We start from the raw sequence: 49,417 nt of genomic DNA, 5'->3' as shown, positions 1-49,417 counted from the left end.
ATATATTTACTCGCACACATCGAGTGTCACTGTTCAGTTTTCAAGGAACTTGTTATTATGCTTTTGCACTGCACCGCGTCTCAGCGGCGACTTTATTATCTTATTACATTTCTTCTGGAATTACAAGTGTTTTTTTCAAAAATTTTTTTACACCTTTTGAAATAGATACCGCTTTGCCTTTCTTGACGGCAAGTAATAATTTATCACAGTATAAACAGTAAGGTCAATACTTTTTTACAGTAAGGCATACTATCCATAATAAAAAGCGCAGAGGGACTCCCTGCACTTTTTACTTATAACTACGTATCAAATTATGCAGCTTACTACATTCTATATATTAATTCTGTGTGGATGTCATCGAACGGTTAAGCACTGCATCCGCTGAATTCTCTTCTAACTCCGCAATATGCTTATTGTTCTTCTCGATCGGTGAAGTTTTATGGTAACGACCCAGTACGGCACTCATCACAATGATAGCTAGTACCGAATATAAAATTTGTATATAACCAAATACGAAAAGCGCGGAGCATACAATACTAATATCTGAAATCATAATTGTCTTACCTGGGTTTACACCATATCGTCTGCTGAGGAACATAGCAAAAATATTAATGCCTCCCAGCGACGAATTGCTCCGAAAAAGTAAAATCAAGCCAAAGCCAATAAAAGATCCACCTAATACTGCACCTACAACAGAGTATGGAATTTTAAAATCAAGTAAAAACGATATCCCATCGGATAGGATCGATAATAACGTTACACTCATAAATGTTTTAAGCGTAAAATTCATGCCAAGTTGTTTTACAGATAACAAGTAAAAGGGAAGATTAATAAGAAAAAATAATGCCCCAAATGACAAACCTGTAATATGATGCAGCACAATACTCATGCCTGCTGTACCGCCAAGTACCAAATCTGAAGCCGTTAAAACCTGAATACCAAGCGCAACCAACAGACATCCCCCAAATATCATACTCATCTGCTTCACAAATGACATAGTCACACCCCTCCTCCCAATGCCTCTTCTCCAAATTTTATTCATATTTTATACATAAAAAATATAACAAAAAAATCTTTTATTCCACGTTATTTCCACTATATCACAGGTATCAACCTATTAAAACTATATATTCCAATGTTTTTATCATTGCTTAACTTGCATAAAATTCCATAAAAATATAATATTCATAATATTATTATTCATTTATATAAATATTTATACAATAAAGCTTTACAGTAATAAAGCATCTCCTCTTTTATATCACTCGATTTGCTATATAATAATAAGTAATACTATGTAATAAGGAGGGTATACTATGTCGATCATTGTTTATTCAGCACCAGGATGCAGCACCTGCGAATTGGTCAAAAATTATTTAACTGATAAAGGATATACCTTTGAAGTACGTGATCTCCTGTCCAATCAGGAATATCAAAAAGAAGTGGAAGCATTCGGCATCATGGGAATTCCCGTTACCGTAGTCAATGGTAAGGCTGTCAAAGGATTTGACCCTGCCGAATTAAATCAGCTTCTACAGGAAGCACACTAAATATAAACACCTTCATAAAAAATAAAGAGGCGACTGCTCATAAACAATCGCCTCTTTATTTTGCGCTATTTTGTTATACGTTTTACGTATTCAGATCAGCAATATTTCCTGTAGACATGTACAGCGACCATTCTCCAATGTTGGTTGCATGATCTCCAATCCGCTCCAATGACTGAAGCACTTTTAGCAATTGAACACCCTCTTTGATTAGTTCTGGCTGTCTTTCCATATTACACTCTATATAGTCAAAGCACTTACTGTAATACCCATCGATCACATCGTCCATCTCATCGAGTAGCCTTAAGCGGCGAAAATCGCCACTCTCAATCGCTTGCACACATACATCCAACATCTCTTTTACTCTCTCGACCATCAGAGGCATCTCAAACAATGAAAGATGATAACCTGCCCCATTCAGTCTAACCACAACCTTAGCAATGGAAACGGATAAGTCCCCAATTCGCTCTAAATCAGTCACCATTTTCAAATATGAGCCTATAGTACGTAAATCCGTGGCCACAGGTGCTTGTAGAGCAATGAGTCGTAAGCTCATTTTAAATATTTTCTCCGCTAATACATTAAGTTTTTCATCGCGTACAATGACGTCTCTTGCCATATCAAGATCTGCTTCCAAAAATGCTCTCCACGCTTGTAAAAAGCCGGAGCGGGCAATGGTAGCCATCTCTGCCACTTCTTTTGTCAATTGATTTAACTGGCTCTCCTGCATTCCGGCACTCGCCATCCTTCCAGAGCATAATTGCTTTTATATGATCTCTTAATCTTAAAAGATAAACATTAAAAACAAGTTAAGACTTTGTTAAAGTGGGATGAATTCGGATTCTGAACTTTTTGTCATCATAAATAAAGTAAAAAATACCCCTGTTTCCCTTGCCAGAGTATAGTAAACTACTAGTATAAAAATAAGTTTGATACATTTATCAGTATTCTACATATCCGGAGGAGCATATGAAAACAAGAGGAAGACCGGATTTTCCCATCCTTATTCTTACTCTTTTTCTAGTAGGTTTTGGGATTGTCATTGTTTACAGTGCCAGTTCTGTTTTTTCCCTGGATAAATTCGGTACGGACACTTACTTTATGAAAAAACAGGTAATGTGGGCGATCATCGGCTTGATCTTCATGCTATTCACGATGAATATTCCCTATACCTTTTATAAGAAGCATTTTGTCGGCATTGCTTTTTTTGTTTTCTTGCTGCTGGCAGCCGTACTGATTCCGGGGATTGGTATTGTAAGAAACGGAGCAAGAAGTTGGATTAATCTAGGGATTGGCTCCCTGCAACCAGCCGAGTTTGCAAAGCTTGCAGTGATCATTTATCTGGCTGCACTTATCTCTAAAAAAGGAGAACATATCCGAGATGTTAAAAAAGGGCTGATTCCCGTTTTTGTCATTGTCGGATTGTTCTGTGGCATTATTGCTATTCAGCCCGATTTCGGTTCAGCCGCTATTCTTGGCATGACAGCTCTTGCGGTGATCATTGCCGGCGGAGCCAATCTTAAACATTTGGTTCTCCCTGGCATACTAGCTGGAATTGTAGGCTTTTTGTTTGTTTTTCTTTCCCCATATCGCTGGAGCCGCCTACAGAATGTCGGCGATCCTTGGGCGGACGGTCTTGATGGTTTGGGGACTGGCTATCAATTAGCGCATTCGTATTTTGCACTTGCACACGGCGGTATTACAGGTGCCGGCTTTGGGAAAAGCATTGAGAAGTATCTCTACCTTCCTGAAGTGCAGACTGACTTTATTTTTGCGATTATGGCAGAAGAGCTCGGTTTTATCGGGGCTTCTATTTTCATGCTCGTCTATCTGCTCTTCTTATGGCGCGTCCTTATTATTACACTGCGTGTAAAGGATACGTTCGCTACGCTTGTCGGCGTTGGCGTTGTCAGCATGATTTTTATTCAGGCGTTCATTAACATTGGTGGTGTTACTGGGCTGATTCCGATTACAGGTGTTCCACTGCCTTTTATCAGCTATGGCGGTTCCTCACTGCTGCTAAACATGATTAGCATCGGGATTATCCTAAGTATCTCACGAGAGAATTATAAACAAAATGTAGAACACCTAGTCAGTCGGACACGAACAAATCAAAGCAGTACAGTCTCTCCTACAAAACAGCGTAAAGTATAAGCATAAACCCCCCTCTTGCTAAAATAGCGAGAGGGGGGTTTTGTATCTTATGCCACAAAAAAGACCCGGTCCGAAGACCGAGTCCTTTTAGATGCACAATGTGCAGAAATTACTTAATGATAGTAGCAACCGCACCGGCGCCTACAGTACGTCCACCTTCGCGGATAGCGAAGCGAGTACCTTCTTCCATAGCGATAGAGCTGATGAGTTCAACAGTGATCTCAACGTTATCGCCAGGCATAACCATTTCAGTGCCTTCTGGAAGTTTGATGATACCAGTTACGTCAGTTGTACGGAAGTAAAACTGAGGACGGTAGTTAGCGAAGAATGGAGTGTGACGTCCACCCTCTTCTTTAGAAAGAACATAGATTTGAGCTGTGAAAGTAGTGTGTGGCTTTACAGAACCTGGCTTAGCAAGTACTTGTCCACGCTCGATATCTGTACGGTCAACACCACGCAGAAGCGCACCAATGTTGTCACCAGCTTGAGCTTGGTCAAGAAGCTTACGGAACATTTCTACACCTGTTACAGTTGTAGTTTTTGGTTCTTCAGTCAGACCAAGGATTTCAACTTGGTCACCAACTTTAACGATACCGCGCTCTACACGACCAGTAGCAACAGTACCACGGCCAGTGATAGAGAATACGTCCTCAACAGGCATCAAGAACGGTTGGTCAACAGCACGCTCTGGAGTTGGGATGTAGTCATCAACAGCAGCCATAAGCTCAAGAATACGCTCAGCCCACTCACCAGTTGGATTGTCAAGAGCTTCTTTAGCAGAACCTTTAACAACTGGGATGTCATCGCCAGGGAATTCGTACTCAGAAAGAAGGTCACGAATTTCCATTTCAACCAGTTCAAGCAATTCTTCATCGTCAACCATGTCACATTTGTTCATGAATACAACGATGTAAGGAACGCCTACTTGGCGAGACAGAAGGATGTGCTCACGAGTTTGTGGCATTGGGCCGTCAGCAGCAGATACTACCAGGATCGCGCCGTCCATTTGGGCAGCACCAGTGATCATGTTTTTAACGTAGTCAGCATGTCCTGGGCAGTCAACGTGTGCATAGTGACGGTTTTCAGTTTCGTACTCAACGTGTGCAGTAGAGATTGTGATACCGCGCTCACGCTCTTCAGGAGCCGCATCGATTGAACCGTAGTCCATAGCCGTTGCGCCACCAGTTTGAGAAAGAACTGTAGTGATTGCAGCAGTCAGAGTTGTTTTACCGTGGTCAACGTGACCAATTGTACCAATGTTTACGTGCGGTTTATTCCGCTCAAATTTAGCTTTAGCCATGTGGAAAAAAGCCTCCTTAATTAAAGGTTTTAAGAAGTTAAGTATTTATAAAGAAAGGTTGAAATGCGCGAGGCTATGTACCCCTTACACATTGTAAACCTTTCTTTAATTACAATAAAGGGGTTTTGCTGAAAAATTACAGACCTTTAGCTTTTTTAATGATCTCTTCAGCAATGCTCTTCGGTACTTCTTCATAATGATCGAAGTGCATAGAGTACGTACCGCGTCCTTGTGTACGGGAACGCAGGTTTGTTGCATAACCGAACATTTCGGAAAGAGGTACGAATCCACGAACCACTTGTGCGTTACCGCGAGCTTCCATACCTTCGATACGTCCACGACGAGAGTTGATATCACCCATGATGTCGCCCATGTATTCTTCCGGTACAGTTACTTCTACTTTCATCATTGGTTCAAGGATAGCAGGGTTAGCCTTCTTACCAGCTTCTTTCAAAGCCATAGAAGCGGCGATTTTAAACGCCATCTCAGAAGAGTCAACCTCATGGTAGCTACCATGAACAAGACGTGCTTTCAAGTCAAGGATTGGATATCCTGCAAGAACGCCGTTTGCCATAGCTTCTTCGATACCAGCTTGAACGGCAGGGATGTATTCACGAGGAACCGCACCACCGACAATTTTGTTTTCGAAGATGTAGCCAGTACCCGGTTCGCCTGGTTCAAATTCAACCACAACGTGACCGTATTGACCTTTACCACCGGATTGTTTTGCATATTTAGATTCAACTTTCGCCGGCTGGCGGAAGGATTCTTTAAATGCAACCTGTGGCGCACCAACATTGGCTTCTACTTTGAATTCACGGCGCATACGGTCAACGATGATGTCAAGGTGAAGCTCACCCATACCAGCGATGATCGTTTGTCCTGTTTCTTCATCAGTATATGTTTTGAATGTCGGATCCTCATCGGCCAATTTTGCAAGCGCCATACCCATTTTGTCTTGGTCGGCTTTTGTTTTTGGCTCGATAGCAATACGGATAACCGGCTCAGGGAACTCCATAGACTCAAGGATTACAGGGTTTTTCTCATCGCAGAGAGTATCCCCTGTGGTTGTATCTTTCAAACCTACGCCAGCAGCGATATCACCGGAATAAACCGTTTTGATCTCTTCACGGGAGTTCGCATGCATTTGCAGGATACGGCCGATACGCTCACGCTTACCTTTAGTAGAGTTCAGCACGTAAGAACCGGAATCAAGCGTACCTGAGTATACACGGAAGAACGTCAGTTTCCCTACATAAGGATCAGTCATGATTTTGAATGCAAGCGCGGAGAAAGGACCTTCATCACTAGACTCACGCGTTACTTGCTCATCGCTATCTGGAAGCGTACCTTTGATTGCAGGTACGTCAACAGGTGCCGGCAGATAATCGATAACAGCATCCAGCATAGGCTGAACACCTTTGTTTTTAAATGCGGAACCACAAGTAACAGGGTAGAACTTAACGCTGATTGTCGCTTTGCGAATTGCAGCTTTCAGTTCTTCGATTGTTACTTCTTCGCCATCGAGGTACTTCATCATCAGTTCTTCATCAAAATCAGCAACCGCTTCGATCAGCTGACCGCGAAGTTCTTCAGCTTGCTCTGCAAATTCAGCAGGGAAGCCTTCTGTAATCTCAATGTCTGTTCCAAGATCGTTTGTATAGATGTACGTTTTCTTCTCAACGAGATCAATGATGCCGCGGAAGTTATCTTCTGCACCGATCGGAAGTTGGATCGGATGAGCATTTGCTTGCAAACGTTCATGAAGCGTACGTACAGAATACAAGAAATCAGCACCCAGTTTGTCCATTTTATTAATGAACACGATACGAGGTACACCGTATGTTGTAGCTTGACGCCATACAGTTTCCGTTTGTGGCTCTACGCCGGATTGTGCATCCAGAACACCTACCGCACCATCAAGAACGCGCAGGGAACGTTCTACTTCAACTGTGAAGTCTACGTGTCCCGGTGTGTCGATGATGTTAACACGGTGGCCTTTCCATTGAGCCGTTGTTGCAGCGGATGTAATTGTGATACCGCGCTCTTGTTCTTGCTCCATCCAGTCCATTTGGGAAGCACCTTCGTGTGTTTCACCAATTTTATGAACACGGCCTGTGTAGAACAAAATGCGCTCAGTTGTCGTCGTTTTACCGGCATCGATGTGAGCCATGATACCGATATTACGAGTCTTGGCTAAGGGGAATTCGCGTCCCATGCAAGTACTAGCCCCTTTCTCATATTAGAGATTTGGCAAAGCAAAGCGGACAAAAAATCCGCTTTGTATTCTACCAGCGGTAGTGAGCAAATGCTTTGTTTGCTTCCGCCATTTTGTGCGTGTCTTCACGTTTCTTAACAGCTGCACCAGTGCTGTTGGCTGCATCAAGGATTTCGCCTGCGAGGCGCTCTTCCATTGTTTTCTCACCGCGTTTGCGGGAGTATTCTACCAACCAACGAAGTCCTAGTGTAGTACGGCGCTCCGGACGAACTTCAACCGGAACTTGGTAGTTTGCACCACCTACGCGACGAGCGCGTACTTCAAGAACTGGCATGATGTTTTTCATTGCTTCTTCAAACACTTCCATAGCTTCACGGCCAGTGCGTTGTTGAACAAGATTGAAAGCATCATACAGGATGCGCTGAGAAACTCCGCGCTTACCATCAATCATCATACGATTGATCAAGCGAGTTACTAATTTGCTATTATAAATCGGGTCAGGTAATACATCACGACGAGGTACTGGGCCTTTACGTGGCATTCGTTTCCCCTCCTTTGCCTTTAAGTTTTTACGTATGTCTTACATCGCTTAAAGCAAATTAAGCTTTAGGCGCTTTCGGACGTTTAGTACCGTATTTAGAACGGGACTGGTTGCGGTTTTGTACACCCGCTGTATCCAGGGCACCACGTACGATTTTGTAGCGTACACCTGGTAAGTCCTTCACACGACCACCGCGGATCAGAACAACACTGTGTTCTTGCAGGTTGTGACCGATACCCGGAATATATGCAGTAACCTCGATGCCGTTTGTTAAACGTACACGAGCATATTTACGCAAAGCGGAGTTCGGTTTTTTCGGAGTCATCGTACCAACACGAGTACATACACCACGCTTTTGCGGGGAGTTCGTGTTCGTAAGCTCTTTCTTCATGCTGTTGTAGCCTTTTCCGAGAGCTGGAGACTTGGATTTGTAAACTTTCTTTTCGCGACCTTTGCGTACGAGCTGGTTAATTGTTGGCATGCGTCGCACCTCCTTCCAATATTACACGTCAATTTAAGACCACAGGTCCTGGTGGTTCATCAGCAGGCAAACGAAAAGTTTTTGCTCTCGGAACACATCATAAAGATGCATCCCGAGAATACGCAAAAACGTAAGTTAATTCGTGTATTATACTTTCAAACCCACCACTGCAGCTCCTACATCAATCCCGCATGCCTTGCCGAGTCGGCGCATCGAATCAACATAGTGAACAGGCAGACCTTTATCTTGGCATAGTGAAGTAACCTTGCCGGTTAATCGGTTGTCTGCATCTTTAGCGACGATGACTTCAGCTAGTTGGCCGGATTCAATCGCACGCATGGTCTGCTTTACACCGATCACAGTTGCTCTGGCCTTTTCCACTTTTTCATAAGACATTTTCATATCCTCCAAAGCAGTATTAGGCACACTCAAACATCATATCACTTGCGTTAAGCCATGTCAATAATTTGGTTTAATTTATTTTTCAAGCATAACGTCTTCAAGTTGATCTTCTGACAATACCGCATCAACCGCTGATTCAGCAGGCATCAAATCATGCTGCAAGGAGATGTTGCGGTATCTGTTCATACCTGTACCTGCAGGCACCAGCTTACCTATAATAACATTTTCCTTCAGACCTAACAAGCGGTCGACTTTGCCTTTAATTGCTGCATCCGTCAGTACACGTGTCGTCTCCTGGAACGAAGCGGCAGACAAGAAGGAATCTGTCTCAAGAGATGCTTTTGTAATACCAAGTAATACCGGACGTGCCACAGCAGGCTGCTTGCCATCCCACAGTACTTTCTTGTTCGCTTCCTCAAATTCATGAATTTCTACATACGCGCCTGGCAGTAGATCGGTATCGCCGCTGTCAACTACACGAACTTTGCGCAGCATCTGGCGGATCATAACCTCTACGTGCTTGTCGTTAATTTCTACCCCCTGCATCCGGTATACTTTCTGTACCTCTTGCAGGATATAGTATTGAACGCCGCGCATACCACGAATCTTGAGCATTTCTTTCGGATCGATGGAGCCTTCCGTCAGCTCTTCACCAATATCGATTTTGCTGCCCACGGATACTTTTAAGCGGGAGCCATAAGGGATTTGATACACCTTATTCTCCGTTTCCCCACGGACCTCAACCTCACGACGGTCTTTACCCTCGCGAATATCGACGACTTCACCTTCGATTTCGGTAATGATTGCCTGACCTTTTGGATTCCGAGCTTCAAACAGCTCCTGAATACGCGGAAGACCCTGCGTGATATCGTCTCCGGCAACCCCACCGGTATGGAATGTACGCATCGTCAGCTGTGTACCCGGTTCCCCGATGGATTGTGCAGCGATAATACCAACCGCTTCACCGATATCAACCTTTTTACCTGTTGCCAGGTTGCGGCCATAGCATTTTTTACATACGCCATGCTGTGTACGACAGCCAATAACAGAACGGATATTTACCTCTGTAATACCTGCTGCCATAATCTCATCAGCAATATCCTCATCAATCAGCTCATTGCGGCCTACGATGATTTCGCCTGTCTCCGGATGACGTACAGTCTGGAACGAATAGCGTCCCGCAATACGGTCATACAACTCTTCAATAATTTCCTTACCGTCACGAAGTGCACCGGCCTTAACACCTTTATCCGTACCACAATCATCTTCACGTACGATAACATCCTGTGCAACGTCTACAAGGCGGCGGGTCAGATACCCTGAGTCGGCGGTACGCAGTGCGGTATCAGCCAGACCTTTCCGGGCGCCGTGTGTAGAGATAAAGTATTCCAATACCGTCAGACCTTCACGGAAGTTCGACTTGATTGGAAGCTCGATAATACGTCCGGACGGATTCGCCATCAGACCACGCATCCCTGCAAGCTGGGTAATCTGTGATACGTTACCACGAGCACCGGATGTCGCCATCATGTTAATGGCATTAAATTTATCAAGAGAAGCCATCAGAACCTTCGTTACATCATCTTTCGCTTTGCTCCAGATGCTGATAACCCGGTCATACCGCTCGTTTTCTGTAATCAGACCACGACGGTACTGCTGCATAACCTTTTGTACCTGCTCCTCAGCACCCGCAAGAATTTCTTGCTTCTCATGCGGAGTTTGAATATCAGCAACCGCAACCGTAATACCGGCTTGCGTAGAGTACTTAAAGCCATTCGCCTTGATCTTATCAAGAATTACCGATGTTTCTGTTGTTCCGAAGCGGCGGAAGCATTCAGAGATGATCGTACCCAAGTATCCCTTTTTCACCGCTTCTTGCTCAGGAACACTTTCTAGGAATTCCTTTACGTTTACACCCTTATCAAAGATAAAGAACGTATCAGGGACATTCTTCTGCAGGTTCGCTTTGGTCGGCTCATTGATATACGGCAGTTCTGACGGGAAGATCTCGTTAAAGATGAGCTTACCAACCGTTGTTACCATCAATGGAGCTTCACGCTGCTCCGGTGTAAAGGATGTTTTGTTCAGGCTCTTCGGTGGCACTGCAATACGGGCATGTAGAGAAATATGACCGCTTGCGTAAGCTGCGATTGCCTGATTTGTGTTAGAGAAGATATGGCCTTCTCCTTTTGCTTCTTTATTCTCCATAGTCAGGTAATACGTACCAAGAACCATATCCTGAGACGGTGTAACAACCGGCTTACCGTCTTTCGGGTTGAGAATATTCTGCGCCGCTAGCATAAGAATACGGGCCTCTGCCTGTGCTTCTGCAGATAGCGGAACGTGTACAGCCATCTGGTCACCGTCGAAGTCAGCATTATATGCCGTACATACGAGCGGATGCAGACGAATTGCACGACCCTCAACAAGCGTCGGCTCAAATGCCTGAATACCCAATCTATGGAGCGTAGGCGCACGATTGAGGAGCACTGGGTGTTCTTTAATGACATCCTCAAGAACATCCCATACTTCCGGATGCACCCGCTCAACTTTACGCTTGGCGGATTTAATATTATGAGCCAGCCCTTTGCTGACTAGTTCTTTCATTACAAACGGCTTGAACAACTCCAGCGCCATTTCTTTTGGAAGACCGCACTGATACATTTTCAGATGCGGACCTACCACGATAACGGAACGACCAGAGTAGTCAACACGCTTACCAAGCAGGTTCTGACGGAAACGTCCTTGCTTACCCTTAAGCATATGGCTAAGAGATTTCAGAGGACGGTTACCTGGACCTGTTACCGGACGCCCACGACGACCGTTATCGATCAGCGCGTCTACCGCTTCCTGCAGCATGCGTTTTTCATTCTGCACGATAATATCTGGCGCGCCAAGATCAAGCAGACGCTTCAGACGGTTGTTCCGGTTGATTACCCGGCGATACAGGTCGTTTAAGTCAGACGTTGCAAAGCGTCCACCGTCAAGCTGTACCATCGGACGAAGTTCCGGCGGAATCACCGGCAGGACATCAAGCACCATCCAATCCGGATTGTTGCCGGAATTACGGAATGCCTCAAGAACTTCGAGCCGCTTAATTACACGGTTGCGGCGCTGGCCTTGTGCAGACTTTAATTCTTCTTTTAAGTAATCTACTTCTTTATCGAGATCGATTTCTGCAAGCAGACGCTTAATCGCCTCTGCACCCATAGCAGCAGTGAAGGAAGCACCGTACTTATCACGATAATTGCGGTATTCCTTCTCAGACAAGAGTTGTTTTTTCTCAAGCGGTGTCTCGCCCGGATCAACAACTACATACGATGCAAAGTAGATAACCTCTTCTAGAGAACGTGGGGACATATCAAGCACAAGCCCCATACGGCTCGGAATGCCTTTGAAATACCAGATGTGAGAGACTGGGGCAGCCAGTTCAATATGCCCCATGCGCTCCCGGCGTACTTTCGCGCGGGTTACTTCAACACCGCAGCGATCGCAGACTACGCCTTTATAGCGAACACGCTTGTACTTCCCGCAGTGACATTCCCAGTCCTTCTGCGGTCCGAAAATTTTCTCGCAAAACAAGCCTTCTTTTTCGGGTTTTAATGTCCGGTAGTTAATGGTTTCCGGTTTTTTGACCTCACCATAAGACCAGGAACGAATCTTATCGGGTGATGCGAGGCCGATTTTCATATACTCAAAATTATTTACATCTAACAAGGCGCATACCTCCCATTACTTCCCGGTTTCATCCTTTACTCTTCGGTACCGCTGATGTTTAAGTGCAGCTTCTCTCCAGACGTATCATCATCTTCATCCGTATCCCGCATCTCGATTTCCTGCTCGTCTTCAGAGAGTATTTTTACATCCATACCTAAACTTTGCAGCTCTTTAATCAATACTTTAAAGGATTCCGGTACACCAGGTTCTGGTACATTTTCTCCTTTAACAATGGACTCGTATGTCTTCACACGACCTACGACGTCATCCGATTTGACGGTAAGAATCTCTTGGAGCGTATAAGCAGCACCGTATGCTTCAAGCGCCCATACCTCCATCTCCCCGAAACGCTGGCCGCCGAACTGGGCTTTACCGCCGAGAGGCTGCTGAGTAACGAGAGAGTATGGCCCAGTAGAACGGGCATGGATTTTGTCATCAACCATATGCGCAAGTTTAATCATGTACATGACGCCTACAGTTACTGTACGGTCAAACGGCTCTCCAGTACGTCCATCAAATAGGCGGGTTTTACCTGTGCGGCTCATCCCTGCTTCTTCGAGAGTATCGAATACATCGTCTTCTGTCGCTCCATCAAATACAGGAGTAGCAATGTGAATGCCGAGCATTTTGGCAGCCATACCTAAATGCACTTCAAGCGCCTGACCGATGTTCATCCGAGACGGTACACCAAGCGGATTAAGCACAACCTGTACAGGCGTGCCATCCGGCAGGAACGGCATATCCTCCTCTGGAAGAATACGGGCAATAACCCCTTTATTACCATGACGACCGGCCATCTTATCCCCAACAGAGATTTTCCGTTTTTGTGCGATATATACGCGCACAAGTTGGTTTACACCCGGTGGTAATTCGTCTCCGTTCTCACGAGTGAAGACTTTAACGTCAACGACGATGCCGGAGCCGCCATGCGGTACACGCAGGGATGTATCACGAACTTCACGTGCTTTCTCACCGAAAATGGCGTGCAAAAGACGCTCTTCTGCTGTTAGTTCCGTCACACCCTTCGGTGTCACTTTTCCTACCAGGATATCGCCGTCTTTAATCTCAGCACCGATCCGAATGATTCCGCGCTCATCAAGATTGCGCAGTGCATCTTCCCCGACATTAGGAATATCACGCGTAATCTCTTCAGGGCCAAGCTTCGTATCACGAGCTTCGGATTCATATTCTTCAATGTGAATTGATGTATATACATCTTCTTTTACAAGTTTTTCGCTTAACAGGATGGCATCCTCGTAGTTGTAACCTTCCCACGTCATGAACGCAACGACAACATTGCGACCAAGAGCCAATTCGCCTTTTTCCGTTGAAGGGCCGTCAGCAATAATGTCGCCGGCTTTCACTACTTCGCCCCGTTTGATAATCGGACGCTGATTAATGCATGTTCCCTGGTTAGAACGTTCGAACTTGTGCATTTTATATTTGTCAATATCGCCCATAATCGTACGTCCGTCGATCTCTTCTTGACGGCGTACCCAGATTTCACGGGCAGTTACACGCTCTACAACACCCGGATGGCGCACAACAGTCGCTACCCCGGAGTCTTTCGCTGCTTTATGCTCCATACCTGTACCGATAAACGGTGCTTCCGGCACAAGCAAAGGCACGGCTTGACGCTGCATGTTCGCACCCATAAGGGCACGGTTAGCATCGTCATTCTCCAGGAATGGAATCATTGCTGTCGCAACAGATACAACCTGTTTCGGCGATACGTCCATATAGTCGACTTTATCGCGCGGAACGGTAATGATCTCACCCTTACGACGGCAGATTACCATCTCGTTCACAAAGTGGCCTTCCTCCGTCAGCGGAGCATTCGCCTGAGCGATGTTGAATACGTCTTCCTCATCCGCAGTCAGATATTCGATAATCATCGTTACGCGGTTCGTTTCTGGATCAATTTTACGACGCGGCGTCTCAATAAAGCCGTATTCATTAATGCGTGCATAAGATGACAGAGAGTTAATCAGACCGATATTCGGACCTTCCGGCGTCTCAATCGGACACATACGACCGTAGTGAGAGTGGTGAACGTCACGCACTTCAAAACCTGCACGTTCACGGGTTAAACCACCCGGTCCAAGCGCGGACAGACGACGCTTATGTGTCAGTTCAGCCAGCGGATTCGTCTGATCCATAAATTGCGATAACTGAGAGCTTCCAAAAAACTCCTTAATCGCCGCAATTACCGGACGAATATTGATCAATGCCTGCGGCGTAATCGCATTCGCGTCCTGGATGGACATACGTTCGCGCACAACACGCTCCATACGGGATAGACCAATACGGAACTGATTCTGCAGCAGTTCCCCAACAGAACGCAGACGACGATTACCCAGATGGTCAATATCATCCGTCGTTCCAATGCCATGCAGTAGATTAATGAAATAGTTAATAGAAGCGATAATATCAGCTGGAGTGATATGTTTAACCTTCTTATCAATCAATCCGTTAGCTGTTACTTTAATAACTTTTCCATCTTCGGTCGGCGAGAAGATATTAATAGATTGCAGACGAATCTCATCTTCTAATACGCCACCACGAGGCCGTACGTTTACAAAACCAACGTTGTCCTCAAGATATGGGAGAATGCGGTCAAGCAGACGACGATCAATCATCTGACCAGCTTCAGCAATGATTTCTCCTGTATTTGTATCAATTAGTGTTTCAGCAAGACGCTGATTGTATAATCTATTTTTAATGTGAAGCTTTTTATTGATTTTATAGCGACCTACGTTTGCCAGATCATAGCGTTTCGGATCGAAGAAACGAGAAATTAACAAACTTTTCGCATTTTCGACAGTCGGCGGCTCGCCTGGACGCAGTCTTTCATAGATTTCGATAAGCGCTTTTTCCGTTGAATCAGTATTATCCTTCTCCAACGTATTCTTGATATACTCGTCTTCTCCAAGCAGGTTCAGAATCTCTACGTCAGTACCGAATCCTAATGCACGCAAAAGAACCGTAACCGGGATCTTCCTCGTACGGTCGATGCGAACGTAGATAATATCCTTCGCGTCGGTTTCGAGTTCAAGCCATGCGCCTCGGTTCGGAATTACGGTTGCAGCATAAGCCTGCTTACCATTCTTATCTACTTTTGTGCTGAAATAAACGCTAGGAGAACGAACAAGCTGACTGACAATAACCCTCTCAGCTCCATTGATAATGAAAGTCCCCGTCTCTGTCATAAGCGGGAAATCACCCATAAATACTTCTTGTTCTTTGACTTCTCCCGTTTCTTTGTTGATGAGACGAACTTTCACACGCAGCGGTGCAGCATACGTTACATCCCGTTCTTTTGATTCATCGACAGAATATTTAGGTTCCCCTAAACTATAGTCAATAAACTCTAGAACAAGATTGCCTGTGAAATCCTGGATTGGAGAGATATCATGGAACATCTCACGAAGGCCTTCGTCTAGGAACCATTGATATGACTGCTGCTGGATTTCAATCAGATTAGGTAATTCCATTACCTCTTTAATTCTCGCGTAGCTGCGACGCTGGCGATGACGTCCACACTGAATTAGATGACCTGCCAACTTATTCACCTCTCAAACCGAGTTTTTGCACAAAAAAGAACAAAGTCTCCCTATAATATGTAGAGAAGACTTTAGTATTAATTTGAAGAACCGAATGCTAATATTATCCCAGTATTGCCCAGGCATAATATTCTCATACTTACTTCATAACCTTCCTTTCTTTTAGACAAAAAAAAGGTTGACATTTTATGCAATTTCCACTTACTCGTTCACATAATCAGTGGCATTAAATAACGATATCACATTCAAAATACAATGTCAACTTACTATTTTGTTGCCTGAAAGATGGAGTACCCTTTCTTTTTTGCGGCTTCATGTACTTCAGAGTATAGTTCCTGCAGTTTTGCGAGCGCAGAGGGCGCTCCCTGCTTTTTTTGAATCACTATCCAGAGGCTCCCACCCGGAACCAAATGGTCGTGTGCACGCTCAAAAATTCCATGCACAACGTGCTTCCCAGCGCGGATCGGCGGATTGGTTAGAATCACGTCGAATTGTCTGTTTGAAGGAACGGCGGAGAATTGATCGCTGATGATCGCCTGCGCATTAGCAAATCCGTTCAATGCAAGATTGCGGTTCGCAAGCAAGACAGCTCTTTCATTTACATCCAGCATGAGCACGTTGCCGGACGGAGTAAGCGATGCGGCGGCCATTCCAATCGGACCATACCCGCAGCCCACATCGAGAACGTTCATTCCGTCTTTGATTTCCATTGTCTCAATTAAAAGAACACTGCCGAAATCAATGCGATTTTTTGAAAAGACGCCGCGATCGGTAATAAAACGAAACTCTCTCCCCCGCAATTCGAACGTAAAACTCTGTTCTTTGCTGTCGGCTCCAGGTTGATTCGTATAGTAATGCTCCATCCGCGTCACCTCAATGCTAGATTTATTCTATAATAAAGCCCGGCGTATTGATACGCCGGGCTTTATGAGACCGTCAAAGAAATTACTTAACTTCAACAGATGCGCCAGCTTCTTCAAGCTTAGCTTTAATTTGTTCAGCTTCGTCTTTAGCAATTCCTTCTTTAACGTTTGCAGGAGCGCCGTCAACCATAGCTTTTGCTTCTTTCAAGCCAAGGCCAGTGATTTCGCGAACAACTTTGATAACGTTGATTTTAGAAGCACCAGCAGAAGACAGAACAACTGTGAATTCAGTTTGCTCAGCTTCAGCTGCGCCGCCGCCAGCGCCACCCATAACTGCTACTGGAGCAGCTGCAGTTACGCCGAATTCTTCTTCAATTGCTTTTACAAGATCGTTCAGTTCAAGAACGGACATTTCTTTAATCGCTTCAATGATTTGCTCTTTACTCATTGTGTGATCCTCCTAACAGATTATAAGATTAAGCCTCTTGGCCTTCTTTTTGTTCACCGACAGCTTTAACAGCAAGCGCGAAGTTGCGAATAGGTGCTTGAAGCACGCTAAGAAGCATAGAGAGTAGACCTTCGCGGTTCGGCAGGCTAGCAATAGCCTTAACTTCTTCAACAGAAAGCACTTTGCCTTCCATTACACCGCCCTTAATTTCGAGAGCATCGTTCGTTTTCGCGAAATCAGAGATTACTTTCGCTGCAGAAATCTCGTCTTCATTACTGAATGCGATAGCCGTAGGGCCAGTTAATGAAGCATCCAGGTCACTCAGACCAGCTGCGGCAGTTGCACGGCGAGTCATTGTGTTTTTGTACACTTTGAATTCTACGCCAGCTTCGCGGCACTTTTTACGCAACTCAGTTACTTGCGCTACGTTCAGTCCACGGTAGTCAGTTACAACTACACCTTTGCTGCTTTGAAATTTCTCAGTAATTTCGTTTACGATTTGAACTTTCTCTTCACGTACGGACATGTTTGCACCTCCTGTAGCATGAGATTTTTCTTCATGAAAAAAGCCTCCGCAGACATGCGAAGGCTTAAGATACATTTATATCGTTCAGCACCTCGGAAGGAAATTAAGCTGCCGGACGGCAAGCACCTTCTGTCTACGGTAACGGCATATTCATTTATCAACAAATGCTATCTTATCAATTACAAGAATCGATGTCAAGCAATTATTTTGTGGAAACAGCAATTTTTACGCCAGGACCCATTGTGGAACTTACAGTAATGTTTTTCATGTACGTACCTTTAGCGGCAGCTGGCTTTGCTTTTTGTAATGTGTCGATCAGCGTGTTCAAGTTATCAGCAAGCTTCTCAACATCGAACGATACTTTACCGATTGGCGCGTGGATGTTACCCGCTTTATCCGTACGGTATTCGATTTTACCTGCTTTGATTTCTTTAACAGCTTTTTCAACTTCGAATGTTACTGTGCCTGTTTTTGGGTTCGGCATTAAGCCTTTCGGTCCGAGAACACGACCCAGTTTACCAACAGTACCCATCATATCTGGTGTTGCAACGACAACATCGAACTCGAACCAACCTTGTTGGATCTTGTTAACGAATTCGTCGTCACCTACATAATCTGCACCTGCAGCTTCTGCTTCTTTTGCTTTTTCGCCTTTTGCGAATACAAGTACACGTTGTGTTTTACCAGTACCATGCGGAAGTACAACAGCTCCACGGATTTGTTGATCGTTTTTGCGCGGATCAACGCCCAAGCGGAATGCTACTTCTACAGTTTCATCGAATTTAGCTTTTGAAGCTTTTTTTACAAGTTCAAGAGCTTCGTTGATTTCATACGCAACACTGCGATCAATCAACTTTGCAGCTTCTAAGTAGTTTTTACCCTTTTTCGCCACGTTAATTTCCTCCTTAATTGTGGTTTTAACGGTTGTGCCTCCCACGAAACAGGGCTGCGCGTCGACGGTCATCCCGTACTTACACAACCCTGCGGTAGAAACATGTCGGGTTAGCCATTAGCCAACCAATTAGTCAACGATTGTGATGCCCATGCTGCGGGCAGTACCTTCAACCATACGCATAGCAGCTTCAACATCTGCAGCGTTCAGATCAGGCATTTTTGTTTCAGCGATTTCGCGAACTTTATCGCGTTTTACAGTCGCAACTTTTGTTTTGTTCGGTACAGCAGAACCAGATTCGATTCCAGCAGCTTTTTTCAGAAGAACTGCAGCCGGAGGAGTTTTCGTGATGAACGTGAACGAACGGTCTTCGAACACTGTAATCTCAACCGGAATAATCAGACCTGCTTGCTCTTGTGTACGAGCATTGAATTCTTTACAGAATCCCATGATATTCACACCTGCTTGACCAAGAGCCGGACCAACCGGTGGTGCCGGATTCGCTTTACCTGCAGGGATTTGAAGTTTAACCATTTTAATAACTTTTTTCGCCATGTGGTACACCTCCTAAAAACGATAGCTCTATAACTTCGCCACTTGAGTAAAATCCAACTCAACGGGCGTTTCGCGTCCAAACATATCAACCAACACTTTGACCTTGCGCTTGTCCAGTTGGATCTCTTCAACAGAACCAACCATGTTGGCGAACGGGCCTTCCTTGACCTTCACCATTTCTTTCAGTTCAAAGTCTACACGCTGCACGGTTTCTTCCATGCCCATTTGCTTCATAATGGAAGCTACTTCTTCAGGAAGAAGAGGAGTCGGTTTCGATCCTGCACCCGCAGAACCAACGAATCCAGTTACACCGGGCGTGTTCCGAACCACATACCAGGAATCGTCGGTCATTGCCATTTCGACGAGCACGTACCCCGGAAAAACCTTTTTCGTTACGACTTTTCTCTTGCCGTCGCGCTCTTCGGTCTCCTCTTCCGTAGGAATGAGCACACGGAAGATTTTATCTTCCATTCCCATTGACTCTACGCGCTTCTCCAGGTTTGTCTTAACCTTATTCTCGTATCCTGAATAAGTGTGAACTACATACCAGTGTTTTTCCATGATTCGAGGACCAACAGGTGTCCTTACCCCCCCATCATTATTTCCCTGTCTTCAAAATGAGTTCAAGGAGCTGGGAAATACCTAAATCAATTACTGCAAAGAAGATCGCGATGAGCGTTACTGTCACCAGCACGACTGTCGTGTAAGAAAATAATTCCTTACGCGTCGGCCAGGTTACTTTTTTCAGCTCGGTCCAGGCTTCCTTTACAAAGGCCGGTCCGCGTTTGAGTTTATCAGTGAAACTCATAACGCACCCCCATACTTTTGGACTCCCATACTGCGATTAACGAGTTTCACGATGAAGAGTATGATCATTGCAGAACTTGCAATATTTCTTCATCTCGATGCGTTCCGTTTGCTTACGTTTGTTTTTCGTTGTGGTATAGTTGCGTTGTTTGCACTCGGTGCACGCTAACGTTACAGTTACCCGCATGATGTTACACCTCCCACATTATTGGCTATGTACTAGCCTTTCATAGTTAATTTTGCATCAAGTAAAACCGTGCTTTCACACGGCTACCTCAAATACTTTATCATAGTGGAAAATGGGTGTCAAACAAAAATTTTGACATTACTTTTCCATTTTAAACCGTGATACAAGGCTCTCCATCTGATCGGACAGCCTAGCCATCGTGGCCGCATCGTTCGATAACTGCTGAGCCGCTGCCGCCTGCTGCTCGCTGACTGCCGCCACTTCTTCCGAGCCTGCCGATGCTTCCTCTGTAATGGCAGAGATGCGCTCCATTTCATTTGATACTTTACGTGCGTTCTCTTCAGCAACTTTAATAGAAGTAGTAATGTGAGTGCTTTTCTCACCTACCAATCTGATATGCTCATGGATCTTACCAAAGGAATCGCCAGTATGATGCACCATCTCTTGTCCTTCTACAATGACGGCATGCCCCCGCTGAATGGAATCAATCGCTTCATGTGTCTCTCGTTTGTTCTCCTGTACGATGCGTGAGATATCGCCTGCAGCTTTGTCGGTCTCCTCAGCAAGCTTACGGACTTCATCAGCCACCACAGCGAATCCTCGTCCCGCCTCCCCTGCTCGTGCCGCTTCAATACTGGCGTTGAGGGCAAGGAGGTTCGTCTGCGAAGCAATCCCCGTGATGAGGCCGACGATTTGACCGATCTCCTCTGAGCGCTCTCCAAGCTTTTGTACTACCTCAGAGGCCGTATCTACCATATTCTGAATCTCTTCCATTTTTAGAACAGCCGCACGTACGGCATGTTCTCCTTCTTCCGTCAATACCTGAGTTGCCTTAAATGTATGTGCCATCTCATCAGCATAGACAGAGATCTTTTGCAAACTTTCATTAACGAGCGTTACCTCTACGTGTGCAGATTGAATGGAATGGGCGATATCTCCGGCCCCTTCCGCAAGATCATTAATCGTTACCGCTACCTGTTCAGCTGAATGCGTTGTCTCCTTGCTGGCCAATGTGAGAACATCGGATGATGAGCGCATTTTTTGTGATGCATCCTTGATTTCAAATAATAACATATGCACGCTTTCGACCATTTGATTGAAATTGTGGCTTAGCACACCCACTTCATCTTTGCTTCGATTCGGTGTTTTTACCGTCAGATCTCCATCAGCAATCATTGCCGTCAGCTCACTGAGATGACGAATCGGCCGGACAAAGCGAGAAGAAAAGATAACAAGAATGATAACCGCAAATACTAAAACAACAGTAGCCGTTACAAAGGAAAGCTTCGCCAGATAATTTAGTTGACTTGACGCTTCCTCTACAGGAGCCGTGATGGCAACGACCCAGCCCGTAGTAGGTACCTGGGAGAAAAATGCATACTTGTCAACACCTTTATACGTATAGCGCTTGTATCCAGTCTTGCCAGTAAAAGCTTCTTCAATACCTTCCTGAAGCGTTGGAATGTTCAATTTTAGAACGTTGAGCTTGAGTATTTCCTTCTGATCAGGATAGCTGATGACCATTCCATCCTTTTTAACCATATAGGCATATCCCGTCTGTCCGATCTTTTGCGTGCCAACAATCTCATTCATTGTACCGATCGGCACTGTCGCTCCTAGCATGCCGCTTACTTTATTATGCTGGTCATAGATCGGACTTGCGATTACCACAATCATCTTACCGGATGCTCGAGAGATCAGCGGATCTGAAATCGCATACGGCTGTCCGCTGGTTACCTTTTTGAAATAGTCACGGTTGCCTACATCGACTTCCTGACCTTCTGTGGTGAATGCTTTACCTGATGGGTCGGCAATAAAAAACATCTCGTACTCGTTATATTCTTTAAGCTTCGACTCAAGATAAGCAAGCTGTGTATGCGCATTCATTCCACGTATGTCCATACTAGAGGCCATATTAGTGACACGGTCCTTCTGCTGTCCGAGCCAATCATTGACCTTGCTGTTCAATAGCTCAAGCTGGATGAATGCTCTTTCCTTAAAATTGCTTTCTAGAAACTCTTTTGCCTTATGATGGTTGAGCCACGCCACAAAAGAAAGCGCTATCACGATAATCGGAATAATAACTAACAACAATTTGGCTTTTAGACTTTTCGCTCCCATATCGTTCCCCCTCTCCTCCAAAAAGGAAATTATATCTATTATACCATGCTAAAAGACTTGTATATATCACAATGTGAAATTTTTCTGAATATTTATGTGTATTTGCATAAAAAAAAACAGGACACATGTCCTGTTATAGTTGATATTGCGTATTTATACTTGCGACACTTCACGTACCTCTAAATACTTCTCAAGCTTACGCTTCACTCGCTGGAGAGCGTTATCAATTGATTTAACGTGGCGGCTTAAATCCACCGCAATCTCTTGATAGGAACGGCCGTCCAGATACAAAAGTAAAACCTGCTGCTCCAAATCACTCAAAATCTCGCTGATCTTATCCTCGATATCATCATACTCTTCCTGATTAATAATCAACTCTTCTGGGTCCGTTACTCTTGTACCGCAGATAATGTCCAGCAAAGTACGATCCGAATCTTCATCGTAAATGGGCTTGTCCAGCGAGACATACGAATTAAGAGGAATATGCTTTTGCCGGGTCGCTGTCTTAATTGCGGTAATAATCTGACGCGTAATACACAATTCGGCAAATGCCTTAAAAGAGGCAAGCTTATCCCCTTTAAAGTCCCGAATTGACTTGTACAGCCCAATCATACCTTCCTGCACAATATCTTCGCGGTCAGCACCGATTAAAAAATAGGAACGGGCTTTGGCACGCACAAAATTCTTATACTTATTGATTAAGTACTCCAACGCGTCACTATCACCTAACCGTACAAGTTCTACGATATCCTCATCGTATAGAGCTTCATAGCGGGTATGGTCTGCTGCCAAACATCATCCCTCCGACCTGCCATTATGCATCAGATAAAGACATTATATATTATGTAACCTTTCACCGTCAATAAACTCATTCGACTCCGCGACGCCACTTTTCGAATTTTTTTTTAATTTCATCACTGAGTTCAATGCCGCGACCTTTCGGTTTTTGTTTTGTCTCCTGTACCTTCTCATCAATGTCACGGTTTACTTTTTGCATCTCGTTCCAAAGTTCGCGCGCCGACTTACGTAAAGCACCATACCCAAACGTAACCCGCTGCTCCGTATAATCTGAAGTGGCTACATAAATCTGGCGGTGGCGGTGAGACAGCTCAAATACAAGCCGCTCAATGCATTCATCTGCCGTTTCTTTCTCTTTGGTGTAGCGAATATCAAGACGATATTCGCGCACCTTTTTACCTTTGCCTTTTACATTATGTGCATCGAATACAACGATGACACGCATTCCGGTGAACCCTTGATATTCTGCCAACCAGCTAAGCAAATCGTCACGAGCTTCTTCGAGACTGATTTTCTTTTTTTCTTTCAATCTCTTCCAGTCTCCGATGACATTATAGCCATCTACAATCAATATCTCTTCCATATGGCTTTCATCCCTATCTGGTTAACGGATGGCGCTGACGATATACCTCATACATCAATAAGGCTCCGGCTACAGATGCATTCAACGACGTAACACGGCCAACCATAGGAAGCTTAACCGTAAAATCACACTTCTCACGAATTAAGCGGCTCATCCCTTTGCCTTCACTTCCAATAACAAGAGCAATCCCCATGTCAAGACGTGCTTCCCGGAACTCTTCCGTCCCAGAAGCATCGGTGCCGACAACCCAGATATTGCGCTCCTTCAAGTCATCAATCGTACGAGCCAGATTTGTAACACGCGCTACCGGCACGTACTCAATCGCTCCCGCTGACGCTTTAGCCACCGTGGAGGTCAGGCCAGCCGAACGGCGTTTTGGGATAATTACACCATGCACACCTGCCGCATCACCGGTACGCAGGATCGAGCCGAGATTATGCGGGTCCTCAATCTCATCTAAGATGACAAGGAAAGGAGCCTCTCCTAAAGCCTCCGCCTTAGCAAGGATGTCGTCTATCTCCACGTAGTCATATGCGGCAATATAGGCAAGAACCCCTTGGTGACTCTCTCCTTCTGCCGCCTGATCAAGTTTCTTACGAGGCACGATCTGGACAGTGACTCCCGCTTCTTTTGCCAGCGCCATAACCTGTCCGGTAACTCCTTTTTGCGAACCTTCGGCAATCCAGATTTTGTTTATTGAGCGTCCTGAGCGTAGTGCCTCTAGAACAGGGTTTTTACCAACAATATATTCACTCATAGCTGACTCCTTCTTATTCATTCGTTTCCTTGTCCATTCTCTACCCAGTCCAATGCATAGGATAGGACTTCATCGAGGCGTTCTGTCTGCTCCGTTAAATATAAAAAACCAAGCAGCGCTTCAAAGCCTGTGCTGAGCCGATAGTCAGAGACGTGAGCATTTTTGGGCATGGTAGCAGATTTGGCATTACGGCCTCGTTTGAGAACAGCCTGTTCTTCCTCAGTTAGCCGCTCCCAAATCCCCATTACAATATCTGCTTGGGCCTTGGCTGAAACATAGCCAATAGACGCGCGCTGCAGCAGGTTTGGCTTAACCTCCCCTGCCGCAATCAGATGCTGGCGCACGCGAATCTCCAGCACGGCATCGCCCATATAAGCAAGCGTTAGCGCATTGAGTTGTCTTGGGTCTCTTGTTACTTTATCCTGCTTCATAATCGCTCCCTTATCCGGCTCATTTCCGGTGCCAACGTACACCCTGCGGCGTATCCTCTAGTATAATGCCAAGCTCTTGAAGTTGATTGCGGATTTCATCAGCACGAGCAAAATTCTTATCCTTACGCGCCTGCGTCCGCTCCTCTACCAATCCGCTGATTTCTTCATCAGATGGCCCTTCAGCCTTCGCTTCCACTTGACCGAATGAGATACCGAGCACTTCGCCTAGCTCCGCGAATAACGACTGATACAGCAGTATCAATTCCTTTTTAAGCGTACCGCCTGCCATCATCTGATTAACTTCCCGCACGATATCAAATAATACCGTAATAGCATCGGCAGTGTTAAAGTCGTCATCCATTTCTTCGATAAACTGCGCCCGGAATTTCTCGATCTGCTGCTTCTCTTCCTCCGCTGCCGCTTCCTCCACCGCAGAAGCAAGCCGATGTATTAGATTGCGCACCGCCGTATCAATCCGGTTCAATCCATTAGCCGCCTGCTGCAATAGCTCATCGCTGAAGTTAATCGGATTGCGGTAGTGGGCGCTCAGCATAAAGAAACGCACAATGCGCGGCGCATATTTCTCCCGAATATCTTTTACCAAAATGAAATTCCCAAGCGACTTGGACATTTTTTCGTTCTCAATATTGATATACCCATTATGCATCCAGTATTTCGCCATCGGATGTCCTGTCAGGCACTCGGACTGGGCAATTTCATTTTCGTGATGCGGAAACGTCAGATCATGCCCGCCGCCATGAATATCAAACGTGCTGCCGAGATACTTATGAGACATCGCCGAGCACTCAATATGCCAGCCGGGACGCCCCTTTCCCCACGGACTTTCCCAGAAGATTTCACCTGGTTTTGCGCCTTTCCAAAGCACAAAATCAAGCGGATTCTCCTTTTTATCATTGACTTCAATGCGGGCGCCCGCCTGCAGTTCTTCAATGTTTTGGTGGGAGAGCTTGCCGTATTCGGAGAAGGACGCCGTACGGAAATACACATCTCCATCAGCCGCATAAGCATGGCCCTTCTCAATCAAGCCTGCAACAAAATCAATAATTTCTGGAATATGCTCTGTTACCTTCGGATGTACATTCGCTTCTGCTACGCCTAATGCACGCACATCTTCCACGAAGGAAGCAATGAATTTCTTGGCAACCTCTTCAACAGCCATGCCAGTTTCTTCAGCTTTTTTGATGATTTTGTCGTCTACATCCGTAAAATTCTGGACATACGTAACCTCATATCCCCGGTATTCGAGATAGCGGCGTACCACATCGAACGTGATCGGCGGCCTGGCGTTTCCAATATGGATAAAGTTATAGACGGTTGGTCCGCATACATACATCTTCACTTTACCCGCCTCAAGCGGAATAAACTCTTCCTTCTTCCTCGTTAACGTATTGTATATCTTAATTGTACTCATCGGATGGTCGACTCCTCTTCAACTGTTTTACTTCTTCCCGCAGTATATCAATCTCCCGCTGCATCGAGCGCATGACTTCCCCAATCGGATCAGGAAGATTGACCTGATCGAGGTCCTGTTCCACTTTTACGCCGTCCTGTATTTTAATCCGACCAGGAATGCCGACTACAGTCGAGTTTGGCGGTACTTCCTGCAGCACAACCGATCCGGCTCCAATTTTGGAATTGTCCCCAATCTTCATCGAGCCAAGCACTTTTGCTCCAGAGGCAATCAGAACATTATTGCCGATTGTCGGATGGCGCTTTCCTTTTTCTTTGCCGGTACCACCTAATGTCACACCTTGATACAAGGTTACATCATCGCCAATCTCGCACGTTTCACCGATGACTACGCCCATGCCGTGGTCAATGAACAGTCCTTTGCCGATTTTTGCTCCTGGATGGATTTCAATTCCGGTAATCCAGCGGCCAAATTGGGATACCATTCGTGCGAGCGTATAAAACTTTTTGTTCCATAAGCGGTGGCTTATACGGTGAAACCAGATCGCATGCAGGCCAGAATACGTTAGAATCACTTCAAGCGTGCTTCGTGCAGCAGGGTCACGGTCCATCACTACATCAATATCTTCTCGTATAGTTTTAAACATCTTCTCACTCCTTCCTCCTTAAAGATGATTAGAAATAAAAAAAACCTCCACAGCCGACGAACGGCTGCAGAGGCGGTTTATTATTTTCCGCGGTTCCACTCTGCTTCATCTCGGTTCACACAATGTATGAACGAAAATGCACTTACCTCCCTTAACGCGGGAAACGGGGAATTCTACCGGCATCGGATGCGTTCGAAAACCCGGCTCACGGATGCATTTCCGAAAACAGGAGGCAGAGCCGCTTTCAGCACGGTATCTATGTAACTACCGGCGGCCTTCTCTGGTGCTTCCCTTCTTTTTCGTACTTCTTCCGTTCTCAGCCTTTCTATACTTACTTTATCATATTATTTAACAATTTGTTCGCGGTTATTAGCTACATGCAAAACGCGCTGCACCACTGTATCCCGTCCTAACAGGAACAGTGTCTCGTTCAGATCACGACCATGAGTAAAGCCCGTTACGGCCACACGAACAGGCATAAACAACTTTTTACCTTTATGTCCGGTTGCCTTCTGTACGGCTTTCAGCGCACCTTTAATGCCATCGGCCGTATACTCTTCAAGCGAAAGCAGCTCCTCGTGAAAAGCTTTCATCACATCCGTCACCTGTTCCTCTGCAAGAACTTCTTTCGCTTCCGCGTCATAGCGCACCTCATCCTCAAAGAACATAGCAGAAAGATCAACAATTTGCGCCGCATACTCCAACTGTTCCTGATACAGCGCTACAAGTTTCTCCGCCCACTGGCGCTGTTCTTCATGTAGCTCCTGCGGCAATTGTCCCGCCTTTTGCATATGAGGAATACACAATTCAGCCATGCGCTCTGCAGATGCTTGTTTAATATAATAATTGTTCATCCAATTTAACTTATGAATATCAAAGATGGCTGGTGACTTAGAGACACGGCCCAACGAGAATTTTTCAATTAATTCTTCACGTGTGAAAATTTCCTGTTCTTCTTCCGGCGACCATCCGAGAAGCACGAGAAAGTTCATCAGCGCCTCCGGCAAATAGCCAAGATCACGGTATTGCTCCATGAATTGAATCAACGACTCATCCCGCTTACTCATCTTCTTACCATCCGGATTCAAAATTAGCGCCACGTGCGCAAAATCCGGCGTTTCAAATCCGAATGCCTCATAAATCATTAACTGGCGCGGTGTGTTGGATAGATGTTCTTCCCCACGAATAACATGCGTGATCTTCATCAGAGCATCATCAATCACAACAGCAAAGTTGTAGGTCGGAATGCCATCGGGACGCGCAATAACGAAATCACCGATTCCATTGGAATCAAACGTGACTTCACCACGAATATGGTCATGAACGGTATATTCGCGATTCTCCTGTACGCGGAAGCGGATAGAGGCTGTACGGCCTTCTGCTTCGTATGCTTGAATTTGTTCTGCGGTCAGGTTACGGCACGTTCCAGCATAACGCGGCGTCTCTCCCCGTTCCTTCTGAGCTTCCCGCTCCGCATTCAGCTCATCTTCTGTACAGTAGCAAGGATAGGCCTTGCCCTCTGCAACCAATTGTTCGATATATTTTTGATAAATATCTAATCGATCCATCGAACGGTACGGACCAACTCCACCGTCTTTATCGATGCTCTCATCCCACTCCGTACCAAACCAACGTAAGCTCTCAATCAGCTTCGCCTCCGCATCTTCCACATTCCGCTTACGATCTGTGTCTTCAATGCGGACAATAAAATCTCCACCATGATGACGGGCAAATAAATAATTAAAAAGGGCCGAACGGGCTCCTCCGATATGTAAATGTCCGGTTGGACTCGGCGCAAACCGGACACGGACTTGTTTCGACATGTGTGGCCACCATCCTTCAGTTTTATAGCTTCATCTATTATAATCCTACTTTTTGCAACAATACAACAGCCATTGAAGCAATTCCCTCTCCACGACCTGCAAAGCCCAGTTTTTCCGTTGTGGTGGCCTTTACGTTAATCCGATCGATCTCTGTCTCTGTGCAAGAAGCAATAACTTCACGCATCTGATTGATATATGGCGCCATTTTCGGGCGTTGAGCAATAATGGTCGCATCGATATTTCCGATTGCGTATCCTTTCTGCTTTACCAGCTTCCATACATCTCTTAGCAGCACCTGACTATCCGCGTCCTTATATGCGGCATCCGTATCCGGAAAATGGGAGCCGATATCCCCAAGACCCAGCGCACCTAAAATCGCATCTGTCACAGCATGCAACAGCACATCTGCATCCGAATGACCAAGTAATCCCTTCTCATACGGAATGTCTACGCCGCCAATAATGAGCTTGCGCCCTTCTGTCAACTGATGCACATCAAATCCCTGTCCAATCCGAATCATTTCTTTGTCTCCTCTCTCCGCTTCAAAATCGCTTCGCCAAAGATAAGATCATCCGGCGTTGTTAACTTAATATTTGTATATTCTCCTTCTACGACACGTACCGCCTGTCCCAGCCTTTCCAGAAGCGATGCGTCATCTGTTCCCAGAAACCCGTCCTCTCTCGCTCTTTCATGCGCGGCAAGAATATCGGACAAAGCAAAAGCCTGTGGCGTTTGCACGGCCCACAAGCTTTTCCTTGGCGGTGTGTCCATCACAATTCCCATTTCATCCGTTCGCTTAATTGTATCCTTTACGGGTACAGCCAGGATCGCGGCACGTTCTGCAAGCATGGTGTCCACTAACCTGGTAAGCGTCTCGTGCGAAAGAAAGGGTCTAGCTCCGTCGTGAATCATAACATGGTCGGAGGAACGAAGAGCCGTCAGCCCAAGATAGACGCTATCCTGCCGCTCTGCCCCTCCTGAGACGACCCGGACATGCGGATAGGCAGATAGAAGAGAGCACGTATCCGCTACATCTTCCTCTGCCGTTACAACTACGATCTCTTTCACATATTCGAGACTTGAAAACAAATCAAGCGTATGCAGAAGGACCGGTTTCCCACACAGTTCGATGAACTGCTTCTTCACCGGACCTCCCATTCGCTTTCCTGATCCTGCAGCTGCGATGACTACACCTATATTCACTTTCATTCACTCATTTCTTACAATGCTTTTTCCATCAGCTTCGGTTTTGCAAAAATCATACGCCCGGCTGACGTCTGCAGCACACTCGTGACGATGACATCAACAAACGAGCCAATATATTCACGGCCGCTCTCAACAACGATCATCGTGCCATCATCTAGATAAGCTACACCTTGCCCGTTTTCTTTACCGTCCTTAATCACCTGTACATGCAGCTCTTCACCCGGCAGTACAACCGGCTTTACTGCATTGGCTAAATCGTTAATGTTTAATACAGATACACCCTGCAGTTCACACACTTTATTCAAATTGAAGTCATTGGTAACGACCTTGCCTTTCATCACCTTAGCCAGCTTCACCAGCTTGCTGTCAACCTCGCTGATTTCCTCGAAGTCCTGATCGGTAATGATAACTTTTACTTTTAACTCCTTTTGAATCTTGTTTAAAATATCAAGCCCACGCCGCCCTCGATTGCGCTTAAGCGCATCAGAGGAATCAGCAATATGCTGCAGCTCTTCAAGTACGAATTCCGGGATCACGAGCGCACCTTCAATAAAACCTGTTTTGCAGATATCAGCAATGCGTCCATCAATGATGACGCTTGTATCCAGGATTTTATATTGAGCTTGGTTTGCCTCCTGCTTCTCATCCTTTTTCTTATCGCTTTTAAAGCGACCAATTGAGAATACGGACATGATCTCATCGCGCTTGCGCAAGCCCACCTGAAAACCGATATAGCCACACAGCACAGAAATAAGCAGCGGAAGCAATCGTGCAATGATCGGGATAGGGATGCTGTTGATAGGAAGAAAAAGTAAAAACGCTACAATAAGTCCAATAATAAGTCCCATAGCTCCAAAAAGCACATCCGTAATCGGAAGCTTAATTAGCGTCTCTTCACTGCGTTTGATGGTCTTAACAATGTAGTCTGTTGGCCAAGAAGTAATAAAGAAGAATAGAATAGCTCCAAGTACTGCACCGATGTATTCCACGCCCGGCAGCGCACCCACTTGAATAATCGAGTTCAAAAGCGCAAACAAGTCAGGACCGTATTGGTATCCCAAACCTGCGCCAACCAAGAGGAAAAACAACTGGATAATTCTTCTGACCATACATTCACCTCCTCGGTATGATTCATATTCCATTATAGTCATATCTACCAAATAAAAAACGAGTGAAAACAAAAACAATGCATGAAAAAGCAAAAAACTTTCCCTATCTGTTTTCTACGTACAAACAGCAGCAAAAGTTACAAGGAAAGAAAGGAAGAAAAGAGAAAAGCTTCTCTGCAGAGAAGCTTTCCCGTCTAACTGTTGACCACCTGCTCCAGTAAGTCGGTCGCCTGTTCTTCATTGATATCTTTGACAAGCACGAGCTCGCTTAGCAGAATCTGCCGGGCATTATCAAGCATCTTGCGCTCCCCGGTAGAAAGTCCCTTTTCTTTATCTCTATGCATTAATTCACGAACAACCGTAGCAACTTCATAAATATCGCCTGTTCTCATCTTCTCCATATTCTTACGATATCTGCGGTTCCAGCTCGTGCCTAGGTCGTCTTCTTCCCGACGCAAAATCTCCATAACCCTCTCAAGTGCCTTCATATCCACTACTTGGCGAATGCCAAGATTCGACACTTTCTCCATCGGGATCATGACCTGCATATTACCGACCGGCATCTTCATAATATAGTACTGCTGTTTCTCACCAAGAATCTCCTTCTCTTCAATGGCTTCGATAATACCTGCACCATGCATTGGATAAACAATCTTATCGCCAATTCGAAACAACAAACCCACCCCCAACAGAGTATCCAAGTTCACCGTATCACAAACGCCTAGTTTTTGTCAAGTATTTAAAATTTATTATCATATCACACAAAAAAGAACTATGTCAATAAATATGTCAAATTAATTTTTCATTAACTTTATAAGAACAAAAAAAGACCGGACTATTTCCCGGTCTTTACGCTACGAATTTATCATCTCTTCCTCGGTATTCTGATGACGACGCTTGCGTACCATCCGGTCAATATTCTTCTTCACACCATATAGCGCATAGAATACAAGCGGAATAAACACAATCATCGGGAACTGTGCCGGAAAGCGTACTGCCATCACTGCTACAATTCCCACAATCAGCGGCGTAACCCAATAAGCCGAACGAGGAATCCCCACCCTTTTGAAGTTAGGGTACTTAATGTTACTAACCATAAGATAGGATAACCCCAGCATACTCAGGACAAGATATACTGTCGGAAAGGCACTATGATACAATGCCAGTGTCGCGAGCACACCGCCTGCTGCCGTAATCGGCAAACCAACAAAATACCCTGTATTGCCCCCTGTTGCCGAGTTAAAACGAGCCAAACGCAAGGCCCCACAAATCGGGAACAATCCGGTCAGAAGAATACCTGCCCAGCCCATATCTTGAAGCAGGACAACATACATAATAAAAGCGGGTGCCACACCAAATGTTACAATATCTGAAAGTGAATCCAGTTCCTTGCCAAAATCACTCTGTGCATTCAGCATCCGAGCCAGACGACCATCCAATCCATCCAATACCATACCGATAATGACCATAATCGCCGCATAGCTTAAATACAGCGGTTCATCGCGAAAAGCCAACAGCATCGCGATCATTCCCAAAAACAGATTTCCAATGGTAAACAAATTCGGAATCATTCTCGCTATCATTCTAGCCTTTTACCCTCCCTGGCACTGTTTCTTATACTGCAAAACAGCCCCCCTTGTTCAGTAACCTATTTTATATATAAAGCAGGTCCGAACAATTATTTTATTGTATGCTCAACTAGATGTGCCTGTCAATGAATACCTGTTCCTGAATTCGTTTCAACCCTTCTTTAATCGCACGAGCACGAACTTCACCAATTCCTTCTACTTCATCTAGTTCTTCAATGGTCGCCATCATAACCTGAGGAAGGCTGGAGAACTCCTCGATGAGATTGCCGACGATCGAAGCCGGCAGACGCGGAATCTTGCTAAGAATACGATATCCACGAGGAAAGACTGGCTCATCATTCAGATTTGCACTTGGTGTATAGCCTAAAATCTTAAGAATATTGACAGATTCAAGCAGATCATCCGCAGATAGCTTATGCAGCTGCGCTAGCACATCTTCCGGGTCCACTTCTTCACCCAAGCGGCAGTAGTCCTTGATCAACAGGTATGCGTCATCTTCAATATTCGATACAAGTTCTTCCATCTGCATACTGATAAGGCGGCCTTCCGTCCCTAGTTCATTAATATATTTAATGATTTCCGATTTAATGCGTAGAACCATCTCAATTCGCTGAACGACAAGCGCTACTTCATGCAATGTCACCAACTCTTCAAATTCCAGTGCACCTAGATTGGTCAGCGCTTGATCGAGCACAGATTTATACTTTTCAAGCGTTTGGATGGCCTGATTTGCTTTTGTAAGAATTACACCGATATCTTTTAATGAATAGCGGTATGGACCTCTATAGAGCGTAATAACATTACGCCGCTGCGAAATGGATATAACAAGCTGTCCTGTCTGCCTTGCCACCCTCTCAGCCGTCCGATGGCGAATTCCTGTCTCTGTAGATGGAATTGCTGAATCCGGTATAAGCTGCGTATTTGCATACAGTATTTTTTTGGCGTCTTCACTTAAAATAATTGCTCCGTCCATTTTCGCCAATTCGTACAGATGGGCAGGAGTTAGATCACAATTGATCGAAAAACCGCCATCAACGATGGTCTGTACCGTCGGCGTGTTCCCGATCACGATAAGCGCACCTGTTTTCGCCCGCAAAACATTCTCCAACCCTTCACGAAATGCCGTACCGGGTGAGATAAAACGAAGTACATCACTAATAAACTGCTCACGCTTGTTGTCCGTTGCCATTATTATCCTCCCAATGCTTCCCGCAGCGCCTCTGATACTGTTTGCACCCCAACCACTTCAATTCCAGTTGGATGCTCCCAGCCGACTACATTTTTGGCGGGAATAATTACGCGTTTGAATCCTAATTTCTGTGCTTCTCTCACCCGCTGCTCGATTCGAGAGACACCGCGAACCTCTCCGGTCAACCCAACCTCTCCAATCACTACATCATAGGGCTGTGTCTCCTTATCACGGAAGCTTGATGCCAGGCTTACCGCCACGGCCAGATCAATCGCCGGTTCATCTAGACGCACGCCACCTGCTACATTCACGTAAGCATCTTGATTCTGCAGCAGCAGTCCGACACGTTTCTCAAGCACTGCCATAATCATCGCGATTCGATTATGATCAACGCCTGTCGCCATGCGACGAGGTGTCGCAAATCCGGTTGGTGTCACAAGCGCCTGCATCTCCACCAATACAGGACGCGTACCTTCCATACTCGCAACAACTGTTGAGCCAGCCACACCAAGCGAACGTTCAGATAAGAACATCTCCGATGGATTCGTTACTTCTTTTAGTCCTTGTTCCGCCATCTCAAAAATTCCAATTTCATTCGTTGAACCAAAGCGATTTTTTACCGCGCGCAGAATACGGTACGTATTATGCCTCTCTCCTTCGAAATACAGCACAGAATCCACCATATGCTCGAGAAGCCTCGGTCCAGCAATCGCACCCTGCTTGGTTACATGGCCAACGATGAGAATAGCGATATCTTTTGTTTTTGCAAGCCGCATAAGATGGGCTGTACATTCCCGTACCTGAGCCACACTGCCAGGCGCTGATGTAACATCCGGGTGAAAGATGGTCTGAATGGAATCAAGAACCACAACCGCAGGCATGAGGTGTGCAATCTGTTGTTCGAGCAGGAACAAGTCCGTCTCCGCCAGCACGTACAAATTCTGGCTGCTCGCTCCCAGTCTCTCCGCACGCAGCTTAATCTGCTTTGCCGATTCCTCGCCTGAAATATATAACACTTTATGATTGCTGCTTGCCAGCTCTTGAGATGCTTGTAGAAGAAGTGTAGATTTGCCGATACCAGGGTCTCCCCCTACAAGAACAAGCGAACCAGGCACAACGCCTCCGCCAAGCACACGGTTCAACTCACTCATGTTTGTCGTCAGGCGCGGCTCGTCTTCCCCAATAATAGTAGTAATAGGAAGCATATGATTCGATGATGCCGCAGTTACGCCTCGACGTGCAATATCTCCTGGCTTCGCTCTTTCTTCAAGCTCCTCGACCATAGTATTCCACTTATTACAGCCAGGACATTTTCCCATCCACTTCGGCGACTCATAACCGCACTCTTGACATACATATTTAGATTTATATTTTGCCATGCCTATCTTCTCTTCTTTCTTCAACATAATTTCTTGTTAATTATACCGTTTTCCTGCTTCCCCGCATAATTCCACATTTTTTATTGTATCCAAAGACCTGCCTTATCTGAAACCTATTTATACGATATCTATACAAAGAGACCCTCCTTGGCAAATGGTTTCCAGGAGGGCCTCTTCTTCCGTTCAATATTCGCTTCGTGCGATCTGCCCGTTATTTGGATACGGACTCTTCGCCTTCTTTCATCTTCTCGACCTTTAATCCGCCTTCTACCACATCAATTTTTACTGTATCACCTTTCGTAATGCTGCCGGTAAGCAGTTCTTCCGATAAGCGGTCTTCAATATGGCGCTGGATGGCGCGGCGCAGCGGACGGGCACCAAAAGCAGGATCGAATCCTTCCTTCACAAGGAATTTCTTCGCTTCATCACTAAGAACAAAGTCAATTTCCTGTTCATTCAAGCGTTTGCGCAGCTCTTCAGACATCAATGATACGATTTCTGCGATGTGCGTTTCTTCTAAAGAGTGGAATACGATCAACTCGTCGATACGGTTTAGGAACTCAGGGCGGAAGCTGCGCTTCAACTCGCCGAGTACTCTATCCTTCATATCTTCATAATGCTTCGAGCTGTCCGGTGTCGTAAATCCAAGGCTGGTATTCTTCTTGATAAGATCCGCCCCAACGTTGGATGTCATGATAATGACAGTATTGCGGAAGTCAACAGTACGGCCTTTAGAATCGGTCAGACGGCCATCTTCAAGCACTTGAAGCAAAATGTTGAATACTTCCGGATGCGCCTTTTCAATTTCGTCTAGCAGCACCACAGAGTATGGCTTGCGGCGTACCTTTTCGGTCAATTGACCGCCTTCATCAAACCCTACATACCCTGGAGGTGCACCTACAAGACGGGAGGTAGAGTGTTTCTCCATGTACTCTGACATGTCGATGCGGATCATCGCATCTTCTTCACCGAACAAGGCTTCTGCTAGAGCACGCGCCAGCTCGGTTTTCCCTACCCCAGTCGGTCCAAGGAAAATGAAGGAGCCGATCGGACGCTTCGGATCTTTCAGTCCGGCGCGAGCACGACGCACAGCGCGAGAGATGGACTTCACCGCATCCTCCTGGCCGATTACACGCTTATGCAGAATCTCTTCCATCTTCAACAGACGCTCCGTCTCTTCTTCCTTCAGCTTCACAACCGGGATGCCGGTCCAGCTTGCTACGACGGATGCGATATCTTCTGGTGTCACTTCAGAATCAGTCTGTCCTTGTTTTTCCTGCCATTCGTTCTTCGTTTTTTCCAGTTCTTCACGTAGCTTTTGCTCTTTATCACGCATAGAAGCAGCTTTCTCAAATTCCTGACTTTGTACAGCCGCGTCTTTTTCTTTGCGCACTTCTTCAAGCCGCTGCTCCAGCTCTTTTAAGTTCGGTGGAATGGTATACGACTGAAGACGTACTTTAGATGCAGCTTCATCAATTAAATCAATCGCTTTATCCGGTAGGAAACGGTCGGAGATGTAGCGGTCTGATAGCTGCACAGCCTGCTGAATCGCTTCATCCGTAATGTTTACCCGGTGATGCGCTTCATAACGGTCACGCAAGCCGAATAAGATTTGAACCGCTTCTTCCGCGGAAGGCTCATCGACTTGAATCGGTTGGAAGCGGCGTTCAAGCGCTGCGTCCTTCTCGATATATTTACGGTATTCATCAAGGGTGGTAGCACCAATGCACTGCAATTCACCTCGAGCCAGCGACGGCTTCAGGATATTGGAGGCATCGATGGCACCTTCAGCTCCGCCTGCACCAATCAGCGTATGAAGCTCATCGATGAAGAGAATAATATTACCCGCCTGACGAATTTCATCCATGATTTTTTTGAGTCTATCTTCGAATTCACCGCGGTATTTCGTACCAGCAACAACCGTACCCATATCCAGCGTCATCACGCGCTTATTGCGAAGTGTCTCTGGAATTTCATTATTAATAATACGCTGAGCCAGCCCTTCCACTACTGCGGTCTTACCTACACCAGGCTCCCCGATGAGTACCGGATTGTTCTTTGTGCGACGGCTGAGCACCTGAATGACACGCTCGATCTCTTTGGCGCGGCCAATGACAGGATCAAGCCCACCGTCACGCGCAACCGATGTCAAGTCACGGGCAAGGCTGTCAAGCGTAGGTGTGTTGATCGCCGCATTGCTTGAGCTTTGCTGGTGCGAAGACATGGCCTCGCTGCTGCCGAGCAGCTGCAATACCTGCTGACGTGCTTTATTTAAGCTTACACCTAGGTTATTCAGAACGCGGGCTGCTACGCCTTCTCCTTCACGGATCAGACCAAGCAGGATATGTTCTGTACCTACATAGGTGTGACCTAATTTACGTGCTTCGTCCATGGAAAGTTCGATTACTTTTTTCGCTCTTGGGGTATAGTTAATGTTGCTTGGCTGCTCACCGCCACGGCCGATAAGCGATTCAACCTCGCCCTGGATTTTATCTAAACCGAGACCTAACGCCTGCAGCGCTTTTGCAGCAATGCCGTCTCCTTCGCGGATCAGACCAAGCAGGATATGTTCCGTACCAATATTCTTATGTCCTAAGCGAACGGCTTCCTCCTGGGCAAGAGCCAAAACTTTTTGTGCTCTTTCCGTAAAACGACCAAACATCATAAAACAAACACCTCCATAAGTATAATTAAAAAAATGGGTATGATATTATTCCATCGCTGACTGCAAGCGTTCTCGGATGAGCCGTGCTCGGCGTTCGTCACGGGAATCTGCGGTCAACTGCTGACCCGCGTATTGCTGTAAAAACCCTGGCTGCGTCATGACCATCAATTCGTTCATCACGCTCAGCGGCACACTCCTGATAATCTCAAGATCAATGCCAAGCCGTACGTCAGAGAGACGCTCAGCCGCTTCCTTGGACTCGATGATGCGTGCGTTCGTCAGAATACCGTAAGAGCGGCATACTCTATTTTCTAGTTGCAGGCGATGATTCTGCAATAGATTATGGCGGGCTGCACGTTCTCGTTCAATAATCTGCCGGGTTACGCTTGTAAGATTCTCAATAATTTCTTCCTCGGATTGTCCGAGTGTCACCTGATTGGAAACCTGGAATAAATTTCCGACAGCTTCACTGCCCTCTCCGTAAAGCCCTCTTACCACCAAGCCAAGCTGATTAATTGCAGATAAAATATGATTGATCTGCTGGGTCATTACAAGACCCGGAAGGTGAAGCATAACCGAAGCGCGTATACCTGTTCCTGCATTCGTCGGGCAGCTGGTAAGAAACCCGCGTCGTTCATCAAAAGCAAAGTTGACATGCCTCTCGAAGCTATCATCAATGCGATCCGCCGTCTCCCAGGCTTCTCTTAGCTGTAGACCGGAGAACAGACATTGGATACGAAGATGATCTTCTTCATTAACCATAATGCTGATGGCTTCATTTTCGCTTAAGATAACAGCACCCTTCCTTGAATCGGAAAGAAGATTCGGGCTGATCAAATGCTTCTCCATCAGTACACGCCGTTGAAGATTGGTCAATGCATCCATCCGGATCATCTCAAAGCGCTCGTTCGTCGCAAACGCTTCATCTTCCATCGCCTTCTCAACCTGTTCAAGAATCTGCTCAAGCTGTGAGTCGGTGGCAAGCAATGGAAACGGATGATCACACAGGTTACGCGCCAGCCGCACGCGGCTGCTGATGGCAATATCGGCATCCGCCCCATCGCCATTCATCCATTCGCTTACTGCGTTTGATATAAACTTCTGGAAAGACATGCGTTTTCCCTCCTACAAATCTGCGATTTGCTGTTCTAATTCGCGGATTCGGTCCCGAACCTTTGCCGCCTCCTCGAATTCTTCGCGCTCAATGTATGTTCTCATCTCATCTTTTAGCTCAGAGACTTCTTTTTTGAGCTTGATTGTACCGCCCGAACGCTCCGGCACTTTCCCGCTATGATGGGTATTACCGTGTATGCGGCGAAACAGAGGGTCTAGCTTCTCTTCAAATGCTTTATAGCAATTGCTGCACCCAAAACGCCCGCTCTTGCTGAACTGAGCATAGGTTAGTCCGCACGTATCACAACGCAGCGGAGTCTCCTGCTGAACCTTAAACGCATTCATACTTGGCTCCGACTGCTGATTCAGCAGGCCTGATAAAAGATGGTGAATGGAAAAGTTGTTCATACCCCCAGAAAACATGTCGCCCTTCTCCTGCGCGCACACCTCGCAAAGGTGAAACTCGTTTTTCTCACCATTGACGATTTTCGTAAAGTGCAGCGTGGCCGGACGCTGATGGCATTCTTGGCATATCATATGCACTTCCCTCCCGAATACACATAATTCTATGGCTAATAAATGAAAATCGCGGTTAACATCGCTCGAAGAATGTCCGCACGGAGCTGATCGCGAATCGGTACCGGCACGCTGGAGATGACCTTTCCACACGCCGCTTTCATCATCTGCATTTCTTTAGGTGAAATGATACCTTCCTCTCGCAATCTTTCAATAATATTGTCACAGGCCGCTGACGTTATACTCTCTCCGATCACTTCCATAAGCATAGAATAGAACCGCTTATGATCAATGATCTCGACCTTACGGATGCGAATATATCCGCCTCCGCCCCGTTTGCTCTCTACAAGATAGCCTTTCTCGACCGTAAACCGGGTGCTGATTACATAGTTAATCTGTGAAGGCACGCATTGGAACTTATCAGCTAATTCGCTGCGCTGGATTTCTACCGCTCCACTGCTGCTCTGCTGAAGAATCTTCTTCAGATGCTGTTCAATAATATCCGATATGTTCCGCATGTACACACCTCCCCGCCGGCTTCTGACTTTGACTTTCTTTGACTTTAATTATAATAATCCTTATGTAAAAATGCAAGGTGCTCCTACTTTTTATTCTTGACCTAAATTTTCATTTATATTCTTATCTACCCTCTTTTTGGCGTTTATAACAAAAAAACCTGAAGCAAACTTCACTTCAGGTCTCTTGCATATTTATCTACAAGCGAAAGAATTTGAGAGAAGGATGTGACACACTCGTCCGCTTCATCCAGCTCTCCGTCGGAAGCAAATCCGAAGTCACAAGCAATGGTGTAGAGACCGTTCACCTTCCCTGCTTCAACATCCGAGTGGCGATCACCGATCATAACGGCATGTTGAATACGATAGTCAGCAAGCAGTTTTGCTACAAGGTCATTCTTCGTCTTCGTCTGAAAACGTCCTGCGCTGTATAAATCAGTAAAAAGATGAGTAAGACCCGTGTTCTCCACTACGGCTTCAATGTATGCTTCTTCTCCATTGCTGACGACAAATACCGGGATACCTCGTTGGGTAAGATTCTCCAGCACATGTATTACATGATCATACAGCTTGCCTTCCTTACGCTTCAGCCGCTCTACCTCATATTCAAGCATCAGCGTATTCGCCTTCTCTTTCACTTCATCAGAAGCACCAGGCATAAGCGTATTCCAGATCTGTTCCACCGTCATACCGAAGACATTTAGGATTTGTTCGCGTGTCGGTACCTCTCCTTCATACAATCCCTCCCGCTTCAAATGCTCAAAAGCATCCGCAGCGGCCGGTAGCGCCACATTCTCTGTCTGGAGCAGGGTACCGTCCATATCAAAAAACACTGCTAACTCAATCGTACCTACAGAAGACTTTATCACTTCTGTCATTAGTCATCCTCCTTTATGCAGTAGTGTGTCTTACATCATCATCGTAGCGAGATTTATTGTAGCAAATAAAAGAGTTGGACTCAAAGACAAGAACTGAGCAGTGCCGAAACGCACCTCTTCTAGCCGAAACGTCCGGTAATATAGTCTTCTGTACGTTTATCCTGCGGATTGGTAAAGATCGTCTCTGTCTGATCGAATTCAATCATTTCTCCAAGCAGGAAGAATGCGGTGTGATCGGAGACGCGTGCTGCCTGCTGCATATTATGCGTGACGATAATAATTGTATACTTCTTCTTCAATTCAAAAAGTAACTCTTCCACTTTCTGCGTGGAGATAGGATCTAGCGCTGAAGTAGGTTCGTCCATCAATACAACTTCCGGTTCTACCGCCAGCGTACGGGCGATACACAAGCGCTGCTGCTGTCCGCCGGATAACCCCATGGCATTTTTGTTTAACCGATCTTTAACTTCGTTCCATAGACCGGCCTGCATCAAGCAACGCTCTACAATTTCATCAAGTTTCTTCTTATTTCTAAAACCATTGATCCTTAGTCCCGCTGCAACATTCTCATAGATCGACATGGTCGGAAATGGGTTGGGCTTCTGAAATACCATACCAACCTGCTGTCGAATGGTAACAGGATCCTTATCCGAGCTATAAATATTCTGTCCCTCAAGCAACAGTTCACCCTCTACCCTGGCTCCTTCAATGACTTCATGCATACGATTAATGGCGCGCAGGAATGTCGACTTCCCGCACCCGGAAGGTCCGATGAACGCCGTTACTTTATTCTTTTCAATCGACATGTTGATATCTTTAATCGCATGAAAATCTCCATACCATAAGTTCAAACCTTTTGCCTCAATCATTGATCTCCACCTCGTATATTCTATCGCTTTCTCGTAATTAGACGCGCAGATACATTCAACACAAGAACAATTAGAATCAGCGTTAACGCTCCGGCCCATGCCTGCGCCTGCCATTCTTTATATGGGGAAATGGCGTAATTGAACACCAGTACCGGCATCGAGGCAATCGGTTCATTGAGCGATTGGTTCCAATACATATTTCCGAATGCCGTAAAGAGCAGCGGAGCCGTTTCTCCTGAGACGCGGGCGACCGCAAGCATAATACCCGTAATGATTCCGCGGAGCGCAGTCGGCAGGATAATGAGCATAATCACCCGCCATTTCGGAATACCAAGCGCAAGTCCAGCTTCACGAATATGGTTCGGTACCAGCTTCAGCATCTCTTCCGTTGTGCGGGTTACCGCAGGAATCATAATAAAGGCGAGCGCCACACCGCCAGCATAGGCGGAGAATCCACCCATTGAAAGAACGACCAAGGCATATACAACGATACCAACAACAATGGACGGCACGCCGAGCATAATATCTGTTAAAAACGATACAAGCTTGCCAAAACGATTGCGGCCATACTCGGATAAGAAGATCCCGGCCATTAAACCTACCGGTACGCCAATTGCTGAGGCAATACCGATCAGTGTAAAGGTTCCGAGTATCCCATTTGCCATTCCGCCCCCGATCTCGCCCGGAGGAGCCGGAAGTTGTGTGAAAAACGATAGGCTTAAGGCTGGGAGGCCTTTCACAATCACGTAACCAAGAATTCCAAATAATGGGGTAAGAGCAAGCAGCATGCTTATAATCGTAAGACCCACCATAAATTTGCTGAAGGCACGACGGCGTCCCAGATTGGCGCGTAACTGATTGGCATTTTGCTTTCTTACACTCTCTAATACACTTTCCATGCTTATTTCGCCTCCTGTACGCCTCTAGACGTCGACCATACGAGAACACGCGCGATAATATTTACCAGCAGTGTAACTGCAAACAAGAGGAATCCAATTTCGATTAATGTCGACAGGTAAATATCAGAGGAGGCTTCATTAAACTCATTCGCAATGACACTCGCCATCGTATAGGCGGGATCAAATATAGAATCCGGAACTTCCGGTTTATTTCCAATCACCATCGTCACAGACATTGTCTCACCAATTGCGCGGCCTAGGCCGATAATCATCGCGCCCAGAATGCCGGAGCGAGCATACGTAAGGACAGCTGTACGGATCATTTCCCATTTCGTAGCGCCAAGAGCCAGTGCCGCTTCACGCTGTGCATCAGGTACAACGGACAGCACTTCACGCGAAATAGAAGCGATCGTTGGAATAATCATAATGGCTAGAATAACACCTGCCGTGAACATGCCCACCCCAAAGGATGGACCAGCAAAGAATGGAATAAATGTTCCAAGCGTATTAATAAACACCGGTGCGATATACTCGCGAATGATGGGGCCTAGGACAAAGATGCCCCATAAACCATATACAATCGAAGGAATAGCAGCCAAAAGCTCAATAAGAAATCCTACAATATCACGAAACCATTTCGGAGCGATCTCCACAAGGAAAATCGCGATGCCTATGCTGATAGGCGTTGCGATGGCAAGAGCCAGAAGCGAAGAAACAATCGTACCGTAGATAAACGGCCAGGCACCGAATTCCTCCATCACCGGGTCCCAGTCTGAACTAAAGAGGAAGTTGAAGCCGTATTTTGCAAAGGAAAAGCTCGAGCCACGGAACATCTCCCATACCATGAGACCGAGCATAGCGATAATCGAACAGCCAAAAACATATGCGATTGCTTTAAACAATTGATCTCCGTATCTTTTCTTCAAGGATTACACTCCCATTCTCTTGAAAAAAGCGGCAAAAAACTCCTCAGAGTTTTTTGCACGCTCCCTCCGTCTTCCTTCTTATTTCAGAATCGGTTGACCGTCTACTTTTACTTTTTTCAGTTGCGCTACGCACTTATCCTGCAGTTCTTGCGGCAGCGGAGCATATTGCAGATCAGCAGCATATTTCTGACCATCTGTAACTGACCACTGGAGCATTGTTAGCATTTTTTCAGCTTTTGCCTTATCCATTTTCAAATCTTCTGGGATAAGTGTCCATGTCGTACCAACGATTGGATAGCTGTCTTTTCCCGGTTGGTCATTCAATTCAATTTTCATATCTTCTGGAATAGAAGCTAATCCACCTTTTGCGGCCGCTGTTACGGAATCAAGCGACGGTGCTACGAATTGACCATCTTTGTTTTTCATATGCGCTGCGGACATGTTGTTTTGAATTACATAGGCAAGCTCGATGTAGCCGATTGCGCCCGGTGTATTTTGTACTTGACCCGCTACGCCTTCATTCCCTTTTGCTCCTGTGCCTGCGCCATCCCATTTAATGGATTTCCCTACTTTTTCCTTCGGCCATTGGTTAGGTACGGCTTTGTTCAAGTACGTTGTAAAGATATGACTTGTACCAGAGCTATCAGAGCGATGCACCGGGAAGATATCTGTGTTAGGAAGCTTTGCTTCTTTATTGTTTGCTGCAATTTGTGGGTCGTTCCATTTTTTGATTTTGCCGCTATAGATATCAGCTAGGTTCTGTGGAGTTAATTTCAGATCTTTTACGCCTTCAAGATTGTATGCAATTGCTACACCGCCAAGCGTTACGGGAATGTGGAGCACATTGCCGCCAGCCGCTTTGATCTCATCTTCTTTCATCGGGGCATCTGAAGCTGCAAAGTCAACGGTCTTTGCAGTTAATTGCTTAATTCCGCCACCTGAGCCGATTGCCTGATAGTTCACCTTTACATCTGCATGCTCTTTCGAATACTCACTGAACATCTTAGAGAATAGTGGGTTTACAAAGCTAGAGCCCGCACCATTCAAAAGACCGGCATCTCCGCCAGACGGCTGCTCTGTACCACCAGATGCCGCTTCCTTATTTCCTTCTGGCTTTAGACTCTGATTAGAAGAGCCGCAAGCTGCAAGTGCGAACATCATGACAAGTGTGAACAACATCATACTAATCTTCTTTACATTCACTTCCAAAATCCCCCTCTGCGTTCTTTGGTACATTTGTTTTAACTCTTTGTTGATGTGGAATAATTACGTTGTTCATCATAATCGAGGGAAGTAAGCCCTACAAGGTGTTTTACATGATCTTAAACCTATCTTTACAAACTGTTTACACCATTAAAAACACAGCATTTTCTTGGATTCGCTATCACCGTGGAATCCCTTTTTTTATAGGCTTTTGCTTGTCTTCTCCTCCAAATGTAAATTTAATGTTAAGAAATAAATAAATATAAAAAGAGTGCTTGCGTCATGCAAACACTCCTCATTTCTTCCTTATTTACCTGTTTATGAAAAGTATGATTGGCTATATAATGTGAACCGATCCATCCGCTCACGGTCGGGCTCATAGCCGATTCCTGGAGCCTGAGGTACCGTAATCCATCCATCTTCGACCGTCACCTCAGGTGTAATAATATCCTCTTCCCAATAACGCGAGGAAGCGGCTGTATCGCCCGGAAGAATAAAATTCGTCAGCGTAGTAATGGCTACATTATGCGCACGTCCGATCCCCGCCTCCAGCATTCCTCCGCACCAGACCGGCATGTCATGCTTCTGGCAAAGATCATGGATTTTTTTTGCTTCAGTTAATCCACCGACACGACCAATTTTGATATTAATAATGCCGCAGCTTCCAAGCTTAATGGCCTTACGTACATCTTCTGCTGAGTGGATGCTTTCATCTAGGCAGATCGGTGTCTTAAGCTGAGCTTGAAGTTCGGCATGATCAATAATGTCATCATGAGCCAGCGGCTGTTCAATCATTGTAAGATTGAATTCATCAAGCTGTTGCAGTAGTGCCGTATCTGCAAGCGTGTATGCGGAATTTGCATCCCCCATCAATGCAATATCAGGGAAACGCTCACGCACAGCCCGGATCACCTCAACATCCCAGCCCGGCTGAATTTTGACTTTGATCCGTTTATAGCCTTCCTTTACGTACTGGTCGACAAGGCCGATCAGCTCTTCTACCGATTCTTCAATCCCTATACTAATACCGACTTCAATTTTTTTCTTTTCTCCGCCGAGAGCTTGAGCAAGGGAAAGATTCTGCTGTCTGGCATACAGATCCCAGATGGCTTCTTCAATGGCAGCCTTCGCCATATAATTGCCCCGAATGTGTGAAAACCGTTCATTATTAAGTTCATCTGGATGGTTAATCGGCTTTGCAAATACAAGAGGGATCAGAAATTTCTCAAGGATATGCCAATTCGTCTGCACGGTTTCCTCTTTGTAGAATGGGTCAATGGCTGCTACTGATTCCCCCCAGCCTATAAGCCCGTCTTCACTCTTTGCCTCAACAATAATGAATTCTTTGTCGTATTCCGTGCCTACACTGGTCGTAAACGGCCGACGCATCCGCATTTTCATATGACGCATAATGATTTGTTTGATTTTCATAATGTATTCTCCTCTTTTTTGGTTACTACATAAAAATGTACAGGTACGGCTTTATCATTTCGAATCAGGTCTGTTACTGTAAATCCTTGTTCAAATAAATAGGTGAAAGCCTCCCGCGTGATATGACGCCACGTAATGGCCAACGGTTTATTCTGTTTCTTCATCTGCTGAAAATAAGCCGGGACAGGCAGATAGAGTACATCCGCTTCGCTAACCTGCGCCTTATTTACACCTGTATTAGCTGGAATGGGATACCCGTTCCCGTCTATTTCCCAATCGTAAAACGTTTGCTGCGGGATGCTCTCCTTCTGCATAGGTACTCCACCGGCTCGTTGTGCAACTCGCTCACTTCTGATATACCATCTTACTTCAAAACGATCTGAAGCGATGCCCCGATTAAGTGAGTCTTCCATATCCCCATAGCAATTCTCAATATATGTAGAACAGACAGCACCAAGCTTATGAATATTAAGATAGCCGTTTGCCGTCTCCAGTGGATCATATGTCCAGGTGATGAAGCGATAGCCGAGCGATTGCGCTGCCTCTTTCTGCGCCCACTTCAGCTTCTCTCCCACCTTCATATATCGATAATCAGGATGAGTACCCAGCATATGTGAACATAAATAAGCTTCCTTTCCATCAAATCCTGCAAAACTATATTGAAAACCAATCAGGCGTTCATCAAGAAAAGCGCCTAATACTACTCCGCCATGCTTTACGGCTGTGATCATTTGATCAGTGGGCATTGGCGTATCCGTCTGCCACACTTCCTTTTCCAATTCAAAGATCGGCCCAATTTCTTCGGCTGTCTTTAGCATGCGTATACTAAGATGCTCCATTATCCCGCTCCCTCCTCAAATGTATGGATAACCGCCTGTGCCATGATCTGAGCGCCAGTTACAATGGCCTCCCGATTAAACTGCATATGCGGGTGGTGAAGTCCTGGTGTAAGACCACATCCTAATCCAAGCATTGTCGCTTTGATATGCGGATGTTCAAGTGTATAGAAATGAAAGTCCTCTCCCCCAGGTGTTATTACATCAGGGGCGGTATGTGCTTCACCAAGAACATTTAGGATTGCCTGACGCATATATGCTTTTGCTTGATGATCTACCTCAGCGGCAGCCGTCCTGCCTTCCGGCTCCAACGTAATGCGCGCTCCAGTCATCTCTCCTGTATAACGGGCAACAGTCTTGATTTTTTCGTATAATTCATCAAGCACCTGATTGGATTGTGTTCGTACATCTAGCGTGAATGCCGCAAAGTCAGGAATCACATTCGCACTTCCCGGTTCACCGGCACGAATGCTTGTCATCTTTACAGTGGATGGAACCATCGGATTAATATGAATACCTTGAAGTGATTGCAGAAGTGAAGAAGCTACTTCAATTGCATTGATCCCAAGATGAGGGCGTGCTCCATGAGAGGAAAGTCCATGAATCTCTCCGCGCAGTATCAAGGACGCTCCGTTATAAATCGCTGGAGCCGCTTGACCGTCCGGTAATTCCTGTATGGGCCGTACATGCAGACCATACAGATAATCAACGTCCTGCACGACGCCCTTTTCGATCATTTTACGTGCGCCCTCTCCAGTCTCTTCCGCCGGTTGAAAAATGACTTTAATGGTTCCAGGCGGTTGATAACCTGCTTTTTTTAATAACTCAATCGCAGTGATTACAATGGTCATATGGGCGTCATGACCGCAGGAGTGATTAGCTTTCCATACCCCATCCACGCATTGCCATAATGCATCCATATCGGCACGAAGCGCGACAGTGAGCGAAGTACCTTGATTCTTACCATCTTGTTCTGCTGCCTGTACGTTTACATCCGGGTTCCATATGCCTACAACACCTGTACAATCAGAAAATGTTATTACCTGCAATCCAAGTGATTCTAAACGGGTTCTAAGAAATTTCGCTGTCTTCTCTTCTTTCCAGCTTACTTCAGGATTTTCATGCAGATGCGTAAATGTATCCATTATAGTAGGGCGCAGTGTTTGAATCATCTTTTCAAGTGTCATGCTATTCCCCCATTTCATTGCGGTACACTCTGTCATATGTCTTTTCATAATGCGTTAGTTTGTTGGTAACCTCTTCATTTTTTACAGCAGATAACGCTGTAAGCAGAGCATTTAGAATCGAAAAAAGTGCAGGTACAGAATCGACCGTCGACTTTGTCGTAGCAACCGGAAGCGTATGCTCGCTATATTGCGTAATTGGTGCGACCAAACTATCGGTCACAGCGATTACATTTGCCCCATTTTCTTTTGCAAGCTGGGCCAGTTGAATTGTTTCTTTGGCATAACGCCGAAAAGAAATCGCAAGAACAGCCCATTCTTCGTTAAGCTCTGTTGCCCATTGCACTACATCATCTGTATCCGGCCGGTACAAATGGGTACTGCCGCGCAGCAAACGAAGAGAAGAAGCCATCCAGGCGGCCGGACTATAGGATGTCCGATGACCAACGACAAGTAAACGGGGAGAATCTGCAAGCAACGTAATGACATGTTCAAAAGTCGAACGAGACAAATTGTTAAACGTTTTTTCAATCTGTACTATGTTCTGCCGCATGATTGCGTGAAGCAGGTCTCCTTCTTCTGTTTGTACATCCTCTGCCATCCTTGATGTACTATGATGAAGATGAAGGGTGTAGTTAGAAGCGATTACTTCATCCCAAACAGTTTGCTGCATATGAATAAAGCTTTCAAAAGCGAGAGCATGACAAAAGCGAATGACGGTTGTCTCACTAACCCCTGCTTTATTGCCAATCTCAGCTGCGGTATGCTTAGCAAATTCATATGGATGATCCAGCGTATATTGTGCTACTTTTTTTTGGGATGCTGTTAAAGAAGAAAAATTCCGACTTATCCTGTCGCGAAAAGACATAAAGCACGTCCTTATTTTATTTTAGAAGTATACACTTCAATCATATACAAAATTAGAAGTTTATACTTCAAAGAAAGTATAAAAAACATCTCAATATTTTGCAAGGAGATTTTTTCTTTGCATTTGCTGTTTGTTTATATATAAAACACAAAGACCCCACATCCATTTTTTGGATGCGGGGTCTTACCTTGTACACTGAAAACTGGATCGAAGAAAAATGACGCGTAAAGGAATCTTTGATTTTTGGTTA

48 protein-coding genes and 1 other annotated feature are annotated in these 49,417 nt (G+C 45.6%); of the genes, 3 read left to right on the top strand and 45 right to left on the bottom strand.

The window, feature by feature from the left end; genetic code table 11:
- Positions 1–221: hypothetical protein (locus AB3351_RS22935; protein ID WP_371149435.1), on the top strand; the 221-nt coding region annotated here is incomplete at its 5' end.
- Positions 222–337: 116 nt separating this feature from the next.
- Here AB3351_RS22935 and AB3351_RS22930 read toward each other — a convergent pair.
- Positions 338–997 carry a YitT family protein gene (locus tag AB3351_RS22930; RefSeq protein ID WP_371149434.1) on the bottom strand — a complete coding sequence of 220 codons (660 nt, stop codon included), beginning with the start codon at positions 995–997 and terminating at the stop codon, positions 338–340.
- Positions 998–1,316: 319 nt separating this feature from the next.
- Between AB3351_RS22930 and AB3351_RS22925 the strand changes: the two genes are divergently transcribed.
- Complete coding sequence (locus AB3351_RS22925) at positions 1,317–1,550, top strand: glutaredoxin family protein (RefSeq protein WP_371149433.1); 234 nt, start codon at positions 1,317–1,319, stop codon at positions 1,548–1,550.
- An 82-nt stretch (positions 1,551–1,632) separates the two neighbouring features.
- On the opposite strand, the gene phoU is transcribed toward AB3351_RS22925, so the two are convergent.
- The gene (gene phoU / locus AB3351_RS22920) at positions 1,633–2,292 is read right to left on the bottom strand and encodes a phosphate signaling complex protein PhoU (RefSeq protein ID WP_371149432.1); all 660 of its coding nucleotides are present in this window, start codon (positions 2,290–2,292) and stop codon (positions 1,633–1,635) included.
- A gap of 224 nt (positions 2,293–2,516) precedes the next feature.
- Between phoU and ftsW the strand changes: the two genes are divergently transcribed.
- Positions 2,517–3,701, top strand: a complete 1,185-nt coding sequence (gene ftsW, locus AB3351_RS22915; protein WP_371149431.1) for a putative lipid II flippase FtsW — start codon at positions 2,517–2,519, stop codon at positions 3,699–3,701.
- A gap of 109 nt (positions 3,702–3,810) precedes the next feature.
- Here ftsW and tuf read toward each other — a convergent pair whose 3' ends face one another.
- The 43 genes from tuf to AB3351_RS22700 all read right to left on the bottom strand — a co-directional run bounded on the left by tuf (position 3,811) and on the right by AB3351_RS22700 (position 49,167).
- Positions 3,811–5,001, bottom strand: a complete 1,191-nt coding sequence (gene tuf, locus AB3351_RS22910; RefSeq protein ID WP_371149430.1) for an elongation factor Tu — start codon at positions 4,999–5,001, stop codon at positions 3,811–3,813.
- Positions 5,002–5,137: 136 nt separating this feature from the next.
- Entirely contained in the window at positions 5,138–7,219 is a 2,082-nt protein-coding gene (fusA, locus tag AB3351_RS22905) for an elongation factor G (RefSeq protein WP_371149429.1), read from the bottom strand.
- A 70-nt stretch (positions 7,220–7,289) separates the two neighbouring features.
- The gene (gene rpsG, locus AB3351_RS22900) at positions 7,290–7,760 is read right to left on the bottom strand and encodes a 30S ribosomal protein S7 (protein ID WP_371149428.1); all 471 of its coding nucleotides are present in this window, start codon (positions 7,758–7,760) and stop codon (positions 7,290–7,292) included.
- A 58-nt stretch (positions 7,761–7,818) separates the two neighbouring features.
- On the bottom strand, positions 7,819–8,241 hold the full coding sequence (rpsL, locus tag AB3351_RS22895; RefSeq protein WP_206248946.1) for a 30S ribosomal protein S12: 423 nt from the start codon (positions 8,239–8,241) through the stop codon (positions 7,819–7,821).
- Between the two features lie 147 nt (positions 8,242–8,388).
- Positions 8,389–8,637 carry a 50S ribosomal protein L7ae-like protein gene (locus AB3351_RS22890; protein WP_371149427.1) on the bottom strand — a complete coding sequence of 83 codons (249 nt, stop codon included), beginning with the start codon at positions 8,635–8,637 and terminating at the stop codon, positions 8,389–8,391.
- An 81-nt stretch (positions 8,638–8,718) separates the two neighbouring features.
- A complete protein-coding gene (gene rpoC, locus AB3351_RS22885; protein WP_371149426.1) occupies positions 8,719–12,360 on the bottom strand; it encodes a DNA-directed RNA polymerase subunit beta' in 3,642 nt (1,213 codons plus the stop codon).
- Positions 12,361–12,395: 35 nt separating this feature from the next.
- On the bottom strand, positions 12,396–15,923 hold the full coding sequence (gene rpoB / locus AB3351_RS22880) for a DNA-directed RNA polymerase subunit beta (RefSeq protein ID WP_371149425.1): 3,528 nt from the start codon (positions 15,921–15,923) through the stop codon (positions 12,396–12,398).
- Positions 15,924–16,189: 266 nt separating this feature from the next.
- A complete protein-coding gene (locus AB3351_RS22875) occupies positions 16,190–16,786 on the bottom strand; it encodes a class I SAM-dependent methyltransferase (RefSeq protein WP_371149424.1) in 597 nt (198 codons plus the stop codon).
- 82 nt (positions 16,787–16,868) lie between these two features.
- Positions 16,869–17,234 carry a 50S ribosomal protein L7/L12 gene (gene rplL, locus AB3351_RS22870; RefSeq protein ID WP_371149423.1) on the bottom strand — a complete coding sequence of 122 codons (366 nt, stop codon included), beginning with the start codon at positions 17,232–17,234 and terminating at the stop codon, positions 16,869–16,871.
- Between the two features lie 28 nt (positions 17,235–17,262).
- Positions 17,263–17,760, bottom strand: a complete 498-nt coding sequence (gene rplJ / locus AB3351_RS22865; protein ID WP_371149422.1) for a 50S ribosomal protein L10 — start codon at positions 17,758–17,760, stop codon at positions 17,263–17,265.
- Between the two features lie 27 nt (positions 17,761–17,787).
- Positions 17,788–17,917: a sequence feature (ribosomal protein L10 leader region), on the bottom strand.
- A gap of 45 nt (positions 17,918–17,962) precedes the next feature.
- A complete protein-coding gene (rplA, locus tag AB3351_RS22860) occupies positions 17,963–18,652 on the bottom strand; it encodes a 50S ribosomal protein L1 (protein WP_371149421.1) in 690 nt (229 codons plus the stop codon).
- Between the two features lie 129 nt (positions 18,653–18,781).
- Positions 18,782–19,207 (bottom strand): 50S ribosomal protein L11, encoded by a 426-nt coding sequence (rplK, locus tag AB3351_RS22855; protein WP_371149420.1) that lies wholly within the window; start codon positions 19,205–19,207, stop codon positions 18,782–18,784.
- Positions 19,208–19,234: 27 nt separating this feature from the next.
- A complete protein-coding gene (gene nusG / locus AB3351_RS22850) occupies positions 19,235–19,768 on the bottom strand; it encodes a transcription termination/antitermination protein NusG (RefSeq protein ID WP_206248938.1) in 534 nt (177 codons plus the stop codon).
- A 37-nt stretch (positions 19,769–19,805) separates the two neighbouring features.
- The gene (gene secE / locus AB3351_RS22845) at positions 19,806–20,015 is read right to left on the bottom strand and encodes a preprotein translocase subunit SecE (protein WP_371149419.1); all 210 of its coding nucleotides are present in this window, start codon (positions 20,013–20,015) and stop codon (positions 19,806–19,808) included.
- Positions 20,016–20,051: 36 nt separating this feature from the next.
- A complete protein-coding gene (rpmG, locus tag AB3351_RS22840; protein ID WP_043063763.1) occupies positions 20,052–20,201 on the bottom strand; it encodes a 50S ribosomal protein L33 in 150 nt (49 codons plus the stop codon).
- A 138-nt stretch (positions 20,202–20,339) separates the two neighbouring features.
- Positions 20,340–22,322 carry a methyl-accepting chemotaxis protein gene (locus AB3351_RS22835; RefSeq protein WP_371149418.1) on the bottom strand — a complete coding sequence of 661 codons (1,983 nt, stop codon included), beginning with the start codon at positions 22,320–22,322 and terminating at the stop codon, positions 20,340–20,342.
- Positions 22,323–22,475: 153 nt separating this feature from the next.
- On the bottom strand, positions 22,476–23,114 hold the full coding sequence (gene sigH / locus AB3351_RS22830; RefSeq protein WP_371149417.1) for an RNA polymerase sporulation sigma factor SigH: 639 nt from the start codon (positions 23,112–23,114) through the stop codon (positions 22,476–22,478).
- 76 nt (positions 23,115–23,190) lie between these two features.
- On the bottom strand, positions 23,191–23,703 hold the full coding sequence (locus tag AB3351_RS22825; RefSeq protein ID WP_371149416.1) for an NYN domain-containing protein: 513 nt from the start codon (positions 23,701–23,703) through the stop codon (positions 23,191–23,193).
- 13 nt (positions 23,704–23,716) lie between these two features.
- Positions 23,717–24,460 carry a 23S rRNA (guanosine(2251)-2'-O)-methyltransferase RlmB gene (gene rlmB / locus AB3351_RS22820; RefSeq protein WP_371149415.1) on the bottom strand — a complete coding sequence of 248 codons (744 nt, stop codon included), beginning with the start codon at positions 24,458–24,460 and terminating at the stop codon, positions 23,717–23,719.
- A gap of 17 nt (positions 24,461–24,477) precedes the next feature.
- Positions 24,478–24,933: a Mini-ribonuclease 3 gene (locus tag AB3351_RS22815; protein ID WP_371149414.1), complete on the bottom strand. Its 456-nt coding sequence runs from the start codon at positions 24,931–24,933 to the stop codon at positions 24,478–24,480.
- The gene (gene cysS / locus AB3351_RS22810) at positions 24,911–26,323 is read right to left on the bottom strand and encodes a cysteine--tRNA ligase (RefSeq protein WP_371149413.1); all 1,413 of its coding nucleotides are present in this window, start codon (positions 26,321–26,323) and stop codon (positions 24,911–24,913) included. The genes AB3351_RS22815 and cysS overlap by 23 nt, the downstream gene beginning before the upstream one ends.
- A complete protein-coding gene (gene cysE / locus AB3351_RS22805; RefSeq protein WP_371149412.1) occupies positions 26,310–26,969 on the bottom strand; it encodes a serine O-acetyltransferase in 660 nt (219 codons plus the stop codon). Before cysE ends, cysS begins: the two co-directional genes overlap by 14 nt.
- Before the next feature lie 344 nt (positions 26,970–27,313).
- Positions 27,314–28,792 (bottom strand): glutamate--tRNA ligase, encoded by a 1,479-nt coding sequence (gene gltX, locus AB3351_RS22800; RefSeq protein ID WP_371149411.1) that lies wholly within the window; start codon positions 28,790–28,792, stop codon positions 27,314–27,316.
- A gap of 37 nt (positions 28,793–28,829) precedes the next feature.
- Complete coding sequence (gene ispF, locus AB3351_RS22795; protein WP_371149410.1) at positions 28,830–29,312, bottom strand: 2-C-methyl-D-erythritol 2,4-cyclodiphosphate synthase; 483 nt, start codon at positions 29,310–29,312, stop codon at positions 28,830–28,832.
- Entirely contained in the window at positions 29,309–30,001 is a 693-nt protein-coding gene (gene ispD / locus AB3351_RS22790) for a 2-C-methyl-D-erythritol 4-phosphate cytidylyltransferase (protein ID WP_371149409.1), read from the bottom strand. Before ispD ends, ispF begins: the two co-directional genes overlap by 4 nt.
- Positions 30,002–30,012: 11 nt before the next feature.
- Complete coding sequence (locus AB3351_RS22785) at positions 30,013–31,107, bottom strand: PIN/TRAM domain-containing protein (RefSeq protein WP_371149408.1); 1,095 nt, start codon at positions 31,105–31,107, stop codon at positions 30,013–30,015.
- Between the two features lie 194 nt (positions 31,108–31,301).
- Complete coding sequence (locus AB3351_RS22780) at positions 31,302–31,781, bottom strand: CarD family transcriptional regulator (RefSeq protein ID WP_371149407.1); 480 nt, start codon at positions 31,779–31,781, stop codon at positions 31,302–31,304.
- A 180-nt stretch (positions 31,782–31,961) separates the two neighbouring features.
- Complete coding sequence (gene pssA, locus AB3351_RS22775) at positions 31,962–32,690, bottom strand: CDP-diacylglycerol--serine O-phosphatidyltransferase (protein ID WP_371149406.1); 729 nt, start codon at positions 32,688–32,690, stop codon at positions 31,962–31,964.
- A 115-nt stretch (positions 32,691–32,805) separates the two neighbouring features.
- Positions 32,806–33,885 carry a DNA integrity scanning diadenylate cyclase DisA gene (gene disA / locus AB3351_RS22770; RefSeq protein ID WP_371149405.1) on the bottom strand — a complete coding sequence of 360 codons (1,080 nt, stop codon included), beginning with the start codon at positions 33,883–33,885 and terminating at the stop codon, positions 32,806–32,808.
- Positions 33,886–33,887: 2 nt separating this feature from the next.
- Complete coding sequence (gene radA, locus AB3351_RS22765; protein ID WP_371149404.1) at positions 33,888–35,264, bottom strand: DNA repair protein RadA; 1,377 nt, start codon at positions 35,262–35,264, stop codon at positions 33,888–33,890.
- 211 nt (positions 35,265–35,475) lie between these two features.
- Positions 35,476–37,929, bottom strand: a complete 2,454-nt coding sequence (clpC, locus tag AB3351_RS22760; protein ID WP_371149403.1) for an ATP-dependent protease ATP-binding subunit ClpC — start codon at positions 37,927–37,929, stop codon at positions 35,476–35,478.
- Between the two features lie 45 nt (positions 37,930–37,974).
- Positions 37,975–39,042 carry a protein arginine kinase gene (locus AB3351_RS22755; RefSeq protein WP_371149402.1) on the bottom strand — a complete coding sequence of 356 codons (1,068 nt, stop codon included), beginning with the start codon at positions 39,040–39,042 and terminating at the stop codon, positions 37,975–37,977.
- Between the two features lie 12 nt (positions 39,043–39,054).
- On the bottom strand, positions 39,055–39,579 hold the full coding sequence (locus tag AB3351_RS22750) for a UvrB/UvrC motif-containing protein (RefSeq protein ID WP_371149401.1): 525 nt from the start codon (positions 39,577–39,579) through the stop codon (positions 39,055–39,057).
- 35 nt (positions 39,580–39,614) lie between these two features.
- Entirely contained in the window at positions 39,615–40,076 is a 462-nt protein-coding gene (locus tag AB3351_RS22745; protein WP_371149400.1) for a CtsR family transcriptional regulator, read from the bottom strand.
- A 170-nt stretch (positions 40,077–40,246) separates the two neighbouring features.
- Positions 40,247–40,951, bottom strand: a complete 705-nt coding sequence (locus tag AB3351_RS22740; RefSeq protein ID WP_371149399.1) for an HAD family hydrolase — start codon at positions 40,949–40,951, stop codon at positions 40,247–40,249.
- Between the two features lie 119 nt (positions 40,952–41,070).
- A complete protein-coding gene (pstB, locus tag AB3351_RS22735) occupies positions 41,071–41,820 on the bottom strand; it encodes a phosphate ABC transporter ATP-binding protein PstB (protein ID WP_371149398.1) in 750 nt (249 codons plus the stop codon).
- 20 nt (positions 41,821–41,840) lie between these two features.
- Positions 41,841–42,719, bottom strand: coding sequence for a phosphate ABC transporter permease PstA (gene pstA, locus AB3351_RS22730; RefSeq protein WP_371149397.1), 879 nt, complete (start codon positions 42,717–42,719; stop codon positions 41,841–41,843).
- Positions 42,720–42,721: 2 nt separating this feature from the next.
- Complete coding sequence (gene pstC / locus AB3351_RS22725; RefSeq protein ID WP_371149396.1) at positions 42,722–43,645, bottom strand: phosphate ABC transporter permease subunit PstC; 924 nt, start codon at positions 43,643–43,645, stop codon at positions 42,722–42,724.
- Positions 43,646–43,723: 78 nt separating this feature from the next.
- Positions 43,724–44,848, bottom strand: coding sequence for a phosphate ABC transporter substrate-binding protein PstS (pstS, locus tag AB3351_RS22720; RefSeq protein ID WP_371149395.1), 1,125 nt, complete (start codon positions 44,846–44,848; stop codon positions 43,724–43,726).
- Positions 44,849–45,166: 318 nt separating this feature from the next.
- Entirely contained in the window at positions 45,167–46,279 is a 1,113-nt protein-coding gene (menC, locus tag AB3351_RS22715; RefSeq protein WP_371149394.1) for an o-succinylbenzoate synthase, read from the bottom strand.
- The gene (locus AB3351_RS22710; protein WP_371149393.1) at positions 46,276–47,118 is read right to left on the bottom strand and encodes a GNAT family N-acetyltransferase; all 843 of its coding nucleotides are present in this window, start codon (positions 47,116–47,118) and stop codon (positions 46,276–46,278) included. Before AB3351_RS22710 ends, menC begins: the two co-directional genes overlap by 4 nt.
- A complete protein-coding gene (locus AB3351_RS22705; protein WP_371149392.1) occupies positions 47,118–48,302 on the bottom strand; it encodes a M20 peptidase aminoacylase family protein in 1,185 nt (394 codons plus the stop codon). The genes AB3351_RS22710 and AB3351_RS22705 overlap by 1 nt, the downstream gene beginning before the upstream one ends.
- Position 48,303: 1 nt before the next feature.
- The gene (locus tag AB3351_RS22700) at positions 48,304–49,167 is read right to left on the bottom strand and encodes a MurR/RpiR family transcriptional regulator (protein ID WP_371149391.1); all 864 of its coding nucleotides are present in this window, start codon (positions 49,165–49,167) and stop codon (positions 48,304–48,306) included.
- Positions 49,168–49,417: the final 250 nt, after the last annotated feature.

It is taken from the genome of Aneurinibacillus sp. REN35 (assembly GCF_041379945.2).
Taxonomy (GTDB): domain Bacteria; phylum Bacillota; class Bacilli; order Aneurinibacillales; family Aneurinibacillaceae; genus Aneurinibacillus.
This window is presented reverse-complemented; position numbering and strand designations above follow the sequence as displayed.

Bases quoted from the DNA above. Each gene is read 5' to 3' on its own strand.
- ftsW (WP_371149431.1), top strand. From the start codon at position 2,517: ATGAAAACAAGAGGAAGACCGGATTTTCCCATCCTTATTCTTACTCTT.
- menC (WP_371149394.1), bottom strand. From the start codon at position 46,279: ATGAAAATCAAACAAATCATTATGCGTCATATGAAAATGCGGATGCGT.
- rpsG (WP_371149428.1), bottom strand. From the start codon at position 7,760: ATGCCACGTAAAGGCCCAGTACCTCGTCGTGATGTATTACCTGACCCG.
- rlmB (WP_371149415.1), bottom strand. From the start codon at position 24,460: ATGAGTGAATATATTGTTGGTAAAAACCCTGTTCTAGAGGCACTACGC.
- fusA (WP_371149429.1), bottom strand. From the start codon at position 7,219: ATGGGACGCGAATTCCCCTTAGCCAAGACTCGTAATATCGGTATCATG.
- radA (WP_371149404.1), bottom strand. From the start codon at position 35,264: ATGGCAAAATATAAATCTAAATATGTATGTCAAGAGTGCGGTTATGAG.
- AB3351_RS22705 (WP_371149392.1), bottom strand. From the start codon at position 48,302: ATGACACTTGAAAAGATGATTCAAACACTGCGCCCTACTATAATGGAT.
- AB3351_RS22825 (WP_371149416.1), bottom strand. From the start codon at position 23,703: ATGGAAGAGATATTGATTGTAGATGGCTATAATGTCATCGGAGACTGG.
- AB3351_RS22890 (WP_371149427.1), bottom strand. From the start codon at position 8,637: ATGTCTTATGAAAAAGTGGAAAAGGCCAGAGCAACTGTGATCGGTGTA.
- AB3351_RS22700 (WP_371149391.1), bottom strand. From the start codon at position 49,167: ATGTCTTTTCGCGACAGGATAAGTCGGAATTTTTCTTCTTTAACAGCA.
- gltX (WP_371149411.1), bottom strand. From the start codon at position 28,792: ATGTCGAAACAAGTCCGTGTCCGGTTTGCGCCGAGTCCAACCGGACAT.
- rpsL (WP_206248946.1), bottom strand. From the start codon at position 8,241: ATGCCAACAATTAACCAGCTCGTACGCAAAGGTCGCGAAAAGAAAGTT.
- AB3351_RS22875 (WP_371149424.1), bottom strand. From the start codon at position 16,786: ATGGAGCATTACTATACGAATCAACCTGGAGCCGACAGCAAAGAACAG.
- AB3351_RS22750 (WP_371149401.1), bottom strand. From the start codon at position 39,579: ATGATATGCCAAGAATGCCATCAGCGTCCGGCCACGCTGCACTTTACG.
- rplJ (WP_371149422.1), bottom strand. From the start codon at position 17,760: ATGTCCGTACGTGAAGAGAAAGTTCAAATCGTAAACGAAATTACTGAG.
- AB3351_RS22930 (WP_371149434.1), bottom strand. From the start codon at position 997: ATGTCATTTGTGAAGCAGATGAGTATGATATTTGGGGGATGTCTGTTG.
- ispD (WP_371149409.1), bottom strand. From the start codon at position 30,001: ATGAAAGTGAATATAGGTGTAGTCATCGCAGCTGCAGGATCAGGAAAG.
- AB3351_RS22710 (WP_371149393.1), bottom strand. From the start codon at position 47,118: ATGGAGCATCTTAGTATACGCATGCTAAAGACAGCCGAAGAAATTGGG.
- tuf (WP_371149430.1), bottom strand. From the start codon at position 5,001: ATGGCTAAAGCTAAATTTGAGCGGAATAAACCGCACGTAAACATTGGT.
- ispF (WP_371149410.1), bottom strand. From the start codon at position 29,312: ATGATTCGGATTGGACAGGGATTTGATGTGCATCAGTTGACAGAAGGG.
- rplL (WP_371149423.1), bottom strand. From the start codon at position 17,234: ATGAGTAAAGAGCAAATCATTGAAGCGATTAAAGAAATGTCCGTTCTT.
- clpC (WP_371149403.1), bottom strand. From the start codon at position 37,929: ATGATGTTTGGTCGTTTTACGGAAAGAGCACAAAAAGTTTTGGCTCTT.
- nusG (WP_206248938.1), bottom strand. From the start codon at position 19,768: ATGGAAAAACACTGGTATGTAGTTCACACTTATTCAGGATACGAGAAT.
- phoU (WP_371149432.1), bottom strand. From the start codon at position 2,292: ATGGCGAGTGCCGGAATGCAGGAGAGCCAGTTAAATCAATTGACAAAA.
- cysS (WP_371149413.1), bottom strand. From the start codon at position 26,323: ATGAGTACAATTAAGATATACAATACGTTAACGAGGAAGAAGGAAGAG.
- rpmG (WP_043063763.1), bottom strand. From the start codon at position 20,201: ATGCGGGTAACTGTAACGTTAGCGTGCACCGAGTGCAAACAACGCAAC.
- disA (WP_371149405.1), bottom strand. From the start codon at position 33,885: ATGGCAACGGACAACAAGCGTGAGCAGTTTATTAGTGATGTACTTCGT.
- rplK (WP_371149420.1), bottom strand. From the start codon at position 19,207: ATGGCGAAAAAAGTTATTAAAATGGTTAAACTTCAAATCCCTGCAGGT.
- AB3351_RS22740 (WP_371149399.1), bottom strand. From the start codon at position 40,951: ATGACAGAAGTGATAAAGTCTTCTGTAGGTACGATTGAGTTAGCAGTG.
- AB3351_RS22745 (WP_371149400.1), bottom strand. From the start codon at position 40,076: ATGCGGAACATATCGGATATTATTGAACAGCATCTGAAGAAGATTCTT.
- pstA (WP_371149397.1), bottom strand. From the start codon at position 42,719: ATGGAAAGTGTATTAGAGAGTGTAAGAAAGCAAAATGCCAATCAGTTA.
- AB3351_RS22925 (WP_371149433.1), top strand. From the start codon at position 1,317: ATGTCGATCATTGTTTATTCAGCACCAGGATGCAGCACCTGCGAATTG.
- cysE (WP_371149412.1), bottom strand. From the start codon at position 26,969: ATGTTTAAAACTATACGAGAAGATATTGATGTAGTGATGGACCGTGAC.
- secE (WP_371149419.1), bottom strand. From the start codon at position 20,015: ATGAGTTTCACTGATAAACTCAAACGCGGACCGGCCTTTGTAAAGGAA.
- AB3351_RS22755 (WP_371149402.1), bottom strand. From the start codon at position 39,042: ATGTCTTTCCAGAAGTTTATATCAAACGCAGTAAGCGAATGGATGAAT.
- pstB (WP_371149398.1), bottom strand. From the start codon at position 41,820: ATGATTGAGGCAAAAGGTTTGAACTTATGGTATGGAGATTTTCATGCG.
- AB3351_RS22785 (WP_371149408.1), bottom strand. From the start codon at position 31,107: ATGGTCAGAAGAATTATCCAGTTGTTTTTCCTCTTGGTTGGCGCAGGT.
- pssA (WP_371149406.1), bottom strand. From the start codon at position 32,690: ATGATAGCGAGAATGATTCCGAATTTGTTTACCATTGGAAATCTGTTT.
- AB3351_RS22835 (WP_371149418.1), bottom strand. From the start codon at position 22,322: ATGGGAGCGAAAAGTCTAAAAGCCAAATTGTTGTTAGTTATTATTCCG.